The organism is Faecalicatena contorta (assembly GCF_001404335.1).
In the GTDB taxonomy this organism is placed as follows: Bacteria; Bacillota; Clostridia; order Lachnospirales; family Lachnospiraceae; genus Faecalicatena; species Faecalicatena contortus_B.
The window spans coordinates 1-57,232 of record NZ_CYZU01000025.1 but is presented as its reverse complement, the minus strand read 5'-3'; the positions used below and the strand labels follow the sequence as shown (position 1 = coordinate 57,232).

Below are 57,232 nucleotides of genomic sequence, written 5' to 3'. Positions count from 1 at the left end.
TCCACATCAGAAGCATCCCTATCAGTATGCCAGCCAGCACACTGACTGCCACCGGCGTTACATTAACCGGTCTGCCCTCAGAGGAGAAAAGGCTCTGACTCAGAGAAGGAGAACTGTTGGAAACGTTTTGCAGGTAATGAAAAGCGTCCGATGTGTAAGAGTTGTACTGAGACATGAAATCCTGGATTGATGTCATGGAATTCATGGTATCGGTTCCTAACGCAGAGATACGCTCATTCAGGATGCTGATGATGCTGTCGCAATCCGAAGCGCTATAGAGCCCGGATTCCGGGACGGGATAGGACAGTCCCTTTTCATCCATGTAGTAGAGAATGTCGCCGGGGATAGCAACAGGTTCGGTCTCAGCCTGAGATTTGAGATCGCTCAGCTGCTGGATAAACGAAGAGATCTGGTTTTGCTCATTTTGTTTCGCGTTGACATCATCCAGATAGGGTAGTGCATTGTTTTTAATAGAGTTAGCGAGTTCTAACTGTGCTTTCAGAAATTCCATCGCAAGAGAAGATGAACCGGAACTGGTAAAATCACCCAGTGAGCCGGTTACAGGGGCGTCGGCATCTCCATCGGCTTCCAGAACAGAGGGATCGAGTTCTTCCAGGTTATTCATCATGTCACCAATAACATCCGGAGAACTATCCTGTTCAATTGCATCCAGAATTTGCTGGGATTCCTCGATGTTTTGGCTCAGCGTTTCCTGAAGCGCCTGCAGTTCGTCATTTTCAGCAGCGCGGACATGGAGGGTAAACAGGGGCGTCAGTATAAAGCAGAGTAAAATAGGGATTATTTTTTTACATTTCATAGCCATAACATTTCCTTTCATTGAATTAAATTGGATACTGTTTTTACAAAACAGCATATTCTTTGCTGTATGTATATACGTAAAAGGTGCGGAAACGTCTCAAAAATAGAGTCCTCTCGGAAACGTTTTGTTCTCTGTCTTGGTGAGACGATTCTTGGCCGGCTGCGCACAAATTTATGAAGCGTACGTGGATTAAATTGGGGAGACCGGCTTATGCAGGGAGTGTATATTCCGGTTTAGAAGTACAGAAATCTATTTTAGAGGTGCTTAAAGTAAAAACATTGAAAATGGTGGCAGGATAGATTGAGTTCGTGCGGAGAAAAGTATATAATGAGTAAACAGGCAGGATTTGACCGGAATGAAAAAAAGGATGCTGTCAGGAGAAAAAGCTGCCATATGAGGCAGGAGGGATTTAAGTACCGGGGGGATTTTATGAGTATTATTTTGGGTTATTTATGTCTTTTATGTTTTTTAATGCTGCTGGTGAAAGCGGTGACGCGAAAACTGCATCTGAAAAAGGCGGATGTATTTTTTATGCAGGCGCATAAGTATATAAGTGCTGCAATACTCGTTATCGCTGTTTTGCACTTTATATTCGTGTTTCCAATGATAAAGGTACACCATATAGGTGTGTTCATTACCGGTGCGCTGACTGCGGCTGCCATGGTACTGCTCATCGTACTGTGCCATACCATAACGAAGAATAAACACCTTAATCTTCTTGTGCACCGTCTTTTAACCCTGGTGATGGCTCTTTGTATAATCGGACATATTTGGATCTATTTTGCGGAATAGATCAGAATATAAGTAACCAATTAAATCTTAAATTTGAGGAGAAAGGCGCAATCATGAAATATGGAATTTATTTTGCATATTGGACAAAGGAATGGCAGGCAGATTACAAATATTACATACAGAAAGTAAAAAAGCTGGGATTTGATGTATTAGAGATTTCCTGTATGGCGCTGCGGAGCGTATATTTGAGGGACGAACAGCTTCTGGACTTAAAAAAATGTGCAGAGGATCAAGGGATTATTATGACAGCAGGCTACGGGCCGACAAAGGAGCAGAACCTTTGTTCCGGCGATCCGGCTGTTGTAAAGCGGGGGATGGACTTCTTTAAGGGACTGCTTCCCCGTCTGCAGCTCATGGACATAAAGGTGCTGGGCGGAGGCCTATACTCCTACTGGCCATTGGATCCGGCGGCTCCGATGGACAAAGAAGCCGACTTAGAGCGCGCAATAAAAAATATGAAAGAACTTTCAAAAATAGCGGAAGACTGCGATGTGACTCTGGGAATGGAGGTTCTGAACCGGTATGAGGGATACATGCTGAACACCTGTGAGCAGGCGCTTGAGTTTGTGAATGCGGTAGACAGTTCCCATGTAAAGATCATGCTGGATACCTTCCACATGAATATAGAGGAAGACAATATAGGGGCGGCCATCCGTAAAGCAGGACGTCAGCTTGGGCATCTCCATGTGGGAGAGCAGAACAGGCGGGTTCCGGGAAAAGGAAGCCTTCCCTGGGCGGAGATCGGGCAGGCGCTGAGAGAGATTGATTACCAGGGCGCGGTGGTAATGGAGCCCTTTGTAATGAGCGGCGGAACTGTGGGATCGGAAATTAAAGTATGGAGGGATTTGGTGCCGGACGCCAAAGAAGAAATGTTAGACAATGACGCCAAGGGCGCGGTTGAATTTTTGCGGCATGTATTTGAAAATTAAAGTTGGGGATCATGATGATATTACAAATTTTATGCATTGCTATTCAAGAGATAAAAGGAGCACGGCAGGCAGTCGATTTGACTGACTGCCGTATTTGCTATCGGAACAACAGCTCATCGAGGAGCTGTTCGCATTACAGCGTCCCCCGGAGAAAACGGTGACTGCCGATTAAGAAAAAAACAACTTGAATCATAGTTAATAATTATAGAGCTTTCGTTAACGAAGCCTCTCTTGTATGACGGTACAGGAGAGGCTATACTAAAGTTGTCAGGCCGGACGAATATCAGAAAAGGAGATCTTGTATATGAAAGAAAATCTGGGAGCGCATATAGCCGCCCTCCGCAAAGCAAAAGGTATGACGCAGGAGCAGCTGGCCTCGGCACTGGGGATTTCGGCGCCTGCGGTCAGTAAGTGGGAGACAGAAAGTTCCTGCCCGGATATCACATTACTGTGCCCTCTGGCAAGAGCGCTGGGCACCAATTTAGATACATTACTGCAGTTTGAGGAGTCACTTCCTGATGAGCAGGTTGCAGAACATATGAATAAAATAATTGAAACCGGCAGAGAACAGGGGCAGGAGGCGGCGGAGGAGATACTGCAGAAGCTGCTTCATCAGTATCCGGCAAGTGTACCGCTGAAATACAATGCTTCGGCGGTGCTGACCATGTTTGAGATGATGTTTCCGTCGGCGTCAGAAGAAATGAAAATGCAATGGAAACAGCAGAGAAAAGAGCTTATGGAATATATCCGGGTAAACGGGAATCCCGCATACCGCGGCCAGGCGGTCCTCCAGCTTGCATCTATGGCGCTGGCAGATGAGGAATTGGAAATGGGAGAACGGCTTCTGAAGGAATTACCGGAATATACTGCGGATACGACGATGCTGTGGGCGCAGTTATATCTGAAGCGGGATGAGAAGGATAAAGCGCTGGAAGTGATACAGAAGCGTTTGTTTACCCTTGTAGGGCAGATGCAGAACTGCTTGCTGCTTCTGGCGGACGAGAAGGTACAGCCGGATGCAGAAAAAGGGCTGGAAATCTGTGAAGTTTACCGGAAGATGGAAGAAATATTTGGCTGTACAGGAGGAATGAGCGACGGGATATTTGCTGAGGTCTTCCTGAGGGCGGGAGAGAAAGAAAAGGCGTTGGACAGTATTGTGCGTTTTGTAGATGCTGTTACGGGGCAGGCGATGCTGCCGAATCCGCTTTTGTTTTCGGCGGCTGTCAAAGTAAAGGAAGGGCGGGAGGCTGCGTCAAAGGAAATGAGACAGATGATTCTGGAAGGGCTGCTAACCGATGAGGCAGTTGCAGAAATTCGGGAGGACGAGAGATTTCAGGAAGCAGTTAATGTGCTGCGGGATGGATTGCGAAGGGGCGCCCCGTGAACCGGGCATAGGGGTGTCTGGTAGCGGGGTTAGGGCCGTAAGCCGGAGGAGGGCAAAAAAGAAGGAAAACCAGGGCAACCTGGCCACATCGCGTGAAGCCTTGATAGCTTCACACGCTGGGGCCAGGAAAAAGTGTAATTTGTGATTACACTTTTTGCCCTGGTTTTCCTTCTTTTTTACCCAACTCCGGCTAACAGCCCTAACTACGCTTCCAGACACCCCTATGCCCGGTTCACGGGGCTGGACGCATCAAGGCGGCAGGAAAAGACCATCTTCCTGGGGGAAAGTACGGGGGAGGTGGATCTGGATTGGCTGGGCTGATTAAAGTTCGCTGATTAAAGTTCATATTTGAGGATAGATTTTCTTGACAATATCGAGACTCGATAATATAATGAGGGTGTAAATATCGATACTCGATATTGGGCGGAGGGTGTCTGCGCGAAAGGAGTGGGAGATTTTATGAAGAAACGGGTTTTTAGGCGGTTTCGTTATCGGAGTTGTGATGCTATGGCTTGTTTTCTGGAGGAGATGGCCGGGAAAGGGTGGGGCTTTTCTGGTTGGCGGTGGGGGATGGTTTTTGAACGGGAGGCTCCGGCTGCTGCCTGTTATGATGTGGAAGTGTTTCCGAAGGGGAGTGAGATGGATCTGCGTCCTTCTGAAGCGGCTCAGGAATATGCGGAGTACTGCCGGGAAGCGGGCTGGGAGTTGATTGACAGCCGGAAGAAGTTCTGTGTTTTTCGGCGCATTAAGGAGGATGCTGTTCCGATTGTGACGCCGGCGGAGCGGTTTCAGAATGTGAAGAGTGCGGAGGTGCGTGAGTATCTGACACGATTTTTTTCGCAGTTTTTTCTGACAGCACTTTTGTGGGGGCAGTTTTTGACATCGAGTTTTTTGAATTGGATTTTTGACGACTTTATGGTGTTTATGATGTTTGTTTACCTGGTTGCTTTTATTGGCACTCTTGCAGAAGGCCTGGCGCTGTTGGTTTGGCTCAGGCGCATGAAGGGTGAGCTGGAAAACGGCGGGAATCCTTTTTATGGGTGTAAGGGAAAATGCAGGAAGGCAAAGTATAGATGGGATGTTTTTGCAGAAGGACAATTTATATTTTTGATTGTTCTTACTTTGGCGGCGGTGTATCAGGCTGTAAGGAACGGGAGATTCGTTGTGATTCTGGTTCTGGCTGCAGCACTGTTGATTATAGGGGGTTCGAGCATCCTGGTGTCGGTTCTGCGGCCATCAAGGGAGGAGCACTGGGCGATTCAGCTCGGGAGCGCTTTTCTTTTTCCCATCTCGGTAATTATTTTATGTTTGGCCGTGATTGCGCCGGATGAAGCCCGGGGGGCGGGAAGCGGCGGATGGCCCGAGGTTCCGCTTGTGCAGACGGATTATAAAGAAATTACGGGAAAAATATTTGATATCCGCCGTGAGCAGGGGCAGTCTGTTATGGGATCGGTAAATAACAGCATGGTGGTATATGAGACAAATGCTGGGGATACAGACACTATTTCTTATACGGTGTATACAAGCAATTATGACTGGGTATTGGATAGAATATGGGGAAGGCAGACCAGGAAAGCGGAGGGGGCAGAAGATGTGTCCGCCAGTTGGGATGCAGAAATTGCGCTCAGGAGCACTTCCCCGGTAACCACCTATACGGTGCGTTATCCCGGGCAGATCCTGGTTATGTGGGTAACGCCGGATGCGCTGGATCAGACGCAGATTCGGACGGTACGCGAAAAACTGGCCCTGCCTTAACCAGGGGCCGGGGAGGAAGAGAGAATGGCAAGAGAACAATTTCAGACATTGACAGAGCCGATGTACTATATCCTCCTTGCACTTTTGGAAGAATGCTGCGGGGTAGATATTATGGAGCGTGTGAGTGAGCTTTCAGGAGGCCGTGTAAAAGTAGGCCCGGGGACGTTATATGCCATGCTGTCCAGATTCGAAGAAAATGCGATTATCCGACTCACTGCAGAGGAGGGCAGAAGAAAATCCTACATCATTTCCGAAGCCGGAAAACAAATGCTGCTGAAAGAATACAACCGTTTAAAGCAAATGGCAGAGGATGGGGCGCCATACCTGGGCTGATCCGGCGCGGCAGGCTAATTACTGGTAACTGTTACAGTTACTGCTCAGACCGCAATATCGTATATTTTTAAGTATTGACAAATAAAAAGAAACAGCGTATATTTATACACGTAAACTGAACAGGGGAGCTTATAGATAGGCTGAGAGGAAGTTGAGAACTTCGACCCATATACCTGATTTGGATAATGCCAACGTAGGGACTGATGTAAGATATTTACGGGAAGTGCCGATGGCGCTTCCCGTTTTTGGGTTTTCTTATACCGACTTTCCGGAGTTTACATAACGTTACTATGCACGGCCCCGTGAATAGCAGCTGCATAATTACATAAGCAATACCGATGAGAGTGAACAGGAGTTCATGAAGGGGTGCACCACCGCGGGTGTATTTCTTTCATGAACTCTTTTTTGCTTTCCGGCGGGATGCACACTTTGTTGAATAGTAACTACATAAAAAGGAGGCGGAGATATGCTGAAAGTGAATGGCAAAGAAATCGATTTTAAGACTGATACCACAATATCAGATCTGCTGGAACAGCAGGGTTTTCCTGTTAATCGTGTGGCGGTAGAGCGCAATGGTGAGATTGTGTCAAGAAAAATGCTGTCCCTGACACTGGTTGAAGACCACGATGTTCTGGAAGTTGTCAGTTTTGTAGGAGGAGGTTGATGGGAAGATGCTGACCAGGGAAGAGATAAGGAGTGCGCTGCAAGAGCGCCATACAAAAGAGATACAGGATCGGCTTACAAAGGCAAAAGTGGCGGTGGCAGGCCTGGGAGGACTCGGCTCCAATGTGGCTTTCTCCCTTGCCAGAATCGGAGTAGGGCACCTGCATCTGCTTGATTTTGACCGGGTAGACATTACGAACTTGAACAGGCAGCAATACTTTATGCGCCATATCGGAATGTACAAGACCGAGGCGCTGAAGGAGGAGCTGGCGGAAATCAATCCGTACCTGGACATTACCGCAGACTGCATAAAAGTGACAGAAGATAATATAGCAGCTTTGTTTGCAGCGGATGATATGATATGTGAAGCCTTCGATGACCCGGAGGCAAAGGCGATGCTGGCAAACGGGATACTGGAGCTGTATCCGGAAAAATTTCTGATTGCTGCTTCCGGTATGGCAGGATATGGGGAAAGCAATGCGATCCATACACGGAAGATAACAGAGCATTTTTATCTGTGCGGGGATGAAAAGACAGAACCCTCATACGGCAGGGGGCTGATGGCCCCCAGAGTGGCAGTCTGTGCCGCACACGAGGCAAACCTCATTACGGAGCTGATTCTGAGATAACATGGAAAAGCTGCTGAAATAAAACAAGAATACAGGAGGAGTTTAGAAATGGAATATTGTAAAAACGATGCATTTGTCCTGGGAGGGCATACATTTGAGTCCCGTTTTATCCTGGGCTCGGGAAAATATTCGCTGGATCTGATCCGGGCAGCGGTAGAGAAGGCCGGCGCCCAGATTATCACATTGGCACTCCGCCGTGCCAATGAAGGCGGCATGGCAAATATTCTGGATTATATTCCGGAAAATGTGACGCTGCTTCCGAACACATCCGGCGCCAGAAATGCGGAGGAAGCTGTTCGTATAGCGCGTCTGTCCAGAGAACTTGGGTGCGGAGATTTCGTGAAGATCGAGGTCATCCACGACTCAAAATATCTGCTGCCTGACAATTATGAGACGATTAAGGCTACGGAAATTCTGGCGAAAGAGGGCTTTGTTGTTATGCCTTATATGTATCCCGATTTAAATGCGGCCAGAGACATGGCAAATGCGGGCGCTGCCTGTATAATGCCTCTGGGTTCCCCGATCGGTTCCAACAAAGGGATCTGCACCAGGGAGTTTATCCAGATCCTGATTGATGAGATCGACCTTCCGGTTATTGTTGATGCAGGGATCGGGAAACCGTCCCAGGCATGCGAGGCGATGGAAATGGGTGCAGCGGCCGTAATGGCTAATACAGCAATCGCCACGGCCGGTGATATACCTGCCATGGCGGAGGCATTTAAAAAGGCAATTGAAGCTGGGCGTACCGCGTATCTGTCCGGTATGGGCCGGGTTATCGACAAAGGTGCAAGCGCTTCTTCTCCGCTCACCGGATTTTTGCAGGATTAGGAGGCGGGAATGAGTACAGCAAATCATGTAAATGAAAGTATTTTAAATGAAGAGATAAAGGAACTGCAGAAGAAAAACCGGATCGACCATATGACTTATCTGCCGGGGATGGAGGTTCTGGAGTCCGGGATTCAAAAACAGGTGATCGATTCCATGAATGCCTATGATTATACACGGTATACCGCAGACGATGTGCGCAGGGCCCTTGTGCGGGATATGCGTACTCCGGAAGACTTTGCGGCCCTGCTGTCACCCGCCGCGCTGCCGTTTTTGGAAGAGATGGCGCAGTGTGCGCAGAGGGAGACCAGGAAACATTTTGGGAACGGCATCTACATGTTTACGCCGGTTTACATTGCAAATTACTGTGAGAACTTCTGTATCTATTGTGGATTCAACTGCCATAACAAGATCAACCGGGCAAGGCTGAGCGAAGAGGAAATCGATCGGGAAATGAGAGCCGTTGCAAAGAGCGGTCTGCAGGAAGTATTGATTCTGACGGGGGAGAGCCGGGCAAAATCAGATGTGGAATATATAGGAAAAGCCTGCAGGATCGCGCGCAGATATTTTAAGGTAATCGGGCTTGAGGTATACCCCATGAATTCCGATGAGTACGCATATCTGCATAAATGCGGCGCCGATTACGTGACCGTTTTTCAGGAGACCTATCATGCGGACAAATATGAGACACTGCATCTTGCCGGTCATAAGCGGATATTCCCGTACCGCCTGAATTCCCAGGAAAGGGCGCTGAAAGGGGGGATGCGAGGCGTCGGGTTTGCCGCCCTTCTGGGCCTGGATGATTTCCGAAAAGATGCGTTTGCCACCGGCATGCATGCCTGGCTGCTCCAGAGAAAATACCCTCATGCCGAGATTGCATTTTCCTGTCCGCGGCTCCGGCCCATAGTAAATAATGACCGGATTAATCCAATGGACGTACATGAGCCGCAGCTTCTGCAGGTGGTGACTGCATACAGGCTGTTTATGCCCTTTGCCAGCATCACCATATCCACCAGGGAATGTGCCCGTGTGAGAGATAATCTGGTCAAAATTGCAGCTACAAAGATCTCGGCAGGCGTGAGCACCGGGATCGGAGAACACGTAGAGGAGATCGAGGAAAAGGGGGACGAACAGTTTGAGATATCCGACGGCCGCTCCGTGGAGCAGGTATACAAGGATCTGCTGAAGCTGGGCCTGCAGCCTGTTATGAGTGATTATCTCTATGTTTAATAAAAGTGCTCAACAAAAGAAAAGGAGGAAAATCATGGAACAACACGTGCCGGATATATACAAACATATCATAGCAGTTACCAACAGGTATCTGTGCCGCCGCCCCTTTGAGGAGCAGATCGAATCCATCTGCCGGAGGCATCCCCGTGCGGTTCTGCTTAGGGAGAAGGATTTGACGGAGGAAGAGTACGCGTCGCTTTTTAGCAGCGTACAGGAAATCTGCCGCAGGTATGAGGTGCCGTGTATACCGCATACTTTTATAGAAGCAGCGCGCGGACAGGGGAGTGCCAGTATTCATCTGCCGCTGCACATCTTAACATCCAGGCCGGAGGCGGTTACCTGGTTTGAAACCGCCGGGGCTTCTGTCCATTCGGTACAGGAGGCGGTGGAGGCAGAAAAAGCCGGGGCGGCTTATCTGATTGCGGGACACATCTTTTCTACAGACTGTAAGCCTGGTCTGGATCCCAGAGGGAAAGATTTTCTGCGCCAAGTATGTGCTGCGGTGGAAATACCGGTCTATGCGATAGGCGGGATGAGAGGGAGCATCGAATGCGTGGCGGAGATGCTTGCCTGCGGTGCGGCAGGGATCTGTGTGATGTCCGAATGCATGATGTGGGGGAGTGAAAAGTACATACGTTGATTCCTTGAATGGCAGCAGATCAGGCAGGCCTGAACTGTTACATTAAATGAACAAAAGCAGGGAAGAACCGGTGTCGCATCGATAGACGAAAGAAAAGTTAGATGTATTTGAGCTTTAGTGCTTGACAAAAAGACATCTGTGTCGCATAATATTAAAAACGACACATGTGTCTTTTTTTGTATCTTGGCTTCTGGGAATTTAAACCGGCGAAACAGTAGGGTACTTCGATGTACTTGTACATCCAAGCATAATTAACTTACTGTTAATTACGCAACGCAGTACTAGGAGGTATTATGTCAGAGAAAGGAATATTGACCCGAAAAAGGATACGGGAGACTGCTTATCGGATTTTTGCAGAGGAAGGATTTCGTGCGGTTACGATGGGAATGATTTGTGAGGCCTGCGGGATGAGCCGGGGCGGGGTGTATCGGCATTACGGGAGTACGCGGGAGATTTTTGCGGAGATCTTGAGTGAAATGTCTGAGGGGGCGGAGGACTTTGTTGGGACAGCGTTGGATTCGAGGAAGAGTGCGAAGTGGATCCTGGATCATGAGCTGGATAAGATAAGGGGAGAGATGCAAGATAGCAGTGGCTCATTGAGCTATGCGATATATGAGTATTCCCTGGTTTGCGGCAGTTCTTATATGGAGGAACTGAACCGGAAGGCGGTGAAACGCTGGGAGAGACTGCTATCATATGGAATGGAGACTGGGGAGTTCAGGCAGGTGCATATTGGGCAGATGACGGCGACGATTCTTTATGTGTATCAGGGCGTGCGCCTGTGGAGCAGTATTATCCCAATGAAAATGGATACGGTAGATCTTATTGTGGATAAAATCAGACAGGATATAATAAAGGGGGAATAACTATGGAATTTGTACTGGACAAATGGGATAAGAAGTATATTGATGACGTGGCATTTTATGCAAACAATGAGAAGATTGCCTGTAATCTGCGCAATGCATTTCCCAATCCATATACGCGGGAGGATGCCCGGGGATATGTGCTTTCCTGTGCTGCGGACAGTGAAGAACGGCAGTTGTGCAGGACAATTGTTGTAGATGGGCATGCGGTAGGCAGTATAGGGATTTTCCTGGGGACAGATGTCTATGAAAAGAGTGCGGAGCTTGGATACTGGCTGGCGGAGGAGTTCTGGGGAAAAGGGATCATGAGTGCCGCCGTGGGCCAGCTTTGCCAAGCAGCATTTGAGCGGTTTGATATTGTTAGAATTTATGCAGAACCGTTCGCCCATAATACAGGTTCACGACGGGTTCTGGAGAGGAACGGATTTACTTTGGAAGGGACTATGAAAAATGGCGTCTTTAAAAACGGAAAGGTGCTTGATTACTGTATGTATGCCTTGATGAAAAAATAAATTTATAAAAATTTAAACTTGAAAATTTAAAAATAATCATATATAATCTTAAATGATTAGAAATACGCGTATAATGGTTCAGCGTGAGATCAGGCCAGATCTCACGCTTATTTATTTTACCGAAAACCGGTGTGGTAAAAATGAAACAGCTAATATCAAAAACGAATAGGAGTGTAAAAATGGAATTTTATATGAAACTACCAAGAAATAAAAAAGAATTTGCGTTATTCATGGCTGTTATTTCTATAATATCAGTTAATATAATTGCACCGATTATAACCTGCTTTGAAGCCGGATTTCATCTGCATGTATGGGCGGATGCACTTCAAATAATGCCTTTCATATGGCTGAGTGTAATTGCCCTTGTACTGCTTACTTATAAACCGGCAGAGTATCTGACGGCAAAAATTGTAGACAAAGACGACAGCTTTAGTTCACATATTGTTGTCAATATCTGAAAATGCATAGTTTGCAAGAAGCAGCGACGAAGAATTAAGCGATAAAGCTGGCCAATTAACCGGAATAGAGGTATATATTTAAAAAAATCCACCACACTAAACAATAAAAATGAAAGAAGGCGGAAAGTGTGGAAGAGCAGACAATCAAACTATTAGAGGAATGCAGCAAGGGCTGCAAGATGGGAACGGACAGTATTGAACAGGTCAAGGATTACATCACAGATGAAGACTTGTGGAATGTAATCGAGAAATACGACGGTAAATACAAGGAGCTGGATAAAGAGATTGCCGGACTTCTTAAGGAAGAGGGCAGGCCGGATCAGGAACCGGGGAAAATGGCGTCTGTATTTTCCTGGATTACCACGGAAATGAAATTGATGATAAAGGATGACAGCCGGCAGATTGCAAAACTAATGATGGATGGCTGTAATATGGGAATCCAGTCCATCAGTGAAGCAGTCAACGAAAACCCGGAGGCATCCGGGGAGAGTAAATCTGCGGCCAAAAAACTGGTGAAAGAGCTGGAAGACTTCATGAAGGAGCTCAAGCCATTCTTATAAAATGGGGACTTGGCGGTGAACTTTAATTTTCGGCACAGATGGAGGCGCTCCAGGAAGAATCAGCCGGAGAGGCAGCGGCATATACAGCTCCAGTGCTGCCACGGCATACTTGTCGTTAAGCGTCCCCATCCGCGCCAACACAAAAGCTCATCGGATTTGTCCCAAAGTCCTTGACGAAGTTCTTTTTAAGAGCATATAATGATAGAAACTGAACCCGACATGCCGCGTCCAAAGGCGGAATTCGTTGGGTCTTTTGTTTATCTCCAGGTGCGGTGTATTGGAGCGTGTCTGGAAAAAACACACTGGGGTTATCAAAATGTGCGGGAGGATACAAGAGATGAAAAGAATGACATTGGGAACCAGCAGCCTTGAAGTTCCGGTAATCGCTGCGGGGTGCATGAGAATTAACAGCCTGGATCAGGAAGGCCTTGAGGAGTATATTAATAAATGCATGGAACTGGGGATGAATTTTTTTGATCACGCAGATATCTACGGAAACGGTAAATGCGAGGTTCTTTTTGCCGAGGCATTTGAGAGAACGGAATTCAGGCGTGAGGATATCATACTGCAGTCCAAATGCGGGATTATTCCCGGAGTTATGTATGATTTTTCCAAGGAGCATATTATAAAATCCGTAGAAAACAGTTTGAAAAGGCTGAATACGGATTATCTGGATATTCTGCTGCTTCACCGCCCGGATGCCCTTATGGAGCCGGAAGAGGTTGCAGAGGCCTTTGACCTGCTCAATGCATCCGGTAAAGTAAGAAATTTTGGAGTATCGAACCATAAACCGATGCAGATCGAACTATTGAAAAAGTATGTGAAGCAGGACATTGTAACAGACCAGTTACAGTTCAGTGTTCCCTTCTCAAATATGATCGCTAATGGAATGGAAGTCAATATGCTGACGGATGGAGCGATAGACCGTGACGGAAGTATCCTGGATTACTGCCGCCTAAAAGACATGACAATTCAGGCATGGTCTCCGTTTCAGTACGGATTCTTTGAGGGGGTGTTCATAGGTGACGACAAATATCCCGAATTGAACCAGCTGCTGGAAGAGCTGGCGGAGCGTTACGATGTCACTCCGACAACCATAGCAACATCCTGGATCTTAAGGCATCCGGCCCATATCCAAATGATTGCGGGTACAACGAACCTGACACGCCTCGTGGAGATTGCGCTGGGAAGCGAAATTATCCTGACGCGTGAAGAGTGGTATGAGCTTTATCTGAATGCGGGGCATATACTGCCTTGAGGGGAGGTACTTGGAATCGTCAGATGAAACAAGGTATATAAGAAAAAGACAGAAAATGCAGCCGCATTTTCTGTCTTTTTGCTTGATATTATTCATCGGCACAAAATTCCGTCCGCCTGATACCTTTAAGAGATCTCTCCATGGAGTTCCTGCAGTGATTTTACATCTCCGCGGCCGTGCTCTTTTATGTATTTGATTCCCTTTGCTGTTGTGCGTGCCGCCGCCATGGTAGTCATATAAGGAATCTTAGCTTTGATTGCGGCCTTTCTGAGGTAGCTGTCGTCATGGACGCTGTCTTTTCCCACCGGGGTATTGACAATCAAGTCGATTTTTCCATTGGTTATCAAATCCAGGACGTTTGGCCTGCCTTCGTACATTTTCTTTACCTTCTCCGCCTCGATCCCGTTTTCACGGATGAGGTCATAGGTGGTTCCCGTAGCAATGATTTTGAAGCCGTCCTCTGCGAAGCTTTTTGCGATTTCTACGACTTCAGGCTTGTCTTTTCTGCTGACGGAGATCAACACGGTTCCCTCCAGCGGCAGCCTGGTCTGGGTTGCCTCCTGGGCTTTATAGAATGCCTCTCCGTAGGATGAGGAAAGTCCGAGAACTTCGCCCGTGGAACGCATTTCCGGCCCGAGTACCGGGTCCACTTCCGGGAACATGTTGAACGGGAATACAGCTTCTTTGACGCCGTAATTCGGAATGTTCTGCTCCCTGAGTCCGGCTACCGGCGACGGCCTGCCTGTAATCTCGGAAGTAATGATGTCAGTAGCCAGAGGTACCATGCGGATATTGCATACCTTAGATACGAGCGGTACGGTTCTGGATGCGCGCGGATTTGCTTCCAGGACGTAAACTTTACCGTTTTCGATTGCATACTGCATGTTCATAAGACCCTTGACATGCATTTCTTCGGCAATCTTTCTTGTATATTCTTTAATTGTTTTTACATTTTCATCTGAAATATGTACGGACGGGATGATGCATGCTGAGTCACCGGAATGCACGCCGGCAAGTTCGATATGCTCCATAACCGCAGGTACAAATGCGTGAGTGCCGTCACTGATTGCGTCCGCTTCGCATTCCAGCGCATGGTTCAGGAAACGGTCGATCAGGATCGGTCGGTCCGGAGTAACTCCAACGGCCGCCGCCATATAATTTGCCATGCTTTCATCGTCATACACGACTTCCATGCCCCGTCCGCCCAATACGTAAGAAGGACGCACCATAACCGGATATCCGATACTCTGTGCAATGGAAATTGCTTCTTCTACATTGACGGCCATTCCGGATTCCGGCATCGGGATTTCCAGTTTTTCCATCATTGCACGGAACAGGTCGCGGTCCTCTGCAAGATCGATCACGGACGGAGCGGTTCCGAGGATTTTTACGCCGTTCTTTTCCAGGTCTGCTGCCAGGTTCAGAGGGGTCTGCCCCCCAAACTGAGCAATTACGCCCAGCGGTTTTTCCTTTTTGTAAATGCTTAAGACATCTTCCAGCGTCAGCGGCTCAAAATACAGCTTATCGGAAGTGTCATAATCAGTGGAAACAGTCTCTGGATTACAGTTTACGATAATGGTCTCGAATCCCAGTTTTTTCAGCGCCAGTGAGGCGTGTACGCAGCAGTAGTCGAACTCAATTCCCTGTCCGATTCTGTTCGGGCCGCCGCCGAGGATCATAATCTTTGGCTTTTCGGTGCTGACGGGATTTTTATCCTCTGCGTTGTAGGTGGAATAGTAGTAGGCGCTGTCTTCGGTGCCGCTTACGTGCACGCCTTCCCAGGCCTCTTCTATGCCGATCTCAATCCGGCGGTTCCGGATATCAGCCTCCGGGATCTCCAGGATCTGGCTCAGATACTTATCAGAGAAACCGTCCTTCTTGGCTGCGGTAAGCTTTTCATCGGAGGGAAGTTTTCCTTTTTCCTGATGAAGCGCTTCTTCCTCCTCCACCAGTTCTTTCATCTGTTCGATGAAATATGTCTTTACCTTGGTTATTTCGTGAATTTCTTCTATGGATGCACCCTTGCGCAGAGCTTCATACATGATAAAATGCCGTTCGCTGGACGGAGTGATCAGAAGCTGCAGCAATTCTTCTTTTGTCTTCTGGTCAAGATCCTTCGCATGGCCCAGTCCGTAACGGCCGGTTTCAAGGCTTCGGATGGCTTTCTGGAACGCTTCTTTATAAGTTTTGCCGATGCTCATGACTTCGCCAACGGCGCGCATCTGCGTTCCGAGCTTGTCCTCCACGCCTTTGAACTTTTCAAATGCCCAGCGGGCGAATTTGATGACAACATAATCTCCGTCCGGAACGTATTTGTCCAGGGTACCATATTTGCCGCAGGGAATGTCTTTCAAAGTCAGCCCTGTTGCCAGCATCGCGGATACAAGCGCAATCGGGAAACCGGTTGCCTTTGATGCAAGCGCTGAGGAACGGGATGTCCTCGGGTTGATCTCGATGACAATGATTCTGTCACTGACGGGATCGTGCGCAAACTGTACATTCGTACCGCCGATAACCTGTACGGACTCTACAATCTTGTAGGCCTGTTCCTGGAGACGCTTCTGGCACTCCTCAGAGATCGTGAGCATAGGTGCGGAACAGAAGGAATCTCCGGTATGCACGCCAAGAGGATCGATATTTTCGATAAAGCAGACGGTAATCATGTTATTTTCTTTGTCACGGACAACTTCCAGCTCCAGTTCCTCCCAGCCCAGGATGGATTCTTCTACAAGAACCTGTCCCACAAGGCTTGCCTGAAGGCCGCGGGCACATACGGTCTTTAATTCATCTTTGTTGTATACAAGACCGCCGCCGGCTCCGCCCATCGTGTAAGCAGGGCGAAGTACAACCGGGTAACCAAGTTCATCTGCAATACTGAGGGCCTGTTCAACAGAATAAGCAACTTCACTGCGCGCCATCTCAATGCCAAGTTCATTCATTGCTTTCTTGAATTCGATCCGGTCCTCGCCGCGTTCGATTGCATCGACCTGAACACCGATCACCTCGACTTGGTATTTATCCAGAATCCCTTTTGCAGCAAGCTCCGAACATAAATTCAGTCCAGACTGGCCGCCAAGATTGGGAAGCAGCGCGTCGGGACGTTCCTTTGCGATAATCTGTTCAAGTCTATCCACGTTCAGTGGTTCAATGTAAGTGACGTCCGCTGTTTCAGGATCGGTCATAATAGTTGCCGGGTTGGAGTTGACCAATACAATTTCATATCCTAACTTTCTCAACGCCTTACAAGCCTGAGTACCGGAATAATCAAACTCGCAAGCCTGGCCGATGATGATTGGACCGGACCCAATAATCAGTACTTTGTGAATGTCTGTTCTCTGTGACATACCTTGCCCTCCTGTGTATTTTAAAATAATTTTATTTAATAGGCTTAACCTGTCAAAGTACATTATAGTAGAGAAGGGGGGAAGAAGTAAAGCAATTTATTAATAAGATGAGGGGGATATCCAAAAAAAATTGGAGATTTGTTGGCGGACTATCGTTTTGCGGACGGGTGGGGGCGCGAAATGAAGGGAGAGCTTATTGAATCGTTTGGTGGTACGGTAGTCCCGGTAGATGCATATGGGCTGTGGTTTCGGGGACTTTGCGGCTTTTCGGCGTTTTATTCGTCTACAGGGCTGAAGCCTGTGGACGAATCTTTGGAGGAGATGGCGGACGGGGATGTAAAGTGTGGATGTTTTAGGGGATGTTAGAACGGGGTATGAAGAAGTTTAAGGGGCTGTTATAATGGATATGGCAGAAGTATTAATAAAATAAAAAATTAAATTTCTATTGACTTTGACGCAGCGTCAACTGCTATATTCAAGTTACGGCAGGAGGAAATGAATATGGAATATAGTATTAGAGAATTATCGGAAATCGCGGGTATCAGTGCACGTACTCTGCGCTACTATGACAAGATCGGCTTACTCAAACCTTCTTGTGTAAGGGAATCGGGCTACCGCTATTATGGTGAGACGGAGCTGGAGCTGTTGCAGCAGATTCTGTTTTACAAAGAGCGGGGGCTGAAGCTGGAGCAGATTGCGGCGATCATTCAAAGTGACGACTTTGATGTTATGGCCGCACTCCATGAACATCTAGAGGAGCTGGAACTGCAGCAGGCCAGGCTGGATAATATGATAACTGCCGTTAAAAAGACAATTGCGTCAATGAAAGGAGAAATTATAATGAGCAACGCAGAAAAATTCGAATCATTCAAAACGGAAATGATAAAGAGCAATGAGGAAAAATACGGAGAAGAGATCCGCAGTAAATACGGGGAGAATGCGGTGGAAGAATCTAACAAGAGGATGCTGAATATGACAGAAGAAGAGTACAGCCGTATGACAAGTCTGGAGAAGGAAATCCGCGAGGAGTTAAATGCAGCTGTGAAAGCCGAAGAAAGCCCGGAAGGCGAAAAAGCCCGGCACATCGTGCGCCTTCATAAGGAATGGCTGGGGATGAACTGGAAGCAGTATACCCCGCAGGCGCATATCGGGATAACCGAAATGTATGTGGCGGACCCGCGGTTTACAGAATATTATGATAAAGACATAGCTGGCTGCGCAGAATTCCTCAAGAAGGCGGTTCTTTGCTGGGTTGGGCGGGGGTAGAGGAGGGGTACCTGCCTGAGATGGCGGATACGCCTTGCGGACATGCGAATCCTTAAGAGTGTCTGCAAGGTGTATCTTGGAGAGTGTCTTGCGGAGGCCATTGGAATATGCGCAGAACCTCTTGGCTGGAGTAGCTACTGCCAGTTTAATTGATCAAAAAAACGTTCAATTAAAGATATGGCCGCTCCCAGGGAAGCAGACTTGCTTCCGTATTGGCTGAGTTTAAGAGTGAAGTGTGGTGAATCAAAAGCGCATTGTTCTTTTACGTATCTGGTCAGCAGGGCAATGTCATTAGCATTCATGTATTGAAGCAGAAAGCCGCCCAGAATGAAATCACAGTCAACAATCATTCTGATATTGTCTATGGTCAGTGCAAGCTTGTGGAGATAATTGCGCCAGATTTTACAGCACCGGGGATCTCCCCCATGCACTCGAGAAAAAAATAGAGGAAACTCCATTTGCATGGCATTCTTCAGACTGTCTGCGGAACAGTACGTTTCAACGCAGCCTTGTTTGCCGCAATAGCAGAGCGGTCCGTTCGGATCAAGACACAAATGCTCAATAATGCCATTGCCCAGATCACGGCCGGTAAAAGTATGTTCCTTCATGATCAAGATGCCGCCGAAATTTCGGTTCAAAGAAAGATAGACAGCATTTTCAAGATCAGAGCGCTGCCAGGATTCTGAAAGTGCGGCGGCTTCTGTATCATGAATCAATCGGCACGGCAGTTCCAGATATTGCTGATAGGTACTGCGGCTTACACCGGTACAGTTTAAAATTTCTGAAAAGGTGATGGTTTCCCCATCGGAAGAGACAAGTCCTTGAACCGTGATGCAGATGCCAAGGTTTTGTGCCTGAGGGTAATTCAGGCTGTGAGTGAACTGATTTATCATATCACCCAGACGGCGATAATATGCATCACAGTTTTTAAATTCAATTTGCCAAAAAGCTTCTTTCAAGATAGTACCGTACAGGTCGACAGCTACGATTTGCACACCTTCTTTTAACACTTCTACGCCGATAGCAATACGTGCCAAATGATTAAAACCGAAAATCTGAGCCTTTCTGCCCCCGGTAGATTCATATTCACCCAAAACCCTGGCGAAATCCTGTTCCATAAAGATATTCAGACTCTGTGCGACTGTGGGAATACTTAAGCCCAAAGCCTGTGCAATCTCTTGTTTTGAAGATTTTTTTACCTGATATAAATAGGTATATACTTTCTGACGGTTAATAATCTTTAGTTCTTTGGGCGTAAGCTTTTCTGATTCTCTCATAGACTCTGTGTATTTCATATTCGATTTAACCTCATACTTTTTAAAATTGGATTTTATTTGTTAATATTATAACATTGGAAAAAACGCCTGTAAAATGACATAATGCACAAAAAATAATACATATATTTGTATAATAAAGACAAAATCACAACGGTTAATGCAAATACTTTTTAAAACTATTTACATTTATTAAAGCCTAAAATATAATAAAGACAGGTCAAACGATCGAAAAGAAAAAGGAAGAAAAGAAAAAAGAAAGGAAGGAAAAAATTATGAAAAAAGTACTTGCAGTTTTATTGGCTCTGTGCCTGGTATTCTCTGTTTGTGCCTGTGGTAACACAAAGAAAGAGACATCAAAAGCTCCGGCTGCGGAAGGCTCTGAAACAGAGAATGGTGCTGTATATTCGGCAGAGAATCCGCTGGTTCTCAGGTTCACTTGGGCTGGTACAAATGATGATGTCCGAGGAGAGGCGTTTCAGATGATGGCGGATGCTGTAATTGAAAGATCCAAAGACGCGGTTAAATGTGAATTCTATCCTGGAAATGAGCTTGGTGATGCAGCGGATACCGTCGAGATGATTTCCACAGGAGCCAATATCTTGCAGACGGTTTCCGCAGACTTTACATGTGATTACGGATGTCCGGATATGATGCTATGCAATATTTTCTATACGTTTGATTCTGTTGAAAAAACATTGGAATTTAGCGATTCTGATATTTTTCGCAGTATGTGTGATAAGGTTGCAGAAGGTGGTATTAAGGTACTTAATCTGGCGTGGATTGAGGCGCCCCGTCAGTTGATGACGACAGAGCCGGTAGAATCAGTAGAAGATTTGAAGGGACTGAAGGTTCGTGTGCCTGGTTTCGTATACACTGATTTTTGGAATGCCTGCGGTGCAGTGGGAACCTCTGTCGGCCTGGCTGACGCTTATTCCGCACTGTCTACCGGTATTCTGGATGCTACGGAGACCAATCTTGAATCTCTGTACAGCTACAGTATGCAGGAAGTCTGCCCTTATACGACACTGACCGCTCATACTACTGCCCCGGGATGCTTCCTGATGAGTCAGCAGATATGGGAAGATTTAACGGACGAGCAGCAGGCGATTTTGGAAGAAGAATCCTATAACGCAGGTGTCTGGTTCTCTGAGAAGCAACTGGAGGGACAGGATATTGCCCGCGAAAAGCTGGAAGCGGCTGGTGTCACTTTTTATGAGCTGTCAGAGGAGGACATGGCAGCGCTGAAGAATATAGCGCTGGAGCAGGCGAAGAGTTACGTTGATACTTATGGCTTGACCGAGGGAATGTATGAACAGATTGTTGACTTCCTGGCTGATTGATATTTCTTTCATCTATAAAAATAGCAACATGTCAATACACGAGTACATCGTAAAATACTCAGGAAAATAGGTGGAAATGGTTGACGGGTTATTATAACAGCCATTGGATGAAAAGACAGTATGTCATCTGATGGCTGTTATGCCCTTGGTATGGTATCTATACAAGTAAGGAGACGGACACTTTGAAGAAAGTATTGTTTATCATAAAAAATATTGAAGAAATTTTAGCCGGTGTCAGTCTGATCGTAATGGTACTTATTACGTTCTGTGATACGCTTGGCCGCTATTTTTTCTCTAAGCCCATTACCTGGGGCAGTGAGATGTCCTTGTTCTTTGCGGTTTGGGCAACATTTCTGGGGATGACTGCCGCATACAAACGCAATCAGCATTTAGGCATGGAATTTTTCAGCAACAAATTCAGCATAAAAAACAAGCTCAGACTGCAGCAGTTGATTACATTGGTGCTGGTGCTCCTGAGCGGTACATTGATGGTTGTAACATGGCAATTTGTGATGCAGACAAGTAAGCGCACTGCTATCATGCGTCTGCCGTATAAATATATCTATGCAGCCGCAGCGGTGGGTTTTACCTTTATGACCATTTATTCAGTTATCTATTTTTGTCAGGGCATATTTAAAAAAGATGCATTCAGAGAGCACTTTTATCCTGACGAGGAGGAGCCTGAAGATATTGGTTCGCTGCCTTTACAAGACTAAAAGGAGGGGCGCTCTATGAATCTTATTCCACTTATTATACTGGCAATATGCTTTGTTCTGGGAGTACCGATTGCGTTTTCCCTGATTCTGGCCGTGGCACCTTACTTTTTAATGCAATCAGGCGTGGGGCTGATTGGCATTGTACAGAAAATGGTTGCCAATGCGGAAAGCACGTCCCTCATGGCAATCCCGTTCTTTATCATGGCAGGCTCTATTATGAACTATTCAGGCGTTACGCAGCGGCTGATGAATTTGGCAAATCTGCTGGTTGGTCATCTGACGGGTGGCCTTGGACATGTCAATGTGCTGTTGTCTACACTGATGGGCGGATTGTCCGGTTCAGGAGCAGCAGATGCATCCATGGAATGTAAGCTCCTGGTGCCGGAAATGGAGCGTCACGGTTATTCCCGGGCCTTCAGTGGTGCTGTTACCGCAGCTTCCTGTGTGATTACGCCTATTATTCCTCCGGGAGTGGGCTTGATTGTATATTCTTTTATCTGCCAGGTATCGGCGGGCAAGATGCTCTGTGCTGGCTATATTCCGGGTATTTTACTGTGTACGGTTATGATGCTGGTAGTTTATCTGGTTTCTAAAAAAGCAGGATATAAGCCAAGTCGTGAACGCATGGGAACCAGAAAAGAAATCTTGCGTGCAGCTGTTGATGCCGTATGGGCATTGGTAATCCCATTTGTGTTGGTTTTGGGATTACGTTTTGGTGTTTGTACCGCTACGGAAGGCGGCGCCATTATTGCGGTTTATGCGCTGTTTGTGGGCATATTTGTTTATAAAGAGATCAAATGGGATCATATTCCTAAAATTTTGATAGATGCAGTTCTGTCTACGGCTACAGTTATGTTAATAATGTGCGCATCTAATGCGTTTGCATTTTACCTTTCATGGGAAAGGATTCCTCAGGCTTTGAGTGGTGTTGTCATAGCACTTTCAGGTGGCAACAAATATGTATTCCTGCTGATGGTAAATCTTTTGTTTTTGTTTCTGGGCATGTTTTTAGATGGCACTGCGGCTATGATTATTCTGGGACCGCTGTTTGCGCCTATTGCAGCATTGCTGGGCATTGATCCGATCCATTTTGGTATTGTGATTGTTCTAAATATTACTTTAGGCGGTGTGACACCTCCGTTCGGCATGTATCTCTATCTGGTAGCAGGCACAATCAAGGAAAAAGTAGAGGCAATTGTCAGGGAATTGTGGCCGTTCTTGCTGGCCTCTGTTTTCACATTGCTTTTGATCACTTATGTACCGCAGTTAGTTACCTGGATTCCAAATCTAATCTACGGATGAGAGGTGTTGTATGGATAAAAATTGTATGATAGAAAGTGAAAAAAAAGTTCCTGTTCTCGGCAAATATGATGTGGTTGTCGTAGGTGGGGGCATTGCCGGTGTTTCAGCTGCACTTGCTGCCGCAAGAAATGGAAGCAAGGTGCTTCTGGCAGAGAAGATGTTTGGCCTTGGCGGACTGGCGACCCTGGGGTTGATTGTTGTCTATCTCCCCATTTGTGATGGCATGGGGAGACAGGTTTGTTATGGAATAGCAGAAGAATTACTTTATCTCTCCATTAAGCATGGCTGGGAGGATCGTTATCCCTGTGCATGGCTTGAAGAAGGGCGGGAAGAGGAACGGAAGAAACAGAGATTTGAAGTGCAGTATAATGGGCAGGTATTTGCTATTTTGATGGAGCAGCTGCTGCGGAAAGAAGGAGTAGAGATTCTTTATGGAACTGCGGTATGCGGCGCGGATTATGAGGATGGCACGATCAGGGGCATATTCATTGAGAATAAGTCTGGGCGCCTGTATATAAGTGGGGATTCTTTTGTAGATGCATCTGGTGATGCAGATTTGTGCGCATTGGTGGACGAAAAGGTCGGCCTGCACGAGGAAGGCAATCCTCTGGCGGCTTGGTATTATGAAACTATAGATGGAGAATATAAGCTTCGGGTATTTGGAGTGTCAGATCTTGTACGTTCCAGAGAGGAAGCGCCTGTCATCAGCAAAAAGAGGTATCTTGGGCTGGATGGCAGAGAGTTGTCTGAAATGGTATGTGCGTCACACAACAAGATATTGGAGGATTATCTTAAAAAAGGTTCTGTGTCGAGAAGACATGCGCTGTCAACCCTGGCATCAATTCCTATGATTCGGATGACACGGGGCCTGAAAGGTGTGTACGAACTGTCAGAAGAGGATGTGTTTCGGCGTTTTCCCGACAGCGAGGGCCTGATATCTGATTGGCGTAGGCGAGGGCCGGTCTATGAGATTCCATTTTCATCTCTGCATGGCAGCAAATGCAGGAATCTGGCGGCAGCAGGCAGATGTGTCTCTGCCAAAGGGGATATGTGGGACATTATGCGGGTGATTCCGCCATGTGCAGTGACAGGAGAGGCTGCCGGACTGGCAGCGAGCATCAGCACGGATTTCCGGCATATTGATATGGATTTGCTGCAGCATAAACTTAGAAACAATCAGGTGAAATTACATATTGATGAGATTTGACATCAGGCCGTAACAGTTCAGGCCGCAGCGTACAAAAAAGAAGTAATTGAGAGGGAAGACGATGAAGGGAAGTTATTTTTTGGGCAATAAGATATTTAAAACACAGATGATTCCAAAGCGTGAGCTGGGGGCTGACGAGGTGTTAGTAAAAGTGGCGGCCTGTGGGGTCTGTGGCACAGATGTGCATATCTATCATGGTAGCAAAGGCTCGGCAGAGGTGAACCCCCCCATCATTTTAGGGCATGAATTTGCAGGTGTCGTCGTGGAAGTGGGCTCTCAGGCTGACCAGCTGACTGTTGGTGACCATGTCACCATTGATCCGAATATTTACTGCGGGAAATGTCATTTTTGCCGGGTTGGAAAGAAGCAGTTGTGTGAAAATCTAAAGGCAATCGGCGTTACGGTGAATGGTGGTTTTGCAGAGTATTGTTACGTTCCGCAGAGCCAGTGTTTTAAGTTGAAACCGCAGGTTCTTCTGCGCCATGGCGCGATGGCAGAACCGCTGGCTTGCTGCCTGCACGGTATAGATCGTGCAGGTATCAGGGCTGGAGATACTGTTTGTGTAATCGGCGGAGGCGCAATTGGTCTTTTGATGGTTCAACTCACAAAACTAGCCGGTGCATCTCGGGTTATTCTCAGCGAGCCGGTAGAATATCGGAGAAAAACCGGCATGCAAATCGGTGCGGATGGAATCATAGATCCTTTTCATGAAGAACCGGCAAAACGGATGACAGAATTGCTGGGAACGCAAGGTGCAGATGTTGTGATAGAATGTGTAGGAAATGAGGCGGCTATAACGCAGGCATTTCACGTGGCGAAGCCTGGCGCCGCAGTACTTTTGTTCAGTGTGCCGAAAGCAGGAACATACTACCGGCTCAGTCTGGAAGATATTTATCAGAAAGAGCTGCGGATAGAGGGATCCAAAATCAATCCGGATACCCACGAAAGGGCTGTAGAACTGATCAATAGTAATAGAATCTGCTTTGATCCGATTATTACGCACAGCTATCCGGTGGACAGTGTTGAGAAAGCTATTCTGAGGCAGATGTCAGATGATTCCATTAAAGTGATTGTTGAATCATAAAAATTCTTACCTGGAGAAGGGGGCTGTAAAGTTACTGGAAATGTCCGGTTCACGTTACGCCTCTTCAGCCCCCCATCTCGTTTCTTATAGAATCTCCCCCTGGGTTGATAGTGTTATGATCCGGCAGGGGATTTTTTTCCCACTGTTTTGGACTGCATTTACTACAGCCTGTTCTATTCCGCCGCAGCAAGGGACTTCCATGCGGACGACGGTGACGTTTTTAATGGTATTCTGACGGAGGATTTCGGTTAGTTTTTCCGTATAGTCTACGCTGTCTAGTTTGGGGCAGCCCATGAGGGTGATTTTGCCCTTCATGAAGTCCTGATGGAAGCCGGCATAGGCATACGCGGTGCAGTCGGCGGCGATGAGCAGCTCTGCATTTTTATAATAGGGCGCCTGGACCGGGACGAGTTTGATCTGTACCGGCCACTGGCGCAGCTGAGATTCTGTGGGGGACGGAGAAGGTGCGGAGGCCTTGGCAGCAGTGTGCGGCTTCAGCTCCCTTGCCTGGGTGCCCGGGCAGCCGCAGGGCAGGGGAGCTGTATTTTTGTTTTTCTGATGAGCCTTGACCGCCTCGGCATCGTATGCGGCGGCTTCCCGTTCCACGAAGCGGATCGCATCTGCCGGACAGGCAGGAAGGCAGTCTCCCAGGCCGTCACAGTAATCGTCTCTCAGCAGACGGGCTTTCCCGTCCACCATGCCGATTGCCCCTTCGTGGCAGGCTTCTGCACATAATCCGCATCCGTTGCATTTTTCTTCATTTATTTCTATAATTCTCCTTATCATTTCAATTCCTCCTTTTGACTTGCCGGTATATAACTGTTCCGGGATTTAAATCCTTTTCTTGTATCTATAGTGGCATTATACTATAATTTAAATATAAAAAAAGTTGTTATTACAACGAAACGGAGAGAATTTATGGATTATCAATTTATCGTGGGGACGAAACTGTTTGAGGGGGTTACCGTGGAGGAGGCCGAAGCCATGCTTGGGTGCCTGGGGGCACAGGAGAAGACATACGCACGGGGGGAGGTCATTTACCATGCAGGGCAGCATATCGGACGGATGGGGCTGCTGCTGGAGGGCGGCGTTAATATTGTGAGGCCGGATATCTGGGGAAATGAAAATATTATTGGGCATATACTGCCTGGGGAAGTGTTTGCGGAGACCTACGCGTGCAGCCAGAGGGCTCCTATGATGGCGGACGTCATGACAACGGCGAAGACAACGGTGCTGTTTCTGGACGTGGGAAAGGTGGTCAAAAGCTGTGCGTCCTCCTGCAGCCATCATGCCAGGCTTGTCCGCAACTTGCTTATGATTATGGCGTCCAAGAATTTGAATCTGGCACAGAAGATCAATCATATTACGCCCAAATCCATTCGGGAAAGGCTGTTATCCTACCTTTCGTCTGAAGCGGTAAAGCAGGGGAAAAAAGAGATTGAAGTTCCATTTAACAGGCAGCAGATGGCGGATTACCTGGCTGTGGACCGCAGCGCCCTTTCGAATGAACTCTCCAAAATGCAGAGGGACGGTCTGCTTCACTATCATAAGAATCATTTTATCCTTTTGCAGGGGGAGTAAGGAAAAGTGGTGTGTAAGAATCTTGTGCGGGAGCGTGAAAAGGTCTATAATAAAATACGATGCGGTAAATGTGGCGGAAACAGGAGGCGGAGAAGGAATCATATGGATTTAAAATCAATAGGGCTTAACGGTGTTGGCAATGCGAGGCAGCTTGGCGGATACACCGGAGCCGATAACAGGAAAATCAAAATGAACACGCTGTTGAGGACGGGGAAGCTGGCAGAAGCCCTGCCGGAAGATCTGAAAAGGCTGCGGGACATATACGGCCTGACGGATGTGGTTGATTTCAGGACGACACCGGAGCGGGACAAGGCGCCGGATCCGGAGATAGACGGGGTGAAGAATTATCACGTACCGATTCTGGACGAGGAGAACGGAAGTATGGCCGCAGTTGCAGCGAGCGGCGTATTTACGCCGGAAGAGGCCATCAAATACTTACTGAGCGGCGCGATGGCAGATATGTATGTGGAGATTGCCACGACACCATTTTCCCAAAAAGGATATGCCCGGTTCTTTCGGATTCTTTTGGAAAATGAGCAGGGGGCGGTTCTTTGGCACTGTACAGCGGGCAAAGACAGAGCCGGATTCGGTTCCGTGCTGGTGCTGGCCGCACTGGGGGTGGAGCGCAGCGTCATTCTGGAAGATTATGAGATAACTAACCACTATTATAAGGAAAATATAAAAGCCATGGAGCAGTTTTTGAGAACAAAAGGTTTAGGGGACGAAGCGGTACAGGCCGCGCGCTCCACGGCGGGAGCAGAGGTGAAGCACCTGGTTAAGGCTCTGGATGTGATTGACAGGGAGTATGGCTCTATGGATGAATACCTGCGCAGCCGGATCCTGCTCAGCGATGCGGACAAGGAGAAGCTCAGAAAAAAATATTTGGAAAACTGATCATCACAGTCTTTACGCTGGGAATCAGTTTGTGTTAAACTGGATGCGGAAACAGGCTGTGAGGACATGCTTTTTGACGCTGCCTGTTATATGCAAAAGAAATTTTACTTTAGAAGGAGACAAAAACATGGGAGGCTTTTTTGGCGTAGCTTCAAAAACGGACTGTACGTTAGAGTTGTTTTATGGTGTGGATTATCATTCACATCTTGGGACAAGAAGAGGCGGGATGGCAACTTTTGGGAAAGACGGATTTCAGCGTGCGATTCATAACATAGAGAATTCACCGTTCCGCACCAAGTTTGAGAAAGATGTAGAGGAGCTCAAGGGATGCTTCGGAATCGGCTGCATATCGGACTACGAACCGCAGCCGCTGCTGATCCAGTCCCATCTGGGCAGCTTTGCAATCACGACGGTCGGAAAGATTAATAATATGCAGGAGCTTCTGTCAAAAGTATATGAAAATGGACATACACATTTTCAGGAGATGAGCGGCGGACAGATCAACGCAACGGAACTGATCGCATCCCTCATTTGCAAAAAGGATTCCATCGTGGAGGGAATCCGGTACGTCCAGCAGCTTGTGGATGGTTCCATGACGCTGCTGTTAATGACCACAGAGGGGCTGTATGCGGCGAGAGACAGATATGGACGCACGCCGCTTGTAGTCGGCAGAAAAGACGGCGCTTACTGTGTCTCCTTTGAGAATTTTGCGTACATCAATCTGGGTTATACGGATTATAAGGAGCTGGGGCCTGCTGAGATTGTATTTATCACACCGGAGAGCGTAGAGACAGTAAGCCCGCCGGGGGAGGAGATGAAGATGTGTTCCTTCCTGTGGGTGTATTACGGTTATCCGACTTCTTCCTACGAAGGGGTCAATGTCGAAGAGATGCGGTACAAGTGCGGAAGTATGCTTGCGAAGCGGGACGGGAACAGCGTATCACCGGACATCGTGGCAGGAGTGCCGGATTCCGGCATCGCGCATGCCATCGGCTATGCCAATGAATCCGGAATCCCCTACGCCAGGCCGTTTATTAAGTATACGCCAACCTGGCCGCGTTCCTTTATGCCGACGAACCAGAACCAGCGTGATCTGATCGCCAAGATGAAACTGATTCCGGTGCAGGCACTGATTGAGAATAAGAAGCTGCTGCTGATCGATGACTCTATCGTACGAGGAACCCAGCTTCATGAGACAACCGAATTCCTGTATCAGAGCGGAGCAAAAGAAGTGCATGTCCGTCCGGCATGCCCGCCGCTTCTGTTTGGCTGTAAATTTCTGAACTTTTCCCGCTCCAAGTCTGAGCTGGATCTAATCACGCGAAGGATTATCCAGGAAAGGGAAGAGGAAGTGACGGGGGAAGTGTTGGAAGAGTATGCCAATCCCTGCTGCAGCCGGTATCATGATATGGTAGAGGAAGTGCGCAGACGCCAGAATTTTACAACGCTGCGCTACCACAGGCTGGATGATCTGGTTGCATCGATTGGGCTGTCACCGTGCAAACTTTGTACGTACTGCTTTGACGGAAAAGAATAGAAAATTGCCGGGCAGGCAATGCCTTGGCAAAGGTGAAGGCCGCACACGAAGTATGATGACTTACGTGTGCGGCTTTCCTATTATATAAAACCCTTCGTGGGATGCACACGCCGCGATAAGTTATATAGCCTCAAAGCGGCATCGCGGCGGCGCCAAAGTGTGCAAGCTCCTCATGAGTGAGGAGGCGGGGAGCTGAGGTGTGCTTGCCTGCTTTGGGCTAATCCGCGGATATATTTGACGGTAATAGTCAGTGCAAAGGCTGTTATAAATCCGATGGCAGCGGCGGCAATGGCATGGAAGAGATTGGAGGGATTGCCTTCCTGATAAAACATGAGTACTGTTGACAACGATGGGAAAGAGTATACCGTACTGCACGGTGTAAAGATTCCCTGATAAATCCCACCCGCAAAGCTGGCTGCAGAAGCCACGGCAAGCAGAGATTTTTGGGGGATACAGATCCCGTAAAGCGCCGGCTCTGTGATGCCGGCAAACAGCGCAACGAGTCCGACGGAGAGGTAAGTGGGCCGTTCCAGTGAGCCGGGTTCAGTATAAAATGTGCCCAGAGCCACGCCGGCTATCGATGTCACACAAATGAAGGAACTCACCATATAGCCGATCTCCATGCCGGTATTCCCTAAGCTCTCCAGCACAATAGCCGTAAAGATCCAGCTCGTCCCTGTAATTGTCAGAAATGGGGAAAGTGCAGAAAAAACGGCCCAGGACAGTACCGGGTTGATATCCTGCAATTCAAATATGAACGAAGAAATCCTATTTCCCATGACCGTACAGAGCGGCCCCACGAACAGAATTCCAATTACAGATGTCAAAGTAATAGTGATAACCGGCATAAAAAATGTCCGGAATGTTTTGTGAGAAACTTTTTCCAGAAGCCCGGTCAGTTTTGACATCACGTATACCAAAAGGATAGCAGGCAATACGGAAAATGCATACGAAGCCTTGTATACAGGGAGAAAGAGAAAACGGATCATTCCCTGCGTGTTTAAAAGCTCGATAAAATCGGGCAGCAGAAGAACCGCCGCAGATACCATGGCAATAAGGGGATTGACTCTGAAATGGCAGGCCGATGAGTAAGCCGTAAAAACCGGCAGAAAGTAAAAGGCCGCATTGCTGACCGCGGAAAGGACATCTTCGGTTTGGGGAGAGCGGGTAAATAATCCGGTATATCCAATCAGGATGATCAAAAGTTTTAAAATGCCTGCCGCCATCAGTATCGGGATTACAGGTTTCATACAAGCGGATATGGTATCAAATAATCTGGAAAAGGGGTTCTCGTTCACATATCTTTTCATAATCCTATTCACCTCTTTCTTTTTTCTCTGATTATAATTATAATGAAGTATAGGGTGATAATATATAATTATCAGCACGGATATTATAAAAATCTTACCAAATTGAAGCGGGCTTAAAAGCCGCTGTAGGAATAGAAGTAAAGTGAGACCGGACTATTAGAATACCGCCGGCAGATGATGCCGATTTGTGGAGGATATTTATGGAATTTATTGAACGGAATGAAGTGAAGATGGAGACGGGTATGTTTTTAGACGAGGACTTCCCATTTTTTATTTCTTATAAGCAGATCTCGGATTACAGGGATGGTGAGGTGCTGTCGCACTGGCATGTGGAGTTGGAATATATACTTGTTCTGGAGGGGCGCCTGGATTATATCGGGGAGGATTCAGAGTATACACTGACAGAAGGAGAAGGGGTTTTGGTAAATGGAAATGTTCTCCATTCGTACCGGCGGAACAGGACGGATGAATGCAGATATCTGGTCGTAATCTTTCATCCGTCCTTGATTGGATACAATGCAGCGGGACGTATTTCTGAAAATTATATCTTCCCATATTTTTCCGGAGACCAGGCATTTTCGGATATTCATCTTACCGGGAGGGAACTTTGGCACAGAGAAATTGCCTCCATTCTGCTGGAGGCAGAATCATATTCTGCGGCCGGGGCAGCGGGGTATGAAATGGATATACAGATACTGCTGCTCAAATGCTGGCGGATTCTGTATGAAAAAGTACTATGCGCCGGAGCCGGCAGGCCCGGTAAAAATCCTAAGAATGAGCTGATATATAAGGCAGTCAAATACATACGGGAACATCTGGGGGAGAAAATCTATCTGACCGACATAGCCAGGGCTTGCAGCATCAGCAATACGGAGTGCTGCAGGATGTTCAAAAGGCAGGTGGGGCAGAGCCCGATGGAATATGTGAAGAAGTACAGAGTCAAAAGAAGCCTGGATTTTCTGGAAAATAAAAACTGCAGTATCATGCAGGTGGCGCAGATGGCCGGATTTGAGAGCCAGAGTTATTATACAAAGGTATTCCGCAGCATTATGAAATGCACACCACAGGAATACCGAAAGGAAAATAAAAGAGTGATTGACAATGACGAAACGTAACAGGGCGGAGCAGTCTGCGGCTGCCCCGTCCTGTCGATTGCGTTTAAATCTCCACTGCCCCGCTGTTTCCGCCGCAGGTATAATAAGCCTTCCGTTCTTCCGGCTTGAGATATATCGAGAGATCCTCCAATTCAGGTAACCCCTCACTCATGCACTTTTTTCTTACCCTTTCTATGACTTCATCAGCCAGGTATTCCTGATCCTGATATTGAATATATAAGTTGGCTTTGCCCGCCGGTACCTGTACAGCGGACGCCGCGGTTACTGCTTGCTTCTTCTGTTTTTTCTTCTCAATTCTTTTGCTCATGTTTTCAGCTCCCTTTTTTATAATGTCTTATGAATTATAGTACTTTTGGGACAAGAAGTCAAAAACCAATGGCTGGCAGCCGGAATTACAATTTACTTAATTCATTTTTGGCCCCGGCCATGATAAGTGCTGCATTGTTTTCCGCAATATCCAGCCCTTCCGCTGCAAAGAATCGAACCTTACCGATACCAAACATCCCGCAAAGATCTCTTATATATTGATCCGCCGAATTACGTTCCCCAATATAGCCGCCGCAGGTGGTGATATACATAAGTTCCCTGGCTCTGCACATGGGAACCGGCAGCCCGGCTTCGGAATAGCGGAATGTAATTCCGTTTACGCAGATATGCTCAAAATATACCTTCAGGGAAGAGGGAAAGGAGAGGTCCCAATAGGGTGCGCCGATCAAAACCGCATCGGCCAGTGCAAATTCTCTGGCATACTGGAAGCCGGGAGCCGAGTAATCATGGTTTTGGATATCTGCGGCCCGCTTTTCCAGCATTTGTTCCGTATATGGCATAAGGGATTCCTTTTGCAGATCCACTTCCTGAATGGTCCATTCTTTTTGTAAGCCTTCCATGTAAGCCCTGCACAGCTGCAATGTTCTGGATTCTGCTCTTACACATGAGTTGATGAATAATAGTTTCATATATTTCCTCCGTAATAGTTCCTGTTTTGCTTTTCAGGAGATTCTAAGGTATTATATCCCAAATGGGGCACAGTGGTGCCCGTCTCTTACGGGGTCCTGTGACTGGATACATATTTCAAAGATTTCTGCGGCCGGAAAAATAACCGGGGGCGACGATTTCTTGTGTTTTATCTGTGCTGTCCGGGGAAAAAAGATAACCGCAACATCTGTTTTTTAGTATCCAATCTCAATAAAGTATTGTATAATAAAGCAAAAGGTTTATGGGGTTGATTAACGCAGATGAAAGGCCCGGTACGGCGGCCGCCGGAGGGGCCGGGCAATGGCGAATGATTGAAAAAGACAGGTGAACATAAATGATTGAGAAGGATAAGATTTATCCCGTTATCGTAGATGAGAGTGAGAATATTGTATATATATCAGATCCTGAGACATATGAGGTCATTTATCTGAATCAGGCAATGAGGGATACGCTGGATTTAAAACCGGGCGAAGATTACCAGGGGAGACGCTGCTATGAACTGCTGCAGGGGCAGAGTGCACCGTGTAAGTTTTGTACGAATGGTTATCTGATGAGAGATAAGTTCTATACATGGAAGCATTATAATGAAAAGCTGGGCAGGCATTTCAGCCTTCGGGATAAGCTGATTGAGATCGACGGGCATTTGTTCCGCCTGGAGATCTGCGTGGATATCACAGAGAGCGAGGAGCTCCATAAAAATCTGGAAAGAAAGCTTTCGATCGAAGAGACCCTGGTGCAGTGTATTCATATGCTTTCTGAGAATCAGGATATTGATATGTCAATCAGTGGTCTGCTGCGCATTATTGGGGAATTTTTCCAGGCGGACAGATCCTATATATTTGAATGCAATTATGAGGACGACATCCTGGTCAATACATATGAGTGGTGCAATGAGGGCGTCATTCCCCAGAAGGAGAATCTGCAGCGTGTTCCGAGAGATGTAACCGGCCATTGGATGGAGCTTTTCCTCAATAAAGGGGCGGTATATCTGCCGTCTGTTAGCAGCCGGGTAGAGGAAAAGGCTCCGGAAGCGGACATACTCAATCAACAGGGGATTGGCTGCCTGATGGCAGCGCCTATATGGGAGGCGGAACTGCAGAAGGACGGAGAGAAGACGCTGTATGGATTCATAGGTGTGGATGATCCGACGCGCGGAGTGGAACATATCAAGCTTCTTCAGTCGGTTGCGCATTTTATATATAATGACGTACAGAAGCGGCGTATGATTATGAAACTCGGGGAAATGGGCAGGATTGATGCGCTTACCGGCCTCGGAAACAGAAATTTTTATATGGAAAAACTAAAGGAGCTGGGCGGACAGAAACTGAAATCGATGGGGGTTGTTTTCTGTGACATTAACGGGCTGAAATATGCGAACGACCACTATGGTCATGCTTATGGCGACAAAATGATCCGAAGTGTGGCACAAGGGATAAAGCAGACATTTCCGGAGAATGCATACAGAATCGGCGGCGACGAGTTTATCGCGCTGTATGTGAATGGTACAAAGGCGGAATTTAACAGCCGTTTGGAAGCCCTGAAGAAGTATGCAGAAAATGAATGCATCTGTGATTTCTCTATGGGGGTTAACTTTGGAGAGGGAACCTTTGATGTGGAAGAGCTTATTGGCGGCAGCGACAATATGATGTACTTGGAGAAGCAGACTTATTATGGCAGCATGATCTCAGGAAAGCCAGCCTATCATAAGGCTGTGGCAAGGCAGCTTGTCAGGGAGATAGAGACAGGCAGGTTTGAGGTGTTTCTGCAGCCAAAGATCTGTCTGGAGACAGGAGAGATGGTGGGGGCGGAAGCCCTGCTTCGGCAGAAAGGGGAAGACGGAGAGTATTATCTGCCGGAACAGTTTATAACGCTGTATGAAAAGGAAGGCGTGATCCCATTTCTGGACTGCTTTGCGTTCGAGGAAGTATGCAGGATGCTGCAAGAATGGATGGCAGCAGGAGGGAAGCCCGTTCCCGTGTCGGTAAACTTTTCCCGTATCAGCCTGATGAAGCGGGGGATTGTGCAGAGTCTTGCTGAAATCAGGGCGAGATATGGGGTTCCGGAAGGACTGCTTGTATTGGAGATCACGGAGAGCATCAGCAAGATGGAACCTTCAGCATTACAAGGGTTAATAGACGAACTTAAAAAATACCATTTTGTTGTGTCGCTGGATGATTATGGCTACCAGTATTCAAACCTTGCGATTTTGTCAAACATGGATTTTGTGGAATTAAAACTGGACAAAAGTTTGGTAGAGAACCTGAAGGACAATCCGAAAGCAAGGGTGCTGGTGGAAAATTCGATCGAGATGTGCAGACAGCTGAACCAGGTTATTTCCACCGCGGAAGGCATTGAAGATGATGAACAGCTGGACATTCTAAAAGGCTTTAACTGCAACATGGGGCAGGGATTTCTTTTTTCTCATCCTCTGCCCAGAGATGAGTTTTTCAGGAAATTTGGGAAAACCGGCGGTATTCCCAAGGGAGGCTGATTGTGTGGAGAGCCTGTAGTTGTTCAGGCAGGCCGGAACAGTTACGGGATTTTAAAGAAATGATTTAAAAAAATTAAAAAATTAGATTATAGGTATTGCTTTTTGTGGGAAGGTATGATATTATATCACTCGTGTCAGAGATGACGCGGGTGTAGTTCAATGGTAGAACACCAGCCTTCCAAGCTGGATACGTGGGTTCGATTCCCATCACCCGCTTAAAGAACAGCCTTATATCAAACGGAGATCCGGTTTTGATATAAGGCTTTTTTGTATAATAGGAAAGAGATTAGCACGTTCCTATCACATAACCAGATAATTTCACAGATTTTCTCAAAAAGGAAGTTGAGAAGTTACTCCATTTAAAGTATAATTACTTTATTCTATGTAAAACCAAAATATAAATGTTTCGAAATACTTCAGGGGGGAGGTTTTCGGATACTACAAAAAGAAAAGAGGAAGATTTAATGAACTGGACCGATAACGTTGTAATGAGGGCGCTTAGCAGGGTATGCGATTTTATGCTGCTGAACATCATGTGGATCATATGCTCCATTCCGATCATCACAATCGGGGCATCCACGACCGCTATGTATACCGTCATGCTGAAGCTGGTAAAGAACGAAGAAGGTTATATTGTAAAAGGATTTCTGGGGGCATTTAAGGAGAACTTCAAAAAGAGCACCATAATGTGGCTGATTCTGCTGGTCGTTGGAATCATAATCGGAATCGATATCCGTTTCTCCGCGGTCATGGAGTCAACGATGCGTACCATATTCCAGAGCATCTTCTTAGTGCTCGGCGTAGTCTGGCTGTGTATGGTAATCTATGTATTCCCTCTGACGGCGCGCTATGAGAACACGATCAAGAATACATTCAAAAATGCAGTACTGTTATCCGTAGCAAAGCTTCCATATACAGTATTAATGCTTATCATCACGGCTGGGCCGGTTATCATCACCTTTTTGAACACACGGAATCTTCTGATCGGCATTGCAGTATGGCTGATCATCGGCGTGTCACTGGTAGCCTGGCTGAACTCATTCTTATTGCGTAAAGTTTTTGAAATATTTCATACAATCAAGAATTAGGAGAAAATGGAAAGCAAAGGGGTCAGACCCCTTTGAATAGGAGAGGACAAGGATGAACTTTTTAGAAGAGAGAATTTTAAAGGACGGGATTGTGAAGGAAGGGAATGTTCTGAAGGTGGACAGTTTTCTGAACCATCAGATGGATATTGACCTGTTTGATGAGATGGGGAAGGAATTCAGAAAACGCTTTGCGAATAAGCAGATTAATAAGATTCTGACGATTGAGGCATCCGGGATTGGGATTGCATGCATTGTGGCGAAGCATTTTGATGTTCCGGTTGTTTTTGCTAAAAAGTCCAAGAGCATTAACCTGGAAGGGGAGATGTTAGTGGCTGAGGTGGAGTCTTTTACGCATAAGTGCAAGAATAATGTGATCGTTGCTCAGAAGTTCCTTTCTTCGGAGGATCATATATTGATAATCGACGATTTCCTGGCTAATGGCTGCGCGCTGCAGGGACTGATTCAGATTGTGCAGTCTGCGGGGGCCGTGGTTGAAGGGATTGGAATTGCGATTGAGAAGGGCTTCCAGTCCGGCGGGCGTATGATCCGGAATCTGGGTTTCCAGCTGGAGTCTCTGGCCATCGTGGAAAGTATGGATGCTGAGAGCGGGACGATCAAATTCCGTGAACAGTAGGAATTGGATTTGTACGAAAAAGATGTTACAATAGGCACCAACAAGGCAATGCCTGTATAGAAGGGAGCTGTATTTCATGGGGGAAAAGAATCAGGAACTGATCCATAAACTGAAGGACGTTAAAAAATCAATAGTCTCCAAAGAACTGCGCGGTGATGACTGGGAAGATATGCAGTCGGCCGCGAAGAAACTGGAGGAAGTTGTAACCTATATCAATGACTGTACCGGCAGAGGGATTTATTTTGAGTAGTCAAATTCACCCACCAGTATATGGGCTTGTCTTCGATATGGACGGGCTCATTTTCAATTCGGAAAGAGTCGTGCAGCGGTCCTGGGAACGGGTGGGGACGGAGCTGGGCTATGTACATTTTGGGGATCATATCTATCATACGATCGGGTTTAACGTAAAGAGGCGCGAAGAATATTTTAGGAAAAATGTGGATCCTGATTTCCCGATGGCGGATTTTTCAGTGATGACCCGCAGCGAATACCATAAAATTGTGGCTGAAGAGGGGCTGGAAATAAAACCTGGAGTGGTGGAACTCCTGAAATATGCGGCGGATAAGCAGTACAGAATAGCACTCGCCACTTCTTCACGCAGAGAGCATGCACGCACGCTCCTGATGGAGCAGGGGCTGTGGGAGTATTTTGACGGCGCGGTATTTGGAGATATGGTAACATGCAGCAAACCAAGTCCGGAGATTTATCAGAAAGCCTGCGCAGCGATCGGGGTTGACCCGGCCAATGCAGTGGCGCTGGAGGATGCCCCTTCCGGTATCCGGTCCGCAGTGTCGGCGGGGATGCGCGCCATTATGGTGCCGGATCTGGTAGAACCCGACGAGAAGATTCTGGAAATGGCATGGCATCGATTTGACACCCTTTTCGATGTCCTGAGGCTGTTGCAGGAAGGATAATTACAGGAGAAACAGTATGCTGAAATCATATATCGCATTTGACCTGGAGACGACCGGGCTGAACCCGGAACAGAATGAAATCATCGAAATTGGCGCACTGAAAGTGCGCGATGGTAAGGTGCAGGAACGTTTTATGGAATTCGTCCGCCCCACAGAGAACATTTCTCCGGTTGTTTCGGAGCTGACCGGAATCACCAACGAGATGGTCGCGGGCGCCAGAAGCAGCAGGAATGTGCTTCCTGACTTTTTGGATTTCTGCGGGGATGATATTCTCATCGGGCACAATGTTATTTTTGACTACAGTTTTGTGAAAGTAGGCGCCATGGCAGAAGGACTGGATTTTGAACGCGCCGGAATTGATACGCTCAGGATTGCGAGAAAAGTACATAAAGATATGGAATCGAAAAGCCTGGGCTGTCTGTGTGATTACTACTACATCGAGAATCGTGCCGCCCACCGTGCCTATCATGATGCGCTGGCTACGGCAAAGCTTTATCAGACACTGGCACATTATTTTGAGGAGAAGGAGCCAAAACTTTTTCAGCCGGTAACACTAAGTTATAAACAGAAAAAAGCCATGCCTGCAACTCCCAAACAGATTGGTTTTTTGAAGAAACTGATCCTGAACAATGGGATTCAGCTGGAGTGGGATCCTGATACAATTACAAAAAATGAGGCGTCAAAAATGATTGACGATATCATAAATAAGCGAATCTGATAACCGGTTATATAAGGAGCCTGCCCGGAAAGATCCTGTCTTTCTGCGGCGGGCTTTATTTTTAGAAAATGTATGAAAATAATAATAATTCCTGTTTTGTGTTGACCCGGAAAATTTTAACAGCTATAATAGAACTAATTACTGGTATCAGAACGGCAGAGAAATGCAGAAAAGAGGAGGATACAATATGGCAAAGTATAAATGTGGAGTGTGTGGATTTATTTATGATGAGGAGAAGGAAGACGCGCCTTTTTCAGAACTGACGGTCTGTCCGGTGTGCAGACAGCCGGTCCGTGTATTTGAAATGGAAGGGGAGGCAGAGGAAAAAAAGGAACATGAGATTCCTTCTGTGGAAAAGAATGTAGATCCGCTGGCGTATCCTCCTGAGTTCTACCGGAAAGACGATTCCTGCCGGTATATGGAAGAAATCCATCAAATGGCAGTGAGCGGAAAAACCATCATCGAGGCAATGGGTACGAAGATGCCGATGCCGTGCTGGGACGATATCCTGCTTTTGGGTGCACAGCTTAATCCGCCTCCTCTGGATGAACATGCTCCTGTAAGTATCAAAACGGTGATCGGAAAAAAAGCGGAAAAGCCCATGGTGCTGGAAGGTCCTGTTTACATATCCCATATGTCATTTGGAGCATTATCCAGGGAGACAAAGATTGCGCTGTCCAAAGGTTCTGCAATGGCAGGGACAGCCATGTGCAGCGGAGAGGGAGGCATTCTCCCGGAAGAGATGGAGGCAGCGCATAAGTATATTTTTGAATATGTTCCGAATAAATACAGCGTAACCCCGGAGAATCTAAGGAACGCGGATGCCATTGAACTGAAGATCGGTCAGGGAACCAAGCCCGGAATGGGAGGCCACCTGCCGGGAGGAAAAGTGACGCCGGAGATTGCAGCGGTTCGGAATAAGCCTCTGGGCAAAGATGTGATCAGCCCATCAAAGTTCGAAGAAATCAACAATAAAGAGGATTTGAAAGATTTGGTGGCTCAGCTCCGCCTGGCCTCCGGCGGGCGTCCGATTGGGATTAAAATCGCCGCAGGGCGCATTGAGAAGGATCTGGAATTCTGCGTTTACGCGGAGCCGGATTTTATCACCATCGACGGAAGGGGTGGTGCGACAGGCGCAAGCCCGAGGCTGGTCAGGGATTCTACCAGCGTGCCTGCCATCTATGCACTTTACCGTGCGAAAAAGTATCTGAGGGAAAATGGGGCAGATGATATCAGCCTTGTGATCACCGGAGGCCTGCGGGTGTCCTCTGATTTTGCAAAGGCAATCGCGATGGGCGCGGATGCCGTTGCTGTTGCATCGGCGGGCCTGATTGCCGCCGCATGCCAGCAGTTCCGCATCTGCGGAAGCGGTAACTGCCCGGTAGGGGTTGCAACGCAGAATCCGGAATTGAGGGAAAGGTTTAAGTTAGATGCAGCGGCCAGGAGAGTTGGGAATTTCCTGAACTGCAGTTTTGAAGAATTGAAGACATTTGCGCGGATTACCGGACATGAAGATATTCATGATCTGAGCGTGGATGATTTGTGCACGATCAGCAGGGAAATCTCAGAGTACACGGATATACCGCATGCCTGATCTCTTCGGTGCAGTGCATCGGGAAGAAAAGCATGGCAGAAAATGAGCAGAGAGGAAGCGGGAAAATATGAATGAAGACACACCAATACGCAAACAGCTGTTATCAATACCCAACCTAATGGGATATTTCCGGATTCTGCTGATTCCGGTAATCGTATGGCGGTATGTGACAGCGGAAACTGTGACGGATTATTATATAGCGGCAGTCATGATAGGGATCTCCGGGATCACGGATTTCCTGGACGGTTTTGTGGCGCGCAGATTCCATATGATTACAAAGGTGGGAAAGGCACTGGACCCGATCGCAGATAAGCTGACCCAGGGAGCGATTGTACTGTCTTTATGTTTCCGGTATCCTTATATGATTGCCCTGATGGTACTGTTTGTGGTAAAAGAAGGATTTATGGGGATTATGGGGATCATAATGCTCCGGAAAGGGAAGATGCTGGATGGGGCAAAATGGTTTGGTAAAGTGTGTACCGCTGTGCTGTATGTGGTGATGTTCCTGCTGATATTGTTCCCGCAGCTGCCGGAAAGTGCGGCGAACGGGATGATCCTTCTCTGCGGGGGATTCATGCTGTATTCCTTTGCGGCCTATATTCCGGTGTTTTGGAAGATGGGGCGTGATTCATAAAATCTTATAACTTCTTAAGAATTTCTTTTGCTTCTTATGCCAGCCTCCTTTAGAAATCTGTTTTATTCTATAAACAGTTAAAGGAGGCTGTTTCTATGAATATCCAAACATTGACTCAATATTTTCTTGAATATGGTGCCTTTTTTATCTACCTGATCGTTTTATTGGAATACATGAATCTTCCAGGTTTCCCGGCGGGGCTGATCATGCCGTTGGCAGGGATCTGGGCAGCAAAGGGGGAAATCAGTTTTCCGATCGTCATGCTTTTATCAGTATTTGCGGGACTGACCGGAAGCTGGCTCCTGTATTTTCTGGGAAGGCTGGGAGGCCCGAAGGTGATGGGATTCTATTTCAAAAAATTTCCGAAACATCAGGCTGTGATAGAGGAGAAGATGGATATGCTGCGTGAGAAGGGCTGCATCGGTGTGTTTGTCAGCAAGCTGCTGCCCATGGTGCGGACCATCATTTCCATACCTGCAGGGATGGTTAAGATGGATTTCCTGAAATATACGGTAAGTTCAACGGTAGGTATTTTCCTGTGGAATCTGGTATTTGTCGGGGCCGGATACTTTTTCGGCGATGCAGCAATTAAGCTGCTGGCATAAACAGGGAGACGAAGCGGCGCAGTGAAAAGGCAGAAGAAGTGCAGACAGAGGAGGAGTTAGGAATGAAGATTGCAATGTTGACAAATAATTATAAACCTTTCGTAGGAGGGGTACCCATTTCCGTTGAAAGGCAGGCAAAAGAACTTGCAAAGCTGGGACATGAGGTGACGGTATTTGCTCCGGAATATAAACAGGCGGAAGACATCCGGCCCGGAGAACAGTTCGAAGATCCGCAGCAAACACGCAGGGAGCGTGTCATCCGCTACAAAACCAGCAGCAGAAAAATGGAAAACGGTATGGTATATCCAAGGATAATCAGCAGGGAGATCATTCAGGCCTTTGAAAAAGAACAGTTTGACTGCATCCATGTGCATCATCCGATGTTTGTGGGGCCGATTGCTTTATACCTGGGGAAAAAGTATAATCTGCCTGTCATATACACGTATCATACAAAATACGAGGATTATCTTCACTATATACGCCCGTTTCAGTCCGTAGAGGACAAGAGCGCCGTGCGGCAGGAGATATTCCGCCTGGGAAAAGAAAAGATAGTACCGGGATATATGAGGTGGTTTACAAACCAATGCGATTTGATACTGGCGCCCACCTTCAGTATGCAGGAAGCGATGCGAAAGAGCGGAACGAGGACTCCAACGGCGATTTTCCCCACGGGGCTGGAAGATTCCTTTTATATAAAGGATGAAGAAAAATGTACGGCTCTCAGGCAGCAGTACCTGCAGGGGAGAAAGCACTTGTTCTGTACAGTATCCCGCCTGGAGGAAGAGAAAAATCCGCGGTTTATGCTGAAGGGGATCGCAAGGCTGAAAGAGCGGATGGATGAGTCGTTCCGGGTATTGTTTATCGGAGAAGGAAGCATGAGATCCGAACTGGAAAAGATGGCTGCCGAACTGGGGATTTCCGAGGAAACTGTATTTGTAGGAAATGTAGAGAATCAGGAAATGAAACATTTTCTCGGGGCTTGTGAACTGTTTTTGTTTGCTTCCAAATCGGAAACGCAGGGAATTGTACTGGCAGAGGCTTTTGCAGCAGGTATTCCTGTTGTGGCGGTCAATGCTACCGGAGTGGAGGACATTGTAGTGAACGGGAAAAACGGATATGCGACGGCGGAAGACACGGAAGAATGGTCAGCGAGAATCATGGAGGCAATGGAAATAGAAAACTATGGCAGATTGAAAGAGCAGGCCGTGCTGACTGCATCCGGATTCAGATCATCCAGACTGGCCGTTTACGAAGAAATGCTTTACGCACAGTGTATAAATCAGAGAGAGAAAGAGGAATCCGCATATGAAAATGAGAGAAATCGGGCAGAACGTGTTGGGGCATCTATTTATCGGTTATTTAAAGCTTCTTAATAAAACAGTTACAATACAGTGGGCCGAAAATTCGATAAGCGGCGGAAGTCAGATATTCGGTTTCTGGCACGAGGACAGTTTTTTTATGAACATGATACTTTCAGAAATCTCGAAACAGACCAGTCCTGTCGATGTAATTGTGACTGCTGATAAAAGAGGAGACTATATTCAGAATATGATAGAGCGCAGCGGCGGCCACGCCCTGAGAGTGCCGGACGGTTTTGCCAGCTTCGGGGCGCTCAAAGTAATCATGCAGAACGCATACGAAAGAACCCGTTCCATCGCCGTAGCGCTTGACGGTCCCCTGGGGCCAAGGCATGAACCTAAAAAACTGGCCTTTTATCTGTCTGAACAGGCAGAAGAAGACTTTGTCGGTATCTCCGTTTCCTATTCTGCAAAACTCAGAATGACCTGGAGATGGGATAAATATGTGATACCGCTGCCGTTCTCCACAGTGACTGTCGCAGCTCATAATTACGGTGAAGTAAATAAAAAGAACATTCCTGAGCTTCCAACGAATGCAAATATTCCGAAATGTGGTATACTGTTAAACGTATAGGGGTCAGACCCCTCTGCAAAAGGGGCAGACCCTTTTGAAAAAAAATATCAGGAGGAAGTTATGGAAACGAATCATATATTAATCGTAGAGGATGACAAAGAAATCAGGGAAGGTGTCCAGATTTACCTGCAAAGCCAGGGATATAAGGTGTTTCAGGCTGCGGATGGAGTGGAAGGCCTGGAAGTTATGGAGAAAGAGGAGATTCACCTTGCAATCGTGGATGTGATGATGCCAAGGATGGATGGAATCAGGATGACAATGAAGCTGAGAGAGAAGTATGATTTTCCGGTGATTATGCTTTCAGCGAAGTCCGAGGAAGTAGACAAGATCATGGGCCTGAATATCGGGGCAGATGATTACGTAACAAAGCCGTTTACGCCAATGGAATTGATGGCGAGGGTGAATTCACAGCTGCGGCGTTACCGGAGGTTCATGGAGAAGCTGGAACCAAAGGAAAATGTGCATGCAATCGGCGGCCTGGAGATCAATGAGGATACGGTGGAAGTATTTGTGGATGGTAATCCGGTTAAAATGACACCGATTGAGTATAAGATTTTGCTGCTTCTGGCAAAGAATCCGGGGCGTGTTTTTTCTGCGGAAGAAATTTATGAAAGGGTATGGCAGGAAAAGGCTATAAGTACGGATACGATTATGGTTCACGTACGGAATATCCGGGAAAAAATTGAGGTGGATCCAAAGAATCCAAAATATTTGAAGGTGGTGTGGGGCGTTGGATACAAAATTGAGAAACAGTCATAGACTGGCTGTATTGCTGGCAATTGCGGTATTGATTATCTGTTCCGTGGGGATGGTGCTGGCTTACCCTGTATTTTCGAGGGAAATGCAGGATAGGCTGGATGAGACTAAGGTAAGTAATGACGAGGTGATCCAGATAGCCGGCGGGCTTATTGAGGGGAATTATATACTATACAATGAGGTATATGAGGAAACTGACAGAGCATATGTATTACAGAAGTATGGCGGCGACCGGTTCGACCTTTTGAGAAAATATATGGATTATGAAGTGTTCGACTGGGATGGAAACGCACTTCTGGAGAGCAATAGTAAGTCAGTACTTGAAAATCTGGTGAAAAAGGAGGATACCGCTTATGCCTTTCGCGCGGCATTTACTTTCCAGGATGACGGAGAACTCTCCGATATCCAGGTGAACGGGAATATGCTGGACGAGAGGACAGAATATGAGATTGAGCAGTATCTTCTGGATCAGCAGGTGATAAATTATGAATGGCGGGGGATTTCCGAGCCGACAGAGGTGCAGATCGTTTATGGTGTGACAGCGGAGAACTTGAATTCTTATATCGATAGCAATGAGCTGCATATCGATACTTCGGTAGCTGCACTGATCTCAAATTCTATGTTCAGTGGTTTTTTGTTCCTGTTTGCAGCCGTATTGGCAGTGACAGCGGTATTACTTTCTGTGAAAAAGAGTTTTGCGTTTGGAGGAGAAAAAGTATTCAGTGCACCGTTTGAAATCGTTGTGATTGTTCTGTGCATACTGGCAAGTGCTATGTATTATCCGGCCAAGGTTGTTTGGATTACGCTGGGGGGCGGGGCTGCAGAGTATATAACAGGCAGCAGCGGAGCGCCGAATTCAGCAATGTCCGCCATAATGAATGTGGCTATGTGGTTTTTGATATTTGGCATTGCATTCTGGGGTTTTGTCAGTCTGAGCGCGATGTTAACTATGAAAAAAGAATATTGGAAGCAGAGATCTTTATGTGTAAGGTTTCTGCGCTGGATGAAACAAGGCGGTGATGAATATGGGGAAAAAGTAAAGAAAGGAGCAGGTGGTATATGGGGCGGTATTAAGCGGTTCTGCAAAAGACAGTATGACGTGCTTATGCACCTGGATTTCCAGGATAGAACAAACAGGACGATTTTTAAGATTATCGCAATCAATTTTGTTGTTCTGGTAGTCGTATGCAGCCTGTGGTATTATGGAATCGTAGCACTCATTATTTATTCTGTTGCACTTTTTATCTTTTTGAAAAAATATTTTAATGATATCCAATCAAAGTATAAGCTGCTCCTCAGTGCGACAAACCAGCTCGCAGAGGGGGATCTGGACACACCAATTGAAGGAGATATGGGGATATTCAACCCTATTCAGGAAGAGATTAAGAGGATTCAGAACGGGTTTAAAAAGGCCGTGGAAGAGGAAGTTAAGAGTGAGCGGATGAAAACAGAACTGATCACGAATGTTTCCCATGATCTAAAAACACCTCTGACTGCAATTATCACGTATACGGATTTGGTAAAGAACGAAACAGACGATGATAAAAGGAAAGAGTACATTGATGTGCTGGAACGCAAGTCCCTTAGGCTGAAGGTACTAATCGAGGATTTATTTGAGATCAGCAAGGCAACCAGTAAGAATATAACTATGAATTTTATGCGGGTTGACATCGTTGACTTGCTAAAACAGGTTGGATTGGAGTATGATAATAAAATAAAAGAAACAAACCTGGATTTCCGCTGGAACCTTCCGGAACACAAGATCGTGCTGTGGCTGGACAGCCAGAAAACATACAGGATTTTTGAGAACCTAATTGTGAATATTACAAAATATGCGATGCCGCATACCCGTGTATATGTGGAGATGAAGGATCAGGACCATCAGGTGTATATCTCTATGAAGAATATTTCGGCCACGGAGCTGAGCTTCAATACAGACGAAATAACGGACAGATTTGTCAGGGGTGATGCATCAAGAAATACAGAAGGCTCCGGACTGGGGCTGGCAATTGCGAAAACATTTACCGAGCTGCAGCATGGCTGCCTAAAGATCTCGACAGAGGCGGATCTGTATAAGGCGGAAATCACCTTCCCAAAACGGCCCGAAGTATCGGAGCCCCAGGGAGAGGGAGCAGGACAAAATGAAACAGCGCAGGATGGAAATAAAGAAAACAATTAGTTTCCAACTGCTTTAAGGGGGTCAGACCCCTCTGCAAAGGGGTCTGACCCCCTTGAACTCCGTTTTCAGAATTGTTTTACATTTTAAGATTAACAAACAGGTTTTTAGAGGGGGAGTTAATGAATGAGTAAGAATTATAAACAACTCAAGGTCTGGCAGGGACTGGTAGTTTTGGTATCAGCTGCAGTTGTAATATTTATAGTTTCGCCTACGGTACTGTCACCCTTTGGCATTTATGGCTCATTATTGGCGGAATGGCTGATGCTTGCCGCCGCATTGGGGCTGGTTCTCGCGTTCAGGGGGAATCCGAGAGAACTGTTTCCATTCAGAAGACCGGCAGGCGCCGGTGTTTTTGGCACCTTTTTGATGTGGGTGGGAGCGTTTCTTATAGAAATGACACTTGTTCTGCTTGTGAGCATTTTCTTCATGGAAGAAATGCAAGGAGTGAATGCGGGCCTGAGTTCCCAGATGATGAATATACCTTTTCTGGCGGCAGTACTTATAGTAGCGGTCACACCGGCAGTCTGTGAGGAGATAATTTTTCGCGGTATTTTCTTCAAAAGCCTGAAGCCACACAAATATAAATGGGCAGCTATCTTGATTAGCGGAGTTGTATTTGGCGCATTTCACGGAGACATTTTCCGGTTTATCCCGACTGCCATCGGCGGAGTTGTCATGGCCTGGATTATATTGGAAAGTGGAAATATGTTCTATAATTGTTTCTTTCATTTTATAAATAATCTTCTGCCTATTATCCTGCTCTTTGGAATGAAAGATGTTTATGCGCAGCTCGGGGTGTGGAACGAGATTGGGTACGAGTCTACATCGATCCCCATGATGAGCGCAGGGCTGTATATGATGATGTGTGCGGCGGCTCCGGCCTGCATGTACATCGGTAATTATCTGCTGCATAGTCGAACGCCGGGTTATCGGGATAAACTGTTTCCGAAAGGAAAACCAGGAATTGTAATAGGGCTGATTGTCATTTCTGCCGTATTATTCTTCTGTGGCGCGGGCCTTGCAGTGTATGGGTTTATTTCTTTACAGACGATATAAAAACCGGTTCCGTGAAAAAACACGGGAACCGGTTTTTATATTGTAAAACGATTCTGAATATGGTACTCAAAGGGGTCAGACCCCTTTGAAGATCTCGATACTCCTCTCCAGGATTCCTTTCATATGAGCGATAGCGATTCCATAGTTCGTGATAGGAATATTCTGATCCTGGGCGCATTTCAGGCGGTACTTCATTTCCCTCTCGTTGAGAGTACATCCTCCGCAGTGGATGATCAGTTTGTATTTTGACAGGTCTATGGGAAATTCAGTTCCGCTGGAAAATTCATAGTTAATTTTTTTACCTGTATGACTGGTAATCCACCGGGGCAGTTTTACTGTCCCGATATCTTCGCATTGGCGGTGGTGGGTACAGCCCTCTGATATCAGGATTGTATCTCCTTCTTCCAATGTATCAAGAGCCTTTGCCCCGTTTACAACTGTCTCAAGATTTCCTTTATAACGGGCAAAAAGGATGGAAAAGGAAGTCAGTGGTATATCCCAAGGCACCATAGCAGCTACTTTTTCGAACGCCTGGCTGTCAGTGATTACGAGTGCGGGGGGATGACCGAGCTTCTCCATCGTTTCTTCCAGTTCGGTTTCTCTTGTGACGATGGAAACGGCGCCGGATTCCAGAACGTCACGGATTGTCTGCTGCTGCGGCAGGATCAGCCGTCCTTTGGGGGCTGATTTATCGATCGGAACGACCAGAACCACAAAGTCGGATGGCTTAATCAGGCCGTATACGATCCGGCGCTCATTCTCTACCGGCGCCTGCCGGGCAATCAGTTCCTTCAGTTCGTGGATATTCTCCCCGGTAACGGTACTTACTGCAATGACTTTGTCTGAGGGAACAGCAGGCATACATCCGGTAAAATCGGTATTGGAGCCAGGTGCCAGATCGGATTTGTTCAAAACAACCACATAAGGGATTTCTTTTTTCAAAATCCGATCGAGTATCCCGGCATCCACATCTGTCATGCCGGAAACGCTGTCAATGACGAGAACTGCGATGTCTGTCTTATTCAGGATCTGGTATGCCTTCTGAATTCTGAGCTCTCCCAGCTCCCCGGTATCGTCAAGCCCCGGTGTATCTATTATAACCACGGGGCCCAGCGGCAGCAGTTCCATCGCCTTGAGAACCGGGTCGGTGGTCGTGCCTTTGATGTCTGATACGATGGCAAGATTCTGACCGGTAATCGCGTTGATGATACTGGACTTCCCGGCATTTCTCCTGCCGAAGATGCCGATATGCACTCTGTCTGAAGAAGGTGCTGCATTTAAACTCATAAAAATACCCCCTGTAATTTAGTTTAGAAGCGGAAATCTCTTCTGTTATCCTGCTCAATCAGACGCAGATTGTCGATTACAACTGCACGCGCCTTCTCGTTAGGCACATTCATCACTTCTTTATCGATCAGTTTATCTCCGAGAGCCTTTGTCTCAGGGGAAGCATAATCCATCAGATATTCTTTCAGAGTCATCAGAGCATTCGGATGGCAGCAGTTCTGAATCTGGCCGCTCTTGCAAAGAGACATGAAACGGTCGCCGGTACGCCCTTCCCGGTAACATGCGGTACAGAAACTCGGAATATAATCCATCTGCATCAGCCAGCGGACAACCTCGTCCAGCGTTCTTTTATCGCTGACATCAAACTGTTCGGATTTGGCATCGTCCGGCTCTGGTTCGCAATAACCGCCCACGCTTGTGCGGGACCCTCCGCTGATCTGTGAAATACCCAGATGGAGCACTCTTTCACGGCATTTCTGGCTCTCTCTTGTGGAAATGATCATTCCTGTGTATGGGACTGCAATTCGGATACAGGCAACAATCTTGGCAAAGGTGTCGTCATCGATTCCGTTGTCAAAGGAATCTGCATCGATATCATCAGCATGGCGCAGGCGAGGGACACTGATCGTATGAGGTCCCACACCAAAAGCCGCTTCCAGATGTTCCGCGTGCATAAGAAGACCGGCAAACTCATAGCGGTATTTGTCCAGTCCGAACAGCACACCAACGCCTACATCGTCGATGCCGCCCTCCATTGCGCGGTCCATAGCCTCCGTGTGATAATCATAGTCGTGCTTCGGCCCTGTTGGGTGAAGCTGCAAATAGCTCTCTTTGTGGTACGTCTCCTGGAACAAAATGTAAGTGCCGATGCCGGCCTCCTTCAGAAGGCGGTAGTTCTCTACAGTAGTAGCCGCTATATTGATGTTTACACGGCGGATAGCGCCGTTCTTATGCTTGATACTGTAAATCGTTTTGATAGATTCCAGATAATAATCCATCGTATTACGGACCGGATCCTCCCCCGCCTCGAGAGCCAGGCGTTTATGCCCCATATCCTGCAGCGCGATCACCTCTTTGCGGATCTCCTCCTGGGAAAGCTGCTTCCTGGCAATGTGCTTATTCTTGCTGTGATAAGGGCAGTATGTACATCCGTTGATACAGTAGTTGGACAGATAAAGAGGCGCAAACATCACAATGCGGTTGCCGTAAAAGTCTTTTTTAATCTGTTCCGCCAGTTTAAAAATTTCCTCATTTTTCTCCTCGATCTGACAGGCCAGCAGCACAGAGGCCTCACGGTGGGTAAGTCCCTTTCTTTTCTTTGCCTTCTCAATAAGAGAATCGATCAGGGCTTCATTACATTTGTTCTCGTTGGCATAAGCCAGTGTCTCCAGAATTTCTTCATGGTTAATAAAATCTTCGGCGTGTTTGGAATTTACATCATACATTTAGGTATCCTCCGTTTATGATTGTATAGATATATTTAATAGTAACAGGTTCAGGCGTCACTCGGGAGCAACAGCAGCGCTCAGACTACGCGACAGAGCCGCCGTGTTGAGTGAGTCGCCCCGGGAAACAGCAATTTGATAGCCGATCGACTCCATACGGCGTTCTAGGCATTTCCGGCATTCCGCTGCTTCATCCCCGGTGCAGATCTTATTGTCGTAGAGCAGGTAATCTCCCCGCACCTCAACGGGCGAAAGGTTGGGCATGACCACATTGGCGCCGGCCAAAATCCCTTTTTCCCTGCCGTCCGGAGCAATGGTTCCAAGGGCAGTAGTTGCGGGAAGCAGTACTTTCGGCAGCATCAGGCGTAGCAGCCCCAGCATAAACAGCGTCAGTTCCAGCGTTCCTGCTGCGTATTCGGCAAAGGGTGTCTCATGGTGAGGAATAAAGGGACCGATTCCTACCATCTGCGGATCCAGCTCCTTAATAAAAAGCATATCGTCGGCCAGATTTTCCGGCGTCTGGAAGGGAGAACCAACCATAAAACCGGTACCTGTCTGATAGCCGATTTCTTTCAGATCCCAGAGACACTGCTGGCGGTGGGCTGCGGACAGGGATTGTGGATGCAGCCGCCGATAGTGGGCGGCATCAAAAGTCTCATGTCTGAGAAGATAGCGGTCCGCACCCGCATCAAAAAGAAGCTGATAACTCTCCCGTGTCCTCTCACCGAGGGAAAGCGTAATGGCGCAATCCGGAAAATGCTGCCGTATATTATGCACGATATCCGCCATAATTTCATCGGTATAGTATCCATCCTCCCCACCCTGCAGTACAAAAGTACGAAAGCCAAGGCCATACCCCTTGTGGCAGCAGTCCAGCACGGCCTCCTTATCCAGCCGGTAACGGCGGGCGCTGCGGTTGCTCTTGCGGATGCCGCAGTAGTAGCAGTCGTTTTTACAGTAATTCGTAAACTCAATCAGGCCGCGGATATACACATCGTGTCCATAGTATTTATGCCGGACTGTACGCGCACGTTCAAATAAATACTCTGCCAGTTCCGGCGTGTGGCCGCGGATAAGAGCCGTCCATTCTTCCCTGGAAAGCGCACCGGTCTGTTCCAGTTTATCAATCAAATGCTTCATAGAAAATTCTCCTTTTCATGGGCACTCCAAAACGGTACCCGGACTCTTTCATACCCAAAGGGCATCCCGTAATACATGCCCTGACGGGCGGGTCTGCTGCAAAGCAGCAGAATAAGGTATACCCAAAGGGCATCCCGTAACACATACCCTGACAGACGGGGCTGCCAGTTCCCTACTTCGTCTTGGCATAAATCGTTTTCGTGCTGACACCGGGCAGCATACCCAGCTTCCCGGAAAGAGCACTGATAACGTCATTCGGCGCGTCCATGGCAATACTGATAATGGAAATATTCTTTTCCCGATATGGAATGCCCATTCTGCCCACGATGTACTGCCCGTATTCACTGAGCAGATGGTTCAGCTCCTCCACCGAATCGGTACAGTCCAGAACGATTCCAATCAAAGCAATTCTCGTCTCCATAAAACCTCCTTATATCCTCAGAATATAGACAAGTGCAAAAAAATACCTGCACCAAAGGCGCAGGCGATAAAAAGGGGCAGTCTTCCCCCTCTTAGAAACGAGAAAAAATCCCGTATCAATCATCTCTGTGCGCCTTCTTACTCAGGTGTAACCCTTTATAATCAGAACGAATTTTAATAAATTATAGCACAACAAATAAATATAAACAACATATTTTCTTTCTCTAGTACAGTATTGCACTAATAATTCATCAATAAGCACCTGCTGTACTAGCGTTTTTATTGACAAAACGAATGGCGTGTGATAAATTTAGACTATAGTACAAACATTAGTCCAGACTGCGCTTTTTGTAAGCACAGAATAAGGCGAGCGAGGGTTGGAATCATGAGTCTGATTACGAACATTCAGAAGTATTCGATCCATGACGGAGATGGGATACGTACGACGGTTTTTTTCAAAGGCTGTCATTTGAGGTGTGTCTGGTGCCACAATCCGGAGACACAGAGTTTTAAGAAGGAGCTGCTGTACGACAGTGAAAAATGTGTGGGCTGCGGAGGCTGCGCGGCTGCCTGTCCGAATGGGGCAATTGAAATGTCCGGACAAAAAGCCATTACCGACAGGGCGAAATGTACGGCCTGTGGGAAATGTACGGATTATTGCAACCGGAACCTTCGGGAGATAGCGGGAAAAGAATATACGGTCAATGAACTTGTGAAGGAGCTCAGGAAAGATGAGATGTTTTACGAGGAATCCGGCGGAGGGGTTACGCTTTCCGGCGGAGAAGTGATGGCGGCTGACATAGAATTTGTGGAAGCGCTTGTGAAAAAGCTGTATCACTTCGGTATCTCTGTCACAATCGATACATGCGGGCAGGCGCCGTATGAAAATTATAAACGGATTCTGCCATATACGGACACTTTTTTGTATGACATCAAGACATTGGATACGGAGCTGCATAAAAAGTATATGGGGTCCGGCAATGAGCTGATTCTGGAAAATTTGGAAAAGCTGAGCCGGGACGGGGCCAGAATCTATATTCGTATTCCGGTCATCAAAGAAGTGAACGGCAATGAGGAAGCGATGAAGGCGATGATCCGTTATCTTCAGGAGAAAAACATTCATGCAGCAAGAGTGAACCTGCTGCCATATCATAACACGGGCTCCGGTAAATACCTGAAAGCGGGCATTTGCTACGAAGGGGCAGACATGCATGCACCCGACAGGGAAGAAATGAATCATTTTGTGGAATTATTCCGGAAAGCCGGATTCCAGGATGTAAAAATAGGAGGTTAAGTATGGAAGAAAGAGGAATGAATGCACGCATAAAGGCGCTTAGAAAGCTGAGCCTGGATACACCTGCGCATATTGATCTGGAGCGGGCGCTCAGTGAGACCGCTACCTACAAGAAATATGAGGGCGAATTGTCTGTGCCCGAGCTGCGCGGACAGGTATTAAAGGATTATTTTTCAACAAAGACGCTGTATATCGGTGAGGGCGAGCTGATTGTGGGGGAGAAAGGGGATTCCCCGCAGGCGGCGCCGACATTTCCGGAACTGTGCTGTCATACAGTGGAAGATATGCATGTCATGAACGACCGGGACCTGATTAATTTTAAGGTGAAGGAAACAGACTATAAAGTACAGGAAGAAGTTATGATTCCATACTGGGAAAAACGTTCTATGAGGAGCCGGATTCTCCGCCAGATGACACCGGAGTGGAAAGACGCCTATGAGGCCGGCATTTTTACGGAATTTATGGAGCAGAGGGGGCCGGGACATACGGTCGGCTCAGTAAAAATTTATGAAAAAGGTTTTGTGGATTACAAAGAAGATATTCAGAATGCGATCGACAAGCTGGATTTTATGAACGATACCGAAGCATTTGATAAGAAGAATGAACTGGAAGGCATGAAGCTGGCCTGCGATGCCATCATAATACTTGGGGAAAGATATGCTGCATATGCACGTGAACTGGCGGCAAAGGAGGAAGATGCAGGCCGCAGAGAAGAGCTTCTTCAGATTGCAGCCAACTGTGATGTAGTTCCCGCTCACAAGCCGGAGACTTACTGGCAGGCAATCCAAATGTACTGGTTTGTGCATCTTGGCGTGACGAGTGAACTGAATCCCTGGGATGCCTACAGCCCGGGACGCCTGGATCAGCATCTGAATCCGTTCTACGAAAAGGATGTGGAGTCCGGCATTCTGGATGATGACAGAGCGCTGGAACTTTTGGAGTGTCTCTGGGTTAAATTCAACAACCAGCCAGCGCCTCCAAAAGTTGGTATTACACTGAAGGAGAGCAGCACTTATACGGATTTTGCAAATCTGAATACGGGCGGCATTACACCGAACGGAGAAAATGGTGTGAATAATGTCAGCTATCTGATTCTGGACTGTATGGATGAGATGAAGCTGCTGCAGCCAAGTTCCAATGTACAGATCAGCAGAAAAACGCCTCAGAAGTTTCTGAAGCGTGCCTGCGAGATCTCCAGAAAAGGCTGGGGACAGCCCGCATTTTATAATACTGAAGCTATCGTTCAGGAGCTTCTCAACGCAGGAAAATCGCTGGAGGATGCAAGACGCGGAGGAACCAGCGGCTGTGTGGAAACGGGGGCTTTTGGAAATGAAGCTTATATTCTGACCGGATATTTTAACATACCGAAGGTGTTCGAGCTGACATTGAATAATGGGTTTGACAAGATGACCGGTAAGCAGCTGGGATTAAAGCTGGGCAATGCGGCAGATTTTGCTTCTTATGACGAGTTATTTGATGCATTTAAGAAACAGATGAAGTATTTTATTGATATCAAGATCAAGGGAAGTAATGTGATCGAAAAGATTTACGCCGAATATATGCCCGTGCCGTTTCTTTCAATTATTACGAACGACTGTATTTCCAAGGGAAGAGATTATAACGGCGGTGGTGCAAGGTACAATACGAAGTACCTGCAGGGCGTAGGTATCGGTACGATTACAGACTGTCTTTCCGCTGTGAAATATCATGTTTACGACAAAAAAACATTTACCATGGAAGAATTGATGCAGGCGTTGGATGATAACTTCGAGGGGCATGACCGAATTGCGAATCTGGTGCGCAATAAGACCCCGAAATACGGGAATGACGATGACTATGCAGATGATATTATGCGCTCTGTGTTTGAATATTACAGGAGCCAGGTAACGGGGCGTCCGAATATGCTGGGGGGGACGTACAGGATTAATATGCTGCCGACGACCTGCCATGTGTATTTCGGTGATGTGATGATGGCGAGTGCAAACGGGCGTCTGGCGCACAAACCGGTATCCGAAGGAATTTCTCCGGAGAAGGGGGCGGATACCAACGGACCGACAGCTGTCGTGAAGTCCTGCGCGAAGATGGACCACCTGCAGACAGGAGGGACACTGCTGAACCAGAAGTTCACACCAAGCGTGGTGTCGGGAGACGAGGGTCTGGAGCAGATGGCAAATCTGGTGCGCACGTATTTCAACATGGATGGACACCACATCCAGTTCAATGTAATTGACAGAGAAACCCTGATCCAGGCACAGAAGCATCCCGATGATTACAAGGACCTGATTGTGCGTGTGGCAGGCTACAGCGACCATTTCAGAAATCTGAGCAAAGCGCTGCAGGATGAGATTATTGAAAGGACGGAACAGAATTTTCACTGATAATTCGTCTGATGACAGGTTTCACTTTTGAGGATTAAGTGGTAAGATATAAGAAAAATATAAGATCCTTGGAGGTAGAAGATGAGAACAATCAAAGCACAGAAACTGACAGCGGAAGCATTTTCAAAGTATGGGGAGTTTTATAACCTGGTGGAGCCGGAGGGGAACGCTCTTGGAGCATTCTATAATGACAAAGTAGCGCTTCCTGTTTCCGGAAGGGTTCCGGTCACCTTCTCATCTCTTGTCACGGAAAAAGCAGACAAGATGATCATTAATTCTGCAGAATATCATAATTATACAGGGGAAGGGATCCTTCCGCTGGACGGAGATGTTGTGATTCATGCAGCGCCTCCGACAAAAGACCCGGTACCGCAGCTGACAGAAGCCTTTGTTGTGCCGAAGGGAACCGTGGTGAAGCTGAATACGGGCGTATGGCACCTCGCGCCGATGCCGGTGGAAGAAGATGTGGTACATGTACTGATTGTTCTGCCGGAAAGGGTTTATGCGAATGACTGCTTCGTGGTGGATTATCCGGAGGAAGACTGGATTGAGATCGAACTGTAGAATACAGCAGGCAGCCATGAATAAAAGAGAGACTGTCTGGTTTTCCGGCGCAGTCTCTTTTCCGGCTGTAAAGGGGCCTGACCTTTGTAACAGATAAGAGGAAATTAAAAAGGTGGGAATATGTCAGAAATTAGAAAGCGCATCGTATTTTATGGCCGTGTCCAGGGCGTAGGGTTCCGTTACACCGCCAAATATCTTGCACAGTCACTGCAGCTGACCGGATGGGTGAAAAATGAATGGGACGGCACGGTAACCATGGAAATCCAGGGGCGGGAGCCAATGATAAACAAATTGCTGGTGGGGTTGAACCAGGGACATTTTATAACAATAGAAGGGATGGATACGGAAGAAATTCCCCTGGAGAAAGAAAGCAGTTTCACCGTGCGGTAAAAGTGAAGGGGTCTGACCCCTTTGCCCCTGATTGACAAAAAATAAACAAGGAGGACGATTATGAAATTAGGATTTATTGGAACAGGCAACATGGCAGGCGCTATTATGGGCGGCATTATTAAAGAGGGGATTTTCAGTGCAGAAGAGATCATCGGTTCGGATGTGTTTGAACCGGGGAGAGAAAAGGCCAGATCTTTATATGGAATTAACGTAACAGCAGATAACAAGGAAGTTGTTGAGAAGTCAGAGGTGGTTGTTCTTTCTGTAAAACCGCAGTTCTATGCATCAGCAATTGAGGAAATCAAAGATTTTGTCAGAGATGACCAGATCATCATTACGATTGCGCCTGGAAAAACACTGGCCTGGCTGGAGGAACAGTTTGGCAAAAAGGTGAAAATAGTTCGTACAATGCCGAACACACCGGCAATGGTAGGAGAGGGGATGACGGCTGCCTGTCCGAATGAGTATGTGACAGAAGAGGAACTGAAGCATACAGTCAGTATCCTGAGTGCGTTTGGAAAAGTGGAAGTAGTACCGGAGAGACTGATGGATGTTGTTGTTTCTACAAGCGGAAGTTCACCGGCCTATGTATTCATGTTTATTGAAGCAATGGCAGATGCAGCAGTTGCCGATGGCATGCCGAGGGCACAGGCATATAAGTTCGCTGCACAGGCCGTATACGGCAGCGCCAAGATGGTCCTGGAGACGGGAAAACATCCTGGAGAACTTAAAGATATGGTGTGCTCTCCTGCAGGAACTACGATAGAAGCAGTCAGAGTCTTGGAAAGGAATGGATTCAGAAGCGCGGTAATAGAGGCAATGAAAGCCTGCACTGAGATATCTAAAAATATGTGATTTTTTTACTAACAATCAGCAGCGGATGGGGACGCTCCATAAAGGGATAGCCGAAAGCCTCCCGGAGAACATCCATGTCCTTTCAAAACGCGGCCGCGGACCTAAGAAATTCTAGGCGGGAAACAGCCCTGAAAATGGAGCACCACTGACACATCACGAGAAATCCGATGATTTCTCGCGCTGGGTCAGCTGATTTTTGGATTCGGAATCCAAAAATCTCTCCATTTTCAGGGCTGTTTCCCACCAAGAATTTCTAAGG

Annotated in this window: 57 protein-coding genes, 1 tRNA gene and 1 riboswitch (1 of these 59 cut by a window edge); of the genes, 47 read left to right on the top strand and 11 right to left on the bottom strand. The window is 47.1% G+C overall.

The window, feature by feature from the left end:
* Nucleotides 1–817, bottom strand: partial view of a hypothetical protein gene (locus ARB69_RS13680; RefSeq protein ID WP_055153690.1) — the 5' portion only. Its footprint begins 50 nt before the window's first position; 817 of the gene's 867 nt are visible here — the first part of the coding sequence; the start codon lies at nt 815–817; the stop codon falls past the left edge of the window.
* Nucleotides 818–1,147: 330 nt separating this feature from the next.
* On the opposite strand from ARB69_RS13680, the gene ARB69_RS13675 reads away from it, so the two are divergent.
* From ARB69_RS13675 to ARB69_RS13600, 16 genes are all read left to right on the top strand, one after another.
* The gene (locus tag ARB69_RS13675; protein WP_055153688.1) at nt 1,148–1,612 is read left to right on the top strand and encodes a hypothetical protein; all 465 of its coding nucleotides are present in this window, start codon (nt 1,148–1,150) and stop codon (nt 1,610–1,612) included.
* 53 nt (nt 1,613–1,665) lie between these two features.
* Entirely contained in the window at nt 1,666–2,541 is an 876-nt protein-coding gene (locus ARB69_RS13670; RefSeq protein ID WP_050640480.1) for a sugar phosphate isomerase/epimerase family protein, read from the top strand.
* A 304-nt stretch (nt 2,542–2,845) separates the two neighbouring features.
* Complete coding sequence (locus ARB69_RS13665; RefSeq protein ID WP_055153686.1) at nt 2,846–3,925, top strand: helix-turn-helix domain-containing protein; 1,080 nt, start codon at nt 2,846–2,848, stop codon at nt 3,923–3,925.
* Nucleotides 3,926–4,384: 459 nt separating this feature from the next.
* Nucleotides 4,385–5,680 carry a DUF2812 domain-containing protein gene (locus tag ARB69_RS13655; protein WP_083487098.1) on the top strand — a complete coding sequence of 432 codons (1,296 nt, stop codon included), beginning with the start codon at nt 4,385–4,387 and terminating at the stop codon, nt 5,678–5,680.
* Nucleotides 5,681–5,704: 24 nt separating this feature from the next.
* Complete coding sequence (locus tag ARB69_RS13650) at nt 5,705–6,013, top strand: PadR family transcriptional regulator (RefSeq protein WP_050640475.1); 309 nt, start codon at nt 5,705–5,707, stop codon at nt 6,011–6,013.
* A gap of 113 nt (nt 6,014–6,126) precedes the next feature.
* A riboswitch (TPP riboswitch) is annotated at nt 6,127–6,230 on the top strand.
* Between the two features lie 249 nt (nt 6,231–6,479).
* Nucleotides 6,480–6,677, top strand: coding sequence for a sulfur carrier protein ThiS (gene thiS, locus ARB69_RS13645; RefSeq protein WP_055153680.1), 198 nt, complete (start codon nt 6,480–6,482; stop codon nt 6,675–6,677).
* A gap of 7 nt (nt 6,678–6,684) precedes the next feature.
* Nucleotides 6,685–7,305 carry a thiamine biosynthesis protein ThiF gene (gene thiF, locus ARB69_RS13640; protein ID WP_055153678.1) on the top strand — a complete coding sequence of 207 codons (621 nt, stop codon included), beginning with the start codon at nt 6,685–6,687 and terminating at the stop codon, nt 7,303–7,305.
* Between the two features lie 48 nt (nt 7,306–7,353).
* The gene (locus ARB69_RS13635; protein WP_050640472.1) at nt 7,354–8,133 is read left to right on the top strand and encodes a thiazole synthase; all 780 of its coding nucleotides are present in this window, start codon (nt 7,354–7,356) and stop codon (nt 8,131–8,133) included.
* A gap of 9 nt (nt 8,134–8,142) precedes the next feature.
* A complete protein-coding gene (thiH, locus tag ARB69_RS13630) occupies nt 8,143–9,360 on the top strand; it encodes a 2-iminoacetate synthase ThiH (RefSeq protein ID WP_055153676.1) in 1,218 nt (405 codons plus the stop codon).
* Nucleotides 9,361–9,394: 34 nt separating this feature from the next.
* Nucleotides 9,395–10,000: a thiamine phosphate synthase gene (locus ARB69_RS13625; protein ID WP_050640470.1), complete on the top strand. Its 606-nt coding sequence runs from the start codon at nt 9,395–9,397 to the stop codon at nt 9,998–10,000.
* A 293-nt stretch (nt 10,001–10,293) separates the two neighbouring features.
* Nucleotides 10,294–10,866 carry a TetR/AcrR family transcriptional regulator gene (locus ARB69_RS13620; protein WP_055153674.1) on the top strand — a complete coding sequence of 191 codons (573 nt, stop codon included), beginning with the start codon at nt 10,294–10,296 and terminating at the stop codon, nt 10,864–10,866.
* Between the two features lie 2 nt (nt 10,867–10,868).
* Nucleotides 10,869–11,375 carry a GNAT family N-acetyltransferase gene (locus ARB69_RS13615; RefSeq protein ID WP_055153672.1) on the top strand — a complete coding sequence of 169 codons (507 nt, stop codon included), beginning with the start codon at nt 10,869–10,871 and terminating at the stop codon, nt 11,373–11,375.
* 179 nt (nt 11,376–11,554) lie between these two features.
* Nucleotides 11,555–11,833: a hypothetical protein gene (locus tag ARB69_RS13610; RefSeq protein ID WP_330377674.1), complete on the top strand. Its 279-nt coding sequence runs from the start codon at nt 11,555–11,557 to the stop codon at nt 11,831–11,833.
* A gap of 128 nt (nt 11,834–11,961) precedes the next feature.
* A complete protein-coding gene (locus tag ARB69_RS13605; RefSeq protein ID WP_050640466.1) occupies nt 11,962–12,393 on the top strand; it encodes a hypothetical protein in 432 nt (143 codons plus the stop codon).
* Between the two features lie 198 nt (nt 12,394–12,591).
* On the top strand, nt 12,592–12,765 hold the full coding sequence (locus ARB69_RS27205) for a hypothetical protein (RefSeq protein ID WP_167702499.1): 174 nt from the start codon (nt 12,592–12,594) through the stop codon (nt 12,763–12,765).
* Complete coding sequence (locus ARB69_RS13600; RefSeq protein WP_050640465.1) at nt 12,731–13,651, top strand: aldo/keto reductase; 921 nt, start codon at nt 12,731–12,733, stop codon at nt 13,649–13,651. Before ARB69_RS27205 ends, ARB69_RS13600 begins: the two co-directional genes overlap by 35 nt.
* 125 nt (nt 13,652–13,776) lie before the next feature.
* Here the strand turns inward: ARB69_RS13600 and carB are convergent, their stop codons facing one another.
* Nucleotides 13,777–16,995: a carbamoyl-phosphate synthase large subunit gene (gene carB, locus ARB69_RS13595; protein ID WP_055153670.1), complete on the bottom strand. Its 3,219-nt coding sequence runs from the start codon at nt 16,993–16,995 to the stop codon at nt 13,777–13,779.
* Between the two features lie 180 nt (nt 16,996–17,175).
* On the opposite strand from carB, the gene ARB69_RS13590 reads away from it, so the two are divergent.
* Together ARB69_RS13590 and ARB69_RS13585 are read left to right on the top strand one after the other, a co-directional pair.
* Nucleotides 17,176–17,361 carry a hypothetical protein gene (locus ARB69_RS13590; protein WP_129878335.1) on the top strand — a complete coding sequence of 62 codons (186 nt, stop codon included), beginning with the start codon at nt 17,176–17,178 and terminating at the stop codon, nt 17,359–17,361.
* Nucleotides 17,362–17,496: 135 nt separating this feature from the next.
* Nucleotides 17,497–18,261, top strand: a complete 765-nt coding sequence (locus ARB69_RS13585; protein ID WP_055153666.1) for a MerR family transcriptional regulator — start codon at nt 17,497–17,499, stop codon at nt 18,259–18,261.
* Between the two features lie 134 nt (nt 18,262–18,395).
* Here ARB69_RS13585 and ARB69_RS13580 read toward each other — a convergent pair whose 3' ends face one another.
* Entirely contained in the window at nt 18,396–19,556 is a 1,161-nt protein-coding gene (locus ARB69_RS13580; protein WP_050640461.1) for an ROK family transcriptional regulator, read from the bottom strand.
* A gap of 254 nt (nt 19,557–19,810) precedes the next feature.
* Here ARB69_RS13580 and dctP point away from each other — a divergent pair, with 254 nt between their 5' ends.
* The 5 genes from dctP to ARB69_RS13555 all read left to right on the top strand — a co-directional run bounded on the left by dctP (nt 19,811) and on the right by ARB69_RS13555 (nt 25,187).
* Entirely contained in the window at nt 19,811–20,878 is a 1,068-nt protein-coding gene (gene dctP / locus ARB69_RS13575) for a TRAP transporter substrate-binding protein DctP (protein WP_055153665.1), read from the top strand.
* A gap of 182 nt (nt 20,879–21,060) precedes the next feature.
* Entirely contained in the window at nt 21,061–21,594 is a 534-nt protein-coding gene (locus ARB69_RS13570; protein ID WP_055153663.1) for a TRAP transporter small permease, read from the top strand.
* A 15-nt stretch (nt 21,595–21,609) separates the two neighbouring features.
* Entirely contained in the window at nt 21,610–22,896 is a 1,287-nt protein-coding gene (locus tag ARB69_RS13565; RefSeq protein ID WP_055153661.1) for a TRAP transporter large permease, read from the top strand.
* Nucleotides 22,897–22,906: 10 nt separating this feature from the next.
* Entirely contained in the window at nt 22,907–24,103 is a 1,197-nt protein-coding gene (locus tag ARB69_RS13560) for an FAD-dependent oxidoreductase (protein WP_055153660.1), read from the top strand.
* A gap of 61 nt (nt 24,104–24,164) precedes the next feature.
* A complete protein-coding gene (locus ARB69_RS13555) occupies nt 24,165–25,187 on the top strand; it encodes a zinc-dependent alcohol dehydrogenase family protein (RefSeq protein WP_055153658.1) in 1,023 nt (340 codons plus the stop codon).
* Between the two features lie 84 nt (nt 25,188–25,271).
* Here the strand turns inward: ARB69_RS13555 and ARB69_RS13550 are convergent, their stop codons facing one another.
* Nucleotides 25,272–25,973, bottom strand: coding sequence for an ATP-binding protein (locus ARB69_RS13550; RefSeq protein ID WP_055153656.1), 702 nt, complete (start codon nt 25,971–25,973; stop codon nt 25,272–25,274).
* A 132-nt stretch (nt 25,974–26,105) separates the two neighbouring features.
* Here ARB69_RS13550 and ARB69_RS13545 point away from each other — a divergent pair, with 132 nt between their 5' ends.
* The 3 genes from ARB69_RS13545 (at nt 26,106) to ARB69_RS13535 (ending at nt 29,199) form a co-directional block, all read left to right on the top strand.
* Entirely contained in the window at nt 26,106–26,768 is a 663-nt protein-coding gene (locus ARB69_RS13545; RefSeq protein ID WP_050640454.1) for a Crp/Fnr family transcriptional regulator, read from the top strand.
* Between the two features lie 102 nt (nt 26,769–26,870).
* Nucleotides 26,871–27,662, top strand: coding sequence for a tyrosine-protein phosphatase (locus ARB69_RS13540; protein WP_050640453.1), 792 nt, complete (start codon nt 26,871–26,873; stop codon nt 27,660–27,662).
* A gap of 127 nt (nt 27,663–27,789) precedes the next feature.
* Nucleotides 27,790–29,199: an amidophosphoribosyltransferase gene (locus tag ARB69_RS13535; protein ID WP_050640452.1), complete on the top strand. Its 1,410-nt coding sequence runs from the start codon at nt 27,790–27,792 to the stop codon at nt 29,197–29,199.
* 170 nt (nt 29,200–29,369) lie between these two features.
* Here the strand turns inward: ARB69_RS13535 and ARB69_RS13530 are convergent, their stop codons facing one another.
* The gene (locus ARB69_RS13530; RefSeq protein WP_055153654.1) at nt 29,370–30,509 is read right to left on the bottom strand and encodes a PTS transporter subunit EIIC; all 1,140 of its coding nucleotides are present in this window, start codon (nt 30,507–30,509) and stop codon (nt 29,370–29,372) included.
* Nucleotides 30,510–30,709: 200 nt separating this feature from the next.
* Here ARB69_RS13530 and ARB69_RS13525 point away from each other — a divergent pair, with 200 nt between their 5' ends.
* Nucleotides 30,710–31,624 carry a helix-turn-helix transcriptional regulator gene (locus ARB69_RS13525; protein ID WP_055153652.1) on the top strand — a complete coding sequence of 305 codons (915 nt, stop codon included), beginning with the start codon at nt 30,710–30,712 and terminating at the stop codon, nt 31,622–31,624.
* A gap of 43 nt (nt 31,625–31,667) precedes the next feature.
* Here the strand turns inward: ARB69_RS13525 and ARB69_RS13520 are convergent, their stop codons facing one another.
* Nucleotides 31,668–31,931, bottom strand: coding sequence for a DUF6465 family protein (locus ARB69_RS13520; protein WP_055153650.1), 264 nt, complete (start codon nt 31,929–31,931; stop codon nt 31,668–31,670).
* A gap of 85 nt (nt 31,932–32,016) precedes the next feature.
* Nucleotides 32,017–32,580: an NAD(P)H-dependent oxidoreductase gene (locus tag ARB69_RS13515; RefSeq protein WP_050640448.1), complete on the bottom strand. Its 564-nt coding sequence runs from the start codon at nt 32,578–32,580 to the stop codon at nt 32,017–32,019.
* Nucleotides 32,581–32,933: 353 nt separating this feature from the next.
* On the opposite strand from ARB69_RS13515, the gene ARB69_RS13510 reads away from it, so the two are divergent.
* The 15 genes from ARB69_RS13510 (at nt 32,934) to ARB69_RS13445 (ending at nt 47,200) form a co-directional block, all read left to right on the top strand.
* A complete protein-coding gene (locus tag ARB69_RS13510; protein ID WP_055153648.1) occupies nt 32,934–35,090 on the top strand; it encodes an EAL domain-containing protein in 2,157 nt (718 codons plus the stop codon).
* 145 nt (nt 35,091–35,235) lie between these two features.
* Nucleotides 35,236–35,306: transfer RNA gene (locus tag ARB69_RS13505), tRNA-Gly, on the top strand.
* Nucleotides 35,307–35,554: 248 nt separating this feature from the next.
* On the top strand, nt 35,555–36,178 hold the full coding sequence (locus ARB69_RS13500) for a YesL family protein (RefSeq protein WP_050640446.1): 624 nt from the start codon (nt 35,555–35,557) through the stop codon (nt 36,176–36,178).
* 52 nt (nt 36,179–36,230) lie between these two features.
* Entirely contained in the window at nt 36,231–36,812 is a 582-nt protein-coding gene (locus ARB69_RS13495; RefSeq protein WP_055153646.1) for a xanthine phosphoribosyltransferase, read from the top strand.
* 76 nt (nt 36,813–36,888) lie between these two features.
* Entirely contained in the window at nt 36,889–37,062 is a 174-nt protein-coding gene (locus tag ARB69_RS27200; RefSeq protein ID WP_167702498.1) for a hypothetical protein, read from the top strand.
* A 37-nt stretch (nt 37,063–37,099) separates the two neighbouring features.
* Nucleotides 37,100–37,726, top strand: a complete 627-nt coding sequence (locus ARB69_RS13490; RefSeq protein ID WP_174518411.1) for an HAD family hydrolase — start codon at nt 37,100–37,102, stop codon at nt 37,724–37,726.
* Nucleotides 37,727–37,742: 16 nt separating this feature from the next.
* Nucleotides 37,743–38,444 carry a PolC-type DNA polymerase III gene (locus ARB69_RS13485; RefSeq protein ID WP_055153642.1) on the top strand — a complete coding sequence of 234 codons (702 nt, stop codon included), beginning with the start codon at nt 37,743–37,745 and terminating at the stop codon, nt 38,442–38,444.
* 187 nt (nt 38,445–38,631) lie between these two features.
* Nucleotides 38,632–40,038: a glutamate synthase-related protein gene (locus ARB69_RS13480; protein WP_055153640.1), complete on the top strand. Its 1,407-nt coding sequence runs from the start codon at nt 38,632–38,634 to the stop codon at nt 40,036–40,038.
* A 67-nt stretch (nt 40,039–40,105) separates the two neighbouring features.
* Nucleotides 40,106–40,672 carry a CDP-alcohol phosphatidyltransferase family protein gene (locus ARB69_RS13475; protein ID WP_055153638.1) on the top strand — a complete coding sequence of 189 codons (567 nt, stop codon included), beginning with the start codon at nt 40,106–40,108 and terminating at the stop codon, nt 40,670–40,672.
* A gap of 95 nt (nt 40,673–40,767) precedes the next feature.
* Nucleotides 40,768–41,277: a DedA family protein gene (locus tag ARB69_RS13470; protein WP_050640440.1), complete on the top strand. Its 510-nt coding sequence runs from the start codon at nt 40,768–40,770 to the stop codon at nt 41,275–41,277.
* Nucleotides 41,278–41,339: 62 nt separating this feature from the next.
* Nucleotides 41,340–42,650, top strand: a complete 1,311-nt coding sequence (locus ARB69_RS13465; protein WP_055153636.1) for a glycosyltransferase — start codon at nt 41,340–41,342, stop codon at nt 42,648–42,650.
* Nucleotides 42,583–43,209, top strand: coding sequence for a hypothetical protein (locus tag ARB69_RS13460; protein WP_173020112.1), 627 nt, complete (start codon nt 42,583–42,585; stop codon nt 43,207–43,209). The genes ARB69_RS13465 and ARB69_RS13460 overlap by 68 nt, the downstream gene beginning before the upstream one ends.
* Nucleotides 43,210–43,269: 60 nt before the next feature.
* Nucleotides 43,270–43,968, top strand: a complete 699-nt coding sequence (locus ARB69_RS13455) for a response regulator transcription factor (protein WP_050640438.1) — start codon at nt 43,270–43,272, stop codon at nt 43,966–43,968.
* Nucleotides 43,940–46,144, top strand: a complete 2,205-nt coding sequence (locus ARB69_RS13450) for a sensor histidine kinase (protein ID WP_055153634.1) — start codon at nt 43,940–43,942, stop codon at nt 46,142–46,144. Before ARB69_RS13455 ends, ARB69_RS13450 begins: the two co-directional genes overlap by 29 nt.
* 123 nt (nt 46,145–46,267) lie before the next feature.
* On the top strand, nt 46,268–47,200 hold the full coding sequence (locus tag ARB69_RS13445; protein ID WP_055153632.1) for a type II CAAX endopeptidase family protein: 933 nt from the start codon (nt 46,268–46,270) through the stop codon (nt 47,198–47,200).
* A gap of 75 nt (nt 47,201–47,275) precedes the next feature.
* Here the strand turns inward: ARB69_RS13445 and hydF are convergent, their stop codons facing one another.
* The 4 genes from hydF to ARB69_RS13425 all read right to left on the bottom strand — a co-directional run bounded on the left by hydF (nt 47,276) and on the right by ARB69_RS13425 (nt 51,493).
* Nucleotides 47,276–48,487 (bottom strand): [FeFe] hydrogenase H-cluster maturation GTPase HydF, encoded by a 1,212-nt coding sequence (hydF, locus tag ARB69_RS13440; RefSeq protein WP_055153630.1) that lies wholly within the window; start codon nt 48,485–48,487, stop codon nt 47,276–47,278.
* Nucleotides 48,488–48,510: 23 nt separating this feature from the next.
* Nucleotides 48,511–49,932, bottom strand: a complete 1,422-nt coding sequence (gene hydG, locus ARB69_RS13435) for a [FeFe] hydrogenase H-cluster radical SAM maturase HydG (protein WP_055153628.1) — start codon at nt 49,930–49,932, stop codon at nt 48,511–48,513.
* Nucleotides 49,933–49,989: 57 nt separating this feature from the next.
* A complete protein-coding gene (gene hydE, locus ARB69_RS13430) occupies nt 49,990–51,072 on the bottom strand; it encodes a [FeFe] hydrogenase H-cluster radical SAM maturase HydE (protein WP_055153626.1) in 1,083 nt (360 codons plus the stop codon).
* A 172-nt stretch (nt 51,073–51,244) separates the two neighbouring features.
* The gene (locus tag ARB69_RS13425) at nt 51,245–51,493 is read right to left on the bottom strand and encodes a TM1266 family iron-only hydrogenase system putative regulator (RefSeq protein ID WP_025656119.1); all 249 of its coding nucleotides are present in this window, start codon (nt 51,491–51,493) and stop codon (nt 51,245–51,247) included.
* Between the two features lie 384 nt (nt 51,494–51,877).
* On the opposite strand from ARB69_RS13425, the gene ARB69_RS13420 reads away from it, so the two are divergent.
* The 5 genes from ARB69_RS13420 to proC all read left to right on the top strand — a co-directional run bounded on the left by ARB69_RS13420 (nt 51,878) and on the right by proC (nt 56,973).
* Nucleotides 51,878–52,786 (top strand): trans-4-hydroxy-L-proline dehydratase activase, encoded by a 909-nt coding sequence (locus tag ARB69_RS13420; protein ID WP_055153625.1) that lies wholly within the window; start codon nt 51,878–51,880, stop codon nt 52,784–52,786.
* Between the two features lie 2 nt (nt 52,787–52,788).
* On the top strand, nt 52,789–55,164 hold the full coding sequence (hypD, locus tag ARB69_RS13415; RefSeq protein WP_055153623.1) for a trans-4-hydroxy-L-proline dehydratase: 2,376 nt from the start codon (nt 52,789–52,791) through the stop codon (nt 55,162–55,164).
* 81 nt (nt 55,165–55,245) lie between these two features.
* Nucleotides 55,246–55,728: an ureidoglycolate lyase gene (locus tag ARB69_RS27415; RefSeq protein ID WP_055153621.1), complete on the top strand. Its 483-nt coding sequence runs from the start codon at nt 55,246–55,248 to the stop codon at nt 55,726–55,728.
* A gap of 120 nt (nt 55,729–55,848) precedes the next feature.
* Nucleotides 55,849–56,118 (top strand): acylphosphatase, encoded by a 270-nt coding sequence (locus ARB69_RS13405; protein WP_055153619.1) that lies wholly within the window; start codon nt 55,849–55,851, stop codon nt 56,116–56,118.
* 60 nt (nt 56,119–56,178) lie between these two features.
* Complete coding sequence (gene proC / locus ARB69_RS13400) at nt 56,179–56,973, top strand: pyrroline-5-carboxylate reductase (RefSeq protein ID WP_055153617.1); 795 nt, start codon at nt 56,179–56,181, stop codon at nt 56,971–56,973.
* The last annotated feature ends 259 nt before the right edge of the window (nt 56,974–57,232 follow it).

Excerpts from the sequence above, each read along its gene's own strand:
- ARB69_RS13675 (WP_055153688.1), top strand. The coding sequence starts at position 1,148 with ATGAGTAAACAGGCAGGATTTGACCGGAATGAAAAAAAGGATGCTGTC.
- ARB69_RS27415 (WP_055153621.1), top strand. The coding sequence starts at position 55,246 with ATGAGAACAATCAAAGCACAGAAACTGACAGCGGAAGCATTTTCAAAG.
- hydF (WP_055153630.1), bottom strand. The coding sequence starts at position 48,487 with ATGAGTTTAAATGCAGCACCTTCTTCAGACAGAGTGCATATCGGCATC.
- ARB69_RS13600 (WP_050640465.1), top strand. The coding sequence starts at position 12,731 with ATGAAAAGAATGACATTGGGAACCAGCAGCCTTGAAGTTCCGGTAATC.
- ARB69_RS13625 (WP_050640470.1), top strand. The coding sequence starts at position 9,395 with ATGGAACAACACGTGCCGGATATATACAAACATATCATAGCAGTTACC.
- thiH (WP_055153676.1), top strand. The coding sequence starts at position 8,143 with ATGAGTACAGCAAATCATGTAAATGAAAGTATTTTAAATGAAGAGATA.
- ARB69_RS13515 (WP_050640448.1), bottom strand. The coding sequence starts at position 32,580 with ATGAAACTATTATTCATCAACTCATGTGTAAGAGCAGAATCCAGAACA.
- ARB69_RS13445 (WP_055153632.1), top strand. The coding sequence starts at position 46,268 with ATGAGTAAGAATTATAAACAACTCAAGGTCTGGCAGGGACTGGTAGTT.
- ARB69_RS13580 (WP_050640461.1), bottom strand. The coding sequence starts at position 19,556 with ATGAAATACACAGAGTCTATGAGAGAATCAGAAAAGCTTACGCCCAAA.
- ARB69_RS13425 (WP_025656119.1), bottom strand. The coding sequence starts at position 51,493 with ATGGAGACGAGAATTGCTTTGATTGGAATCGTTCTGGACTGTACCGAT.
- ARB69_RS13610 (WP_330377674.1), top strand. The coding sequence starts at position 11,555 with ATGGAATTTTATATGAAACTACCAAGAAATAAAAAAGAATTTGCGTTA.
- hydG (WP_055153628.1), bottom strand. The coding sequence starts at position 49,932 with ATGTATGATGTAAATTCCAAACACGCCGAAGATTTTATTAACCATGAA.
- ARB69_RS13485 (WP_055153642.1), top strand. The coding sequence starts at position 37,743 with ATGCTGAAATCATATATCGCATTTGACCTGGAGACGACCGGGCTGAAC.
- ARB69_RS13655 (WP_083487098.1), top strand. The coding sequence starts at position 4,385 with ATGAAGAAACGGGTTTTTAGGCGGTTTCGTTATCGGAGTTGTGATGCT.
- ARB69_RS13470 (WP_050640440.1), top strand. The coding sequence starts at position 40,768 with ATGAATATCCAAACATTGACTCAATATTTTCTTGAATATGGTGCCTTT.
- thiF (WP_055153678.1), top strand. The coding sequence starts at position 6,685 with ATGCTGACCAGGGAAGAGATAAGGAGTGCGCTGCAAGAGCGCCATACA.
- carB (WP_055153670.1), bottom strand. The coding sequence starts at position 16,995 with ATGTCACAGAGAACAGACATTCACAAAGTACTGATTATTGGGTCCGGT.
- ARB69_RS13555 (WP_055153658.1), top strand. The coding sequence starts at position 24,165 with ATGAAGGGAAGTTATTTTTTGGGCAATAAGATATTTAAAACACAGATG.
- thiS (WP_055153680.1), top strand. The coding sequence starts at position 6,480 with ATGCTGAAAGTGAATGGCAAAGAAATCGATTTTAAGACTGATACCACA.
- ARB69_RS13460 (WP_173020112.1), top strand. The coding sequence starts at position 42,583 with ATGAAAATGAGAGAAATCGGGCAGAACGTGTTGGGGCATCTATTTATC.
- ARB69_RS27205 (WP_167702499.1), top strand. The coding sequence starts at position 12,592 with ATGATAGAAACTGAACCCGACATGCCGCGTCCAAAGGCGGAATTCGTT.
- hydE (WP_055153626.1), bottom strand. The coding sequence starts at position 51,072 with ATGAAGCATTTGATTGATAAACTGGAACAGACCGGTGCGCTTTCCAGG.
- ARB69_RS13590 (WP_129878335.1), top strand. The coding sequence starts at position 17,176 with ATGAAGGGAGAGCTTATTGAATCGTTTGGTGGTACGGTAGTCCCGGTA.
- ARB69_RS13550 (WP_055153656.1), bottom strand. The coding sequence starts at position 25,973 with ATGATAAGGAGAATTATAGAAATAAATGAAGAAAAATGCAACGGATGC.
- ARB69_RS13520 (WP_055153650.1), bottom strand. The coding sequence starts at position 31,931 with ATGAGCAAAAGAATTGAGAAGAAAAAACAGAAGAAGCAAGCAGTAACC.
- ARB69_RS13650 (WP_050640475.1), top strand. The coding sequence starts at position 5,705 with ATGGCAAGAGAACAATTTCAGACATTGACAGAGCCGATGTACTATATC.
- ARB69_RS13620 (WP_055153674.1), top strand. The coding sequence starts at position 10,294 with ATGTCAGAGAAAGGAATATTGACCCGAAAAAGGATACGGGAGACTGCT.
- ARB69_RS13420 (WP_055153625.1), top strand. The coding sequence starts at position 51,878 with ATGAGTCTGATTACGAACATTCAGAAGTATTCGATCCATGACGGAGAT.
- ARB69_RS13480 (WP_055153640.1), top strand. The coding sequence starts at position 38,632 with ATGGCAAAGTATAAATGTGGAGTGTGTGGATTTATTTATGATGAGGAG.
- ARB69_RS13525 (WP_055153652.1), top strand. The coding sequence starts at position 30,710 with ATGGAATTTATTGAACGGAATGAAGTGAAGATGGAGACGGGTATGTTT.
- ARB69_RS13535 (WP_050640452.1), top strand. The coding sequence starts at position 27,790 with ATGGGAGGCTTTTTTGGCGTAGCTTCAAAAACGGACTGTACGTTAGAG.
- ARB69_RS27200 (WP_167702498.1), top strand. The coding sequence starts at position 36,889 with ATGGGGGAAAAGAATCAGGAACTGATCCATAAACTGAAGGACGTTAAA.
- ARB69_RS13635 (WP_050640472.1), top strand. The coding sequence starts at position 7,354 with ATGGAATATTGTAAAAACGATGCATTTGTCCTGGGAGGGCATACATTT.
- ARB69_RS13465 (WP_055153636.1), top strand. The coding sequence starts at position 41,340 with ATGAAGATTGCAATGTTGACAAATAATTATAAACCTTTCGTAGGAGGG.
- ARB69_RS13510 (WP_055153648.1), top strand. The coding sequence starts at position 32,934 with ATGATTGAGAAGGATAAGATTTATCCCGTTATCGTAGATGAGAGTGAG.
- ARB69_RS13490 (WP_174518411.1), top strand. The coding sequence starts at position 37,100 with ATGGACGGGCTCATTTTCAATTCGGAAAGAGTCGTGCAGCGGTCCTGG.
- ARB69_RS13475 (WP_055153638.1), top strand. The coding sequence starts at position 40,106 with ATGAATGAAGACACACCAATACGCAAACAGCTGTTATCAATACCCAAC.
- ARB69_RS13500 (WP_050640446.1), top strand. The coding sequence starts at position 35,555 with ATGAACTGGACCGATAACGTTGTAATGAGGGCGCTTAGCAGGGTATGC.
- ARB69_RS13670 (WP_050640480.1), top strand. The coding sequence starts at position 1,666 with ATGAAATATGGAATTTATTTTGCATATTGGACAAAGGAATGGCAGGCA.
- ARB69_RS13545 (WP_050640454.1), top strand. The coding sequence starts at position 26,106 with ATGGATTATCAATTTATCGTGGGGACGAAACTGTTTGAGGGGGTTACC.
- ARB69_RS13540 (WP_050640453.1), top strand. The coding sequence starts at position 26,871 with ATGGATTTAAAATCAATAGGGCTTAACGGTGTTGGCAATGCGAGGCAG.
- ARB69_RS13665 (WP_055153686.1), top strand. The coding sequence starts at position 2,846 with ATGAAAGAAAATCTGGGAGCGCATATAGCCGCCCTCCGCAAAGCAAAA.
- ARB69_RS13530 (WP_055153654.1), bottom strand. The coding sequence starts at position 30,509 with ATGAAAAGATATGTGAACGAGAACCCCTTTTCCAGATTATTTGATACC.
- ARB69_RS13560 (WP_055153660.1), top strand. The coding sequence starts at position 22,907 with ATGGATAAAAATTGTATGATAGAAAGTGAAAAAAAAGTTCCTGTTCTC.
- hypD (WP_055153623.1), top strand. The coding sequence starts at position 52,789 with ATGGAAGAAAGAGGAATGAATGCACGCATAAAGGCGCTTAGAAAGCTG.
- ARB69_RS13495 (WP_055153646.1), top strand. The coding sequence starts at position 36,231 with ATGAACTTTTTAGAAGAGAGAATTTTAAAGGACGGGATTGTGAAGGAA.
- dctP (WP_055153665.1), top strand. The coding sequence starts at position 19,811 with ATGAAAAAAGTACTTGCAGTTTTATTGGCTCTGTGCCTGGTATTCTCT.
- ARB69_RS13565 (WP_055153661.1), top strand. The coding sequence starts at position 21,610 with ATGAATCTTATTCCACTTATTATACTGGCAATATGCTTTGTTCTGGGA.
- ARB69_RS13615 (WP_055153672.1), top strand. The coding sequence starts at position 10,869 with ATGGAATTTGTACTGGACAAATGGGATAAGAAGTATATTGATGACGTG.
- ARB69_RS13585 (WP_055153666.1), top strand. The coding sequence starts at position 17,497 with ATGGAATATAGTATTAGAGAATTATCGGAAATCGCGGGTATCAGTGCA.
- ARB69_RS13455 (WP_050640438.1), top strand. The coding sequence starts at position 43,270 with ATGGAAACGAATCATATATTAATCGTAGAGGATGACAAAGAAATCAGG.
- ARB69_RS13405 (WP_055153619.1), top strand. The coding sequence starts at position 55,849 with ATGTCAGAAATTAGAAAGCGCATCGTATTTTATGGCCGTGTCCAGGGC.
- proC (WP_055153617.1), top strand. The coding sequence starts at position 56,179 with ATGAAATTAGGATTTATTGGAACAGGCAACATGGCAGGCGCTATTATG.